We start from the raw sequence: 57,671 nt of genomic DNA, 5'->3' as shown, positions 1-57,671 counted from the left end.
GAGGTCGGGCTTGTGCTCTTGCAGCCAGGGATCGATGTCTGCCGGGTTGCCTGCGCGGATGGCAGAGATGCTCTCCACCCCGCCCGCCACCATGGCGGGCACGCCTTCGGCCACGATGCGGCCTGCGGCAATCGCCACCGACTGCAGGCCCGACGCGCAAAAGCGGCTGGCCACCATGCCCGCCACCGACAGCGGCAGGCCCGCACGCAGCGCGGTCTGGCGGCCAATGTTCTTGCCGGTGATGCCTTCGGGGTAGCCGCAGCCCATCACCAGGTCTTCGATCAACTCGGGCTCGATACCCGAGCGCTCCACGGCCGCCTTGACGGAATACGCCGCCAGCTGCGGGCCGGGTGTGGCGTTGAACTCGCCCCGGTGCGACTTGGTCAGCGGGGTGCGGGCGGTGGAAACGATGACGGCTTCACGCATGATTTGCTCCTGATTTGATAGCTGCTAGCACTTACTGATAGGGCGCTAGAGGCCAAAATGACTTAAAAATGAGTGTTGAAACACAGCCCAACAGTGAGAAAGGACTTGGCGTTGGACCACCGAGGCCACCACCCACCAGCCGTTCGGGCTGAGCCTGTCGAAGCCTTGCGCCGCGCTTCGACAGGCTCAGCGTGAACGGGTGGTGGTTATTCACCCTTGTTCAGGCTGTCGAAATCACGCCCCTCGGCCACCAGCTTTTTCAGCAAGGGCGAGGGCCTCCAGAACAGCGGGTCTTCCTTGGCAAAGGCCTCGATGTCGGCCAGCAGTTTGTCCAGCCCCGTCATGTCGGCCCACTTCATCGGGCCGCCCCGATGGCGCGGAAAGCCGTAGCCCGCCACAAAGGTCACGTCCACATCCAGCGGGCGCAGGGCAATGCCTTCATGCACTACGTTGGCCCCCTCGTTGACCATGGCGGCCATGTAGCGGCGCATGATCTCGTCGGCGGTAAAGCTGCGGGGGGTGACGCCCTTCTTGGCGCGCTCGGCATCCACAATGGCAAGCACTTCAGGGTCAGGCTGGCCCGTGCGGGAGCCTTCGGGGTAGAGGTAAAAACCGCGCCCGGTCTTCTGGCCAAACCAGCCACGCTCGCAGATGCGGTCGGCAATTTCCACGTAGCGGGCCTGGGGGTCACGCGTCGCAGCACGGCGCTTGCGCGTGGCCCAGCCAATATCGCCACCGGCCAGGTCGGTCACCTGGAAGGGACCCATGGCAAAACCGAAGCCGCGCACGGCGGCATCGATCTCGTAAGGGCTGGCACCGTCTTCCAGCAGGTAGTCGGCCGCTTGCTTGTACACGGCCAGGATGCGGTTGCCGATAAAGCCGTCGCACACACCGGCGCGCACAGGCACCTTTTTGAGTTTTTTGGCCAGTTCAAACGCCGTGGCCACCACATCGGTCGCCACTTTGGAAGGCACCACAATCTCCAGCAGCTTCATGATGTTGGCGGGGCTGAAGAAGTGCAGGCCGATCACGTCCTGCGGGCGGCCAGTGGCAGCGGCAATAGCGTCGATGTCGAGGTAGGACGTGTTGGTGGCCAGCACGGCACCGGGCTTGCACACGCGGTCCAGCTCGCGGAACACGGCCTTCTTGACCTCGATGTCTTCAAACACGGCTTCGATCACCAGGTCCACCTTGGCAATGTCGGCGTAGCTGGTGCTGCCGGTGTAGCGTGCCATCACGGCGGCCTGGGCGGCTTCCGTCATACGGCCCTTGGCGACCAGAGCGTTGTAGACCTTCTCGACATTGGCGCGGCCGCGGGCGATGGACTCGGCATCGCGCTCGATCATGGTCACGGGCAGGCCTGCATCCAGTGCCGCCACGGCAATGCCTGCGCCCATGGTGCCGCCGCCGATGACGGCAATGCTGGCGACAGGGCGTGGCTGCGCGGCCTGGGCTTCGGGCACCTTGACCACTTCACGCTCGGCAAAAAAGGCGTGGATGAGCCCGGCGCGTTGCGGGCTGTCGATGCATTCCATGAACAGCGCACGCTCGCGGGCCATGCCTTCGTCAAAAGGCAACTGCAGCGCGGCCTGCACGCATTCGATGATCTTGAGGGGCGAGAACAGGCCGCGCGACTTCTTGGCCGTCTCGGTCTTTTGCTCTTCGAGCCAGGCCAGTGCAGCTTGCGGCTGGGCAATGGCCAGGTCACGAGTGCGGCGCACGGGCGCATTGGCCGCCAGCAGTTCGCGCACATAGGCCAGGCCTGCGGCCAGCGGGTCGGTGCCTTCCAGCAGTTTGTCTACCAGACCTGCCTGCAGCGCGGCCTGCGCCTTGAGGGGCTGGCCACTGAGCATGAGAGTGGTGGCCGCCTGCACGCCCATGAGGCGCGGGGCGCGCTGGGTGCCGCCCGAGCCGGGCAACAGGCCCAGGTTCACCTCGGGCAGGCCCAGCGTGGCGGCAGGCAAGGCCAGCCGGTAGTGGGCCGACAGCGCCACCTCCAGCCCGCCCCCCAGGGCTGCGCCGTGCAGCACGGCCACTACGGGCTTGTTCAGGTTTTCGATGGCGCGGCAGACCTCGGGCAGGATGGGTGCTACCGGTGGCTTGCCGAATTCACGAATATCCGCCCCGGCAATGAAGGCCTTGCCCGCGCCCACCAGCAACACGGCGACCACGGCGGCATCGGCCTGCGCCTGCTGCATGGCCGCCAACAGGCCCTGGCGCACGGCGGCGCCCAGGGCGTTGACGGGCGGGTTGTCGATGGTGACGACCAGAACATCGCCATGCAGCGCGGTAGTTACAACGGAAGATGCGGCAGCGGCGGCATGCATACGGGGAAGTCTCCTGGTCAATGGCTGTGCCTGTTGATGACCGGGGGATTGTTGATGCGCGAAGTAATCTTGACAATTACATAGCCCATTGACAGACTGTCAAACTTCTTTTGACAAACTGCGGCAAGCTAGTGTTCAGGCGCCGCCCCACCCATCCCGCCTATGGAACTGACCTCCCTCACCGTGCTGGTCGACATCCTTGATGCTGGCAACCTGAGCCAGGCCGCGCGCAACCTGAAGATGACGCGTGCGAATGTGAGCTACCACCTGCACCAGTTGGAAAAATCGGTGGGTGTGCAGCTGGTGCGCCGTACCACGCGCCGGGTGGAGCCCACTGAGGTGGGCCTGCGCCTGTACGCCCATGGCCGCGCCATTCAGAACGAAATGCTGGCCGCGCGCGAGACGATCGCCACGCTGGGCCAAGGCCTGCAGGGCCGCGTGGGCCTGAGCGTACCCAGTGGCTATGGGCAGATGGTGATGTCGGACTGGCTGATCGACTTCAAGCGGCTGTACCCCGGCATCGTGCTGGATGTGCGCTTCGAAAACCGGGTGGACGACCTCATCCGCGATGAGGTGGACATCGCCATCCGCGTGATGCCCGAGCCCCCGCCCACGCTGGTGGCGCGCGACCTGGGCAGCGTGCGCTACATCGCCTGCGCATCGCGGGAGTACGCCGAGACGCATGGGCTGCCCCAGGACTTCGAAGCTCTGCAGGCCGCGCCGGTGATCACCGCAGGGGTGGTAGGCAAGCAGCTGCGCCTGCGCGGATACCGGGGTGACCAGCGCCAGGAGGCCATGCTGGAGCCCACCCTCATTTCGGAGCACTTTCCGTTTCTGCGCCAGGGCATCCTGGCAGGGCTGGGCGTAGGGCTGGTACCGGATTACGTGGTGCAGGACGCCGTGAGCAGCGGCGAAGTGCTGACCACACTCGACGACTGGCGACTGAGCATTTTTGGCACCCAGATGTTCATGCTCTACATGCCCAACCGCCACCAGACCCGAGCGGTGCGCACCTGCATTGACTACCTGCTGGGGCGTGCCCTGCCAGCAGCCGGCCAAGGAGTGACTGCGGAGCCAGGATGAGCATCTTCTGCGCGTTTAAAAGCAAAAATAGCCGCAAGCGCAAGTATTCATTGCACTAGCAGCTATATTATTGATAGCAATCGCTGCTGCGACAGTAGCAATGCCGGATGAGTCCCTCCGCCGCGCGTCAGCACACCCGCGTGGCGGCTGGCATCAGATGCGCCCTTCCTCCACCGCATGGCACGCAATGCGAATGCCGCCAATGCTCAGGAGCTGGGGGCGCTCGGTGCGGCAGCGGTCATTCACATGGGGGCAGCGCGGGTTGAACGCACAGCCGGGCGGCGGGTTCAGCGGGTTGGGCACCTCGCCCTGCACGGGGGTGCGGGCCTTGCCGGTGTCGTGCATCTTGGGGATGGCATCGAGCAGCATGCGCGTGTAGGGGTGACGCGGCGTATCAAACAGCGTGTGCTTGTCGGCCAGCTCGACCAGCCGGCCCAGGTACATCACGCCGACCTGATCGCTCACGTGGCGCACAACGGCCAGGTTGTGGCTGATGAACAGGTAGGTGAGCTGCCGTTCGCGCTGCAGGTCCTTCATGATGTTGAGGACCTGGGCCTGCACCGACACATCGAGCGCGCTGGTGGGCTCGTCGCACACCAGGAACTCGGGTTCGGTGGCCAGGGCGCGTGCAATCGAGATGCGCTGGCGCTGCCCGCCCGAGAACTGGTGCGGGTACTTGACCATGTCCAGCGGCGACAGCCCCACGGACTTGAGCAACTCTCCCACGCGGGTTTTGAGCTGTTCCTTGTCGGTGATGAGGCCGTGTTCTTTCAGCGGCTCTCCGATGATGTCCTCCACCAGCCAGCGCGGATTCAGGCTGGCGTACGGGTCCTGGAAGATCATCTGGATGCGGCGGCGCATGGCCTTGGCATCGTTGCCCTTGAAGGCGGCGTGCGCGTCCTGGTTGTCGAAGGTGAGGCCGCCGCGAGTGGGCTCGTACAACCCCACCAGCAGGCGGGCCACGGTGCTCTTGCCGCAGCCGGACTCGCCCACCAGGGCCAGCGTCTTGCCCTTCTCGATCTCGAAGCTCACGCCATCCACCGCATGCAACAGGGTGCGGGGCTTGCGCTCGATCACACGGTTGAGCCAGGGAGCGGAGACGTCAAAGGTCTTGGCCAGGTCATGCGCCTGGACCAGGGCCTTGCTTTTCGTTGCGGTGGCACTCATGCGGTCACCTCGGCTTGGGTCGCGGCACCAGCGTGCAGCCAGCAAGCAGCGCGTGTAGCGCCTGCATCCATCAGGTCGGGGCGGTCGGTCATGCAGCGGTCAAAGGTCTTGGGGCAGCGGGGGTTGTAGGCGCAGCCACGGGGAATGGCGTTCAGGCGCGGCATGGCGCCATCGATCTGGTTCAAACGTTCACGGTCCATCGTCATGTCGGGGATGGAGGCCATCAACCCGCTCGTGTAGGGGTGCGACGGCTTGTTGATCACATCGTGCACCGGGCCGATCTCGGCCACGCGACCGGCGTACAGCACAGCCACGCGATCACAGGTTTCGGCAATCACGCCCATGTCGTGGGTGATCAGCATCACGGCTGCACCGCGCGATTTGCAGATGTTCTTGAGCAGCGTGATGATCTGCGCCTGGATGGACACATCCAGCGCCGTTGTCGGCTCGTCGGCCACGATGAGTTTGGGCTCGGCCGCCAAGGCCAGGGCGATCACCACACGCTGGCGCATCCCGCCGGAAAACTGGTGCGGATAGTGGTCAATGCGCTCTTCAGCCGCCGGAATGCCGGTGTCCTTGAGCAACTGGATGGCACGCTGGCGCGCTTCAGCGGCGTTGACCGGCAGGTGCGCCAGGATGGTTTCGGTGAGCTGTCGGCCCACCGTGTACAGCGGGTTCAGCGAGGTCAGCGGGTCCTGAAAGATGGCGCCAATGCGGCGACCACGGATGTGGCGCATTTCCTCATTGCTGAGGTTGTCGATGCGCTGGCCCTCCAGCAGGATCTGGCCCGAGGCCACACGGCCCGGCGGCTCCAGCAGGCCGATGATGGCCGCGCCGGTGAGTGACTTGCCGGCGCCGGACTCCCCCACCACGCCCAGGATCTCGCCGGGCGCAATGGAGAAGGAAATGTCGTCCAGGGCGCGCAGGGTACCGCGGCGGCCTGGGAATTCGACAACGAGGTTTTTGACTTCGAGAAGGCTCATGGAGATATCGCTTTTCTTGTTCTTGTTGTGGCTCAACGCAGGCGCGGGTTCAGGGCATCGCGCAGCCAGTCACCCAGCAGGTTGACCGACAGCGCAATCAGCACCAGCATGGCGCCAGGAAACACGGTGATCCACCATTCGCCCGAGAACAGGTAGTCGTTGCCGATGCGGATCAGCGTGCCCAGCGAGGGCGAAGTGGGCGGAGCGCCCACACCCAGGAAGGACAGCGTGGCTTCGGTGATGATGGCCGTGGCCACCTGGATGGTGGCCAGCACCAGCACGGGCCCCATCACGTTGGGCAGCACATGCTTGCGCATGATGCGCAGCGGCGGGACCCCCGTCACACGGGCCGCCTGCACGTATTCCTTGTTGCGCTCCACCAGCGTGGAGCCGCGCACCGTGCGGGCATATTGCACCCAGCCGGTGAGGGAGATGGAGAGGATCAGCACCCCGAACGCCAGCGACTCGTGCGCATTGGGAAACAGCGCACGACCCACGCCGGCAATCAGCAGCGCGACCAGGATGGCAGGAAAGGAGAGCATCACATCGCACAGGCGCATGAGCACAGCATCCACCCAGCCGCCCCGGAAACCGGCCAGCAGACCGAAGGCCACACCCACCACCACGGAGAGCAGCACCGAGGCAATGCCGACCACGAGGGAGATGCGCGCACCGTAGATCAGCGCGGACAGGATGTCACGGCCCTGGTCATCGGTGCCCAGGGGGTATTTCATGGAGCCCATTTCGCTCCACGCCGGGGGCAGCCGCGCGTCGCTCAGCTCCAACGTGGTGAGGTCGAACGGGTTGTGGGGCGCCACCCATCCGGCGAACACCGAACAGAACAGGCAAATCAGCGCAATGGCGGCGGCCAGCATGGCGACCGGCGATGTGCGGAAGCTGTAGCCAACGTCGCTGTCGAACCAGCGGGCAAGGGTAGTTTTCATTGTGGGAAACCAATCAACAGGCAACAACACGCGCAACGGGTAGCTGCGGGTGTTGTTGCGGGCTTGAATCAGCCGATGGCGTTGTCGTTGTTGTAGTCGTCGTATCGATCAGGCGGGAACAAGCAGGATTACTTGCTCACGGTGATCCACTTGAAAGGCATGTAGTTGTCGGCCATCTGCACCAGCTTGACCTTCTTGCTCACACCCCAGGCCAGCGCCTGCTGGTGCAGCGGCAGGTGACCCACGTCGGCGGTGTGCACATCGAAGGCTTCCTTGATCATGGCATCGCGCTTGGGCTTGTCGGTCTCGACCAGGATCTTCTTGGTCAGTTCGTCCAGCTTGGGGTTGCAATACGCACCCAGGTTGAACTGGCCCGCTCCGGTCTTGTCGTCGGGGCAGATCATCAGCGCATTCAGGGCGTTGTGCGAGTCGTAGGTGGTGGGGGTCCAGCCCAGCATGTAGAAGCTCGTGTCACGGCGCAGCACCTTGGGGAAGTACGTGCCCTTGGTCTCGGCCGCGAGGTTGATCTTGACGTTGATGCGCGACAGGTTGGCGGCCACGGTCTGGCAGATGCGGCCGTCATTCACGTAGCGGTCGTTGGGGCAGTTCATGGTGACTTCAAAGCCGTTGGGGTAACCGGCTTCGACCATCAGCTTCTTGGCGGCTTCGACGTCATAGGGCAGGCGCTTGACATCCGGCTGGAAGCCGTTGATGCCGGGGCCCACCATCAGCGCGGAGGGGTTGGAGGCGCCGCGCATCACGGTCTTCTTGATGCCTTCGATGTCGATGGCCTGGTAGAAGGCCTGGCGCACGCGCTTGTCCTTGAAGGGGTTCTTGCCCTTGACGTTGGAGTACAGCAGCTCGTCGCGTTTCTGGTCCATGCCCAGGAAGATGGTGCGCAGCTCAGGGCCAGTGATGGCGCGGGCATTGGCGCTGCCGTTGATACGCTCGATGTCCTGCACGGGCACAGGCTCCATCACGTCCACTTCGCCCGACAACAGGGCCGCCACGCGCGTGGCATCGTTGCCGATGGGCGTGAACACAACTTCGGTGGCGTTGCCTTCGATCTTGTCCCAGTAGGCGCCATTGCGCACGAACACCGTGCGCACGTTGGGCTGGCGCTCACGCAGGCGGAAGGGGCCGGTGCCATTGGCGCGGAACGACGCCGCGTTCTCGATGCCCTTGCGGCGGTCTACCGGGGTTGTGGCCTGATTGGTCTCGCACCACTTCTTGCTCATGATGTAGGACGTGGTGATCACGTCCGGGAGGATGGGCTGGGGAGCCATGGTGTCGATCTCGACCGTGTGGTCGTCGATCTTGCGCACCTGCTTGATGTCGCTGTTGGTGGCCTTCATGTCAGAGCCATCGCCCTTCATGCGGGCGAAGCTGAACACCACATCGTCGGCCGTGAACGGCGTGCCGTCGTGGAATTGCACACCCTTGCGCAGTTCGAAGCGCCACACGGTGGGGGCAATCTGCTTCCAGCTGGTAGCCAATGCGGGCGCAAGGCTCAGGTCCTTGTTGCGGCCCACCAGCGGTTCGTAAACGTTGCTGGTCACGCTCAGCTGCAGCGACTCGTTGAGTGAGTGCGGGTCCATCGACAGGGCATCGCCCTGGTTGGCGATGCGAACGGTCTGTGCCTGAGCTACCAAACTCGTCGCAGCCAGCGCAGCGAAGAGAGCGGTCACAGCGACTTTTTTCTGGAATTTCATGGAAATCTCCTGGTAGTGAAAGGGTGGGATGGAAGGGTACGAAGACTTCCGGTGGATGAGCGGTGTGTGCGTGTAGAAGTCAGACGCCCGCGCCTGATCAGAGCGCGGGCAGCGGCATGGCCTGCTCGATCAGGCTGGCGTGCAGCGCAGCGCCCAACGGCAGGATGTCATCGTTAAAGTCATACCGACTGTTGTGCAAGGCGCTGCCGCTCGATCCTGTGCCCTGGCCAATGCGCAGGTAGGCCCCCGGCTTGTTCTGCAGCATGAAAGAGAAGTCTTCTGCGCCCATGCTGGGCTCCAGGTCGCGCACCACGTGGTCGGCACCCAGCAGCGACTCGGCCACATCGCCCGCGAAGATTGCTTCGCTTTCGCTGTTGATGGTGGCGGGATAGATGCGTTCGTAGTGCACCGTGGCCGTGGCACCGAAGCCGAGCGCAATGGCGCTGCACAACTCCTTGAGGCGCTTTTCCACCATCTCCTGCACCAGCGGGTCGAAGGTGCGCACGGTGCCCACTAGCGTGGCCGTGCCGGGCAGCACGCTGAAGGCACCCAGGTCGCCTGCCTGCATCGCGCACAGGCTGACCACCGCACTGTCGATGGGCCGCACATTGCGCGAAACGATGCTCTGCGCAGCAGTGATGATGTGGGCCGCGACCAGCACAACGTCCACCGTCTGGTAGGCGTGCGCGCCGTGGCCGCCACGCCCAGTGATCTCGACCGTGAAACGGTCGGCGGCTGCCATCATCGGACCGGCATTGATCCCCACGGTGCCGGGCTTCATTGCGGGCCAGTTGTGCATGGCAAAGATGGACTGCACGGGGAAGCGGTCAAACAACCCGTCTTCCATCATCACGCGGGCACCGGCAAAGCCTTCTTCGCCCGGCTGGAACACCAGCACGGCGGTGCCATCGAAGTTGCGGGTTTCGGCCAGGTAGCGCGCAGCGCCAATCAGCATGGCGGTGTGGCCGTCATGGCCGCAGCCGTGCATGAGGCCCTGCTTGCAGGACTTCCAGGCGAAGTCGTTGTGCTCGGTCAGCGGCAGGGCATCCATGTCGGCGCGCAGGCCCACCATGCTACCGCTGGCGCTGCTGCGCCCACGAATAACACCCACCACACCCGTGCGCCCGATGCCTTCGTGGATCTCATCCACACCGCAGAGCTTCAGCGCTTCCTTGACGCGTTTGCTGGTGTAGATCTCTTCGAAACCCAGCTCCGGATGGGCATGCAGGTCACGCCGCAGTGCCGTCAACTCAGGGTGGTACTGCGCGATGTGAGCGAAGGCGCGGCCACCAGCTTTCAAACGGGGGCCTTGCATCAATGGCCTCCTGCCTTGCCAACGCGCAGTCGAGGATCGACCGCGAAGTACAGCAGGTCCACCACCAGGTTGATCACCACAAAGATCAACGCAATCAGGCACAGGTAAGCGGCCATCACCGGAATGTCAGCGAAGGTCACAGCCTGGATGAACAGCAGGCCCATGCCTGGCCACTGGAACACCGTCTCGGTAATGATGGCAAAGGCGATCAGGCCACCCAGTTGCAGACCTGTGATGGTCAGCACGGGCACGAGAGTGTTCTTGAGGGCGTGGCCAAAATGGATGGCCCGATTGGACAGGCCACGAGCCCGGGCGAACTTGATGTAGTCGGTGCGCAGCACCTCCAACATTTCGGCCCGCACCAGCCGCATGATCAGCGTGAGCTGGAAGATGGCCAGCGTGATCGCAGGCAGGGTGATGTGGTGCCAGCCCTTGGCCTTGAGCAAGCCGGTGCTCCACCAGCCCAGCTGCACGACCTCACCCCGACCAAAGCTGGGGAACCAGCCCAGGTGTACGGCAAACACCAAAATCAACAAGATGCCGATCAGGAAGGTGGGCAGGGACACTCCCAGCAGGGACAGTGTCATGAACAGCTGGCTGGTGAAGGTGCCGCGCTTGAGGGCGGCATACACGCCCATCGGCACACCAATGACCAGCGCGAGGAGGGCCGCTACCAGCGCCAACTCGAGAGTGGCCGGGAAGCGCTCGGCAATCAGGCGCGACACCTTGGCACCTTGGCGCAGGCTCAGTCCAAACTCACCCTGCGCTGCATTCACCAGAAAGTGCCAGAACTGCACAAAGAAGGATTTGTCCAAGCCGAGGGCGCTGCGCAACTCGCGGATCTGCTCGGGGGTAGCGTCCTGGCCCAGCAGGAACACCACGGGGTCTCCCACGTACTGGAACAGCATGAAGGAGATGAAGGCCACCGTGACCATGACAATCACAGCCTGTATCAGGCGGCGCAAAATAAAGGCAAGCATCAGAGAGTCGAGTGAGTGTTCGATGGAAGTGCCGCCGTCACTTTTGGTGGCTGAGGCACTGCGGGTCAATACATCGTCAGATATACCAAAGAAAGCAAGGGCCGCACGGCCCTTGCTTTCAGTCTGTCAAGAATAAATCAGTTCACCTTGACGGTGCGCATGTCCACGCGGTTATCGGCACGGTGCACCAGTTCGATGTTCTTCTTCATGGCCCATGGGATCACCTGGTCATGCAGAGGAATGTGGGACACGGTGTCGTTGGACAGTTGCAGCGCCTCGGTCAGCATGCGGGCGCGCACCGGTGCATCGGTTTCGGCCTTGATGCGGTCCACCAAGTAGTCCATGCGCTGGTTGCTGTAGCGACCCACGTTGTAGTTGCCGTCACCGCCTTGGCCCACGGTGCGCACCAGCGATTGCAGGCTGTACAGCGCGTCGAATGTCGGCACGCCCCAGCCCAGCATGTAGATGCTGGCTTCATAGCGCTGGATCATCGGGAAGTAGTTGACCAGCGGCAGCGTGCGCAGCTTGGCCTTCACCCCCACGCGCGCCCACATGGCCGTCACAGCCTGGCAGATGGCTTCGTCGTTGATGTAGCGGTTATTGGGGCAGGCGAAATCCACTTCAAAGCCATCGGGGTAACCCGCCTCGGCCAGCAGCTTCTTGGATGCATCCACGCTGTATGGGAAACGCTTGCCAACAGCCTCGGTGTAGCCAGCCACTTGCGGCGCAACGATAGTGCCCGTGGGCTTGCCCAGACCGCGCATGATGTTGCGCGAGATGGTTTCTGCATCAATCGCCTGATAGAGAGCCTTGCGCACCCGCACATCCTTGAGCGGGTTCTTGCCCTTGATGTTCGAGCCCGGCAGCTCTTCGCGGAACTGGTCCATGCCGAGGAAGATCGTGCGGTTCTCCACACCATCAATCACCTTCAAGTCAGGGCTGGCGCGCAAGCGACCCAGATCCTGGGGTGACGGGTCGAGCACCAGATCCACTTCACCCGACAGCAGCGCAGCAATGCGTGTGGCTGCAGACTTGATGGGTGTGTAGACGATCTCGGTCACATTGCCGTCCATCTTGCCCCACCAGTTGGGGTTGCGCTTGAACACCATCTTCACATCAGGCTGCCACGACTCCAGGGTGTAAGGGCCTGTGCCCATGGCGTTGCGGTGGGCAAAGTTTTCGTCGGTGCCCTTGATGTCTTTGGGCTCTACCGACTTGTTCTTTTCCGCCCAAGCCTTGCTCATGATGCGCAACTCGGTCATCTGACGCAGCAGAACCGGATTGGGCGAGGACAGAATGACGTCAAAGTTCTGCGCATCCACCTTCACCACTTTGCTGATCCCCTGTACGTATGGGGTGAAGTTGGACGTTTTGGCCATGGCCCGCTGGATGGAGTACACCGCATCGTCGGTGGTCAGCGGCGAACCATCATGGAACTTCACGCCCTGACGCAGCGTGAAGCGCACCTGCGTGGGGCTGATCTCCTTCCAGGCGGTTGCCAACACGGGCTCCACATCGAACGTCTTGCTGTTGTAGTACACCAGGCTTTCATACACGTTGGCATGAAGGCCGTTTTGCAGCGCATTATTTTGGGAGTGAATGTCCCAGGTCGCGATTTCCCCCTGACTGGCCCATTTGAAGGGCTTGGCCTGCAATGATGGCGCAAACAGCAGCGCGGCGGCAGCAGCCACCGACAAAAGACTGTGGTTGAGTTTCATGGAACCCTCTTCATTAAAAGTTTTACTATGCAGTAAAGGTTGCTCTATAGCCAACGGGAAATCCCTGAATCCCCGATGCCATGAAGGGCCTATAACTGCGCTGGCAACGCTTTCGTCATGCAAGGTTGGTGCCAGCTAAAACTTTGCTTTCGCGAGTACCCATTGGCACTCATGCGGTTGCTCACGAGGGCGATATCGCCTCGGCACCTTTTCAATAAACCTTGGGCAGATGTACCGACGTTGGGCCTCATAACCGCGGGTCTTAAGCCCCTAGTCGCTACGGGAACACCGGGCGCATGGAGGCAACCGGCCGCAAAACACAGCCAAAGCTCCGCATGAGCGTTCATCCTTGGAAACACCAACCAGGGAGTCAATTCGAATCAACCCAGACACACCGACAAAGGCTCTCTCAGGGACAAAACAAACAAGCAAACAACCCGAGAAATGAAAAAAGCCGCCCGAGGGCGGCTTTTGAGCTTGTATATCAACAACTGGCCAAAGCCAGCTGACGATATTAGAAGCTGTGACGGATACCGAAGTCGTAACCGTTGGAGTTGCTGTTCACACCAGTCACAGCGCCGTTCAGAGCTTGTGCAGCGCCGTTCTTGTTGGTCAGGTGAGCGTACGTTGCGTACAGAGCCGTGCGCTTGGACAGGTTGTGCACGTAGCCCAGAGCCAGCTTGTTGGAACGGGGATCAGCACCAACGGTGTCGATCTTGTAGGTGGAGTAGGCCAGACGAACTTCGCCAGCGCCCACGGGCACCAGACCACCGATCAGGAAGCCCTTGCCGTCGTTGCCGCCGCTGATCTTGTCTTGGTTGTAGTGAGCCATGATCTTGGCCACGCCCAGGTCGTATTGACCGCCCAGGTTCACAGCCTTGATGTTGCCCGTCAGGAACTTGGTTTCGGAGAAAGCGATAGCGGCGTTGATGGGGCCGTTAGCGTAACCAGCGCGCAGTGCCAGGCCGTTGCCGTCCTTCTTGTTGGCAGCGTTGCTGTTGTTCTCACCCATGTAGTACTGGGCTTGGCCGTAGAAACCGCCCAGGTTGCCAGGCAGGAAGTAGCCGATGGAGTTCGAAGCGCGGATGGTGGTAGGGCCACCCAGGCTGGAGTTCAGGGTTTGGGTGGTGCCCACGCCGTTCGTGCCGAACGGATCGAACACAGTCAGGTTCCAGAATTGGGGGGTGTAGTCACGGCCCAGACGCACTTCACCGAAGCCGCCGTTCAGGCTGACCGTCGAACGACGGTTGAACACCAGGCCGCCGCCAGTGCTGGTAGCTGCTTGATTGTTGGTGTTGGTAACGCCGCCGGTGCCGTTGTCGTTGTTCAGACCAGCTTCGAGCCAGAACGAAGCGGACATGCCGCCACCCAGGTCTTCAACGCCGCGGAAACCCAGACGGCTGCTGTTGTAGCCGGAGTTCGTCAGTTGCGACTTGTTAGAGACGCTGCCGGAACCGTAAGCGTAGGTTGCGTCAACCACGCCGAACAGGGTCACGGAAGATTGAGCCATTGCAGCGCCGGAAGCAGCCAGCACAGCCAGGGCAATCAGGGATTTTTTCATTGCGAGTTACTCCAAGGTTAAACATCGGGCTCCGGTACGGGGGGTCTATGGTGAAAGCACCTGCACAGTCCCGCCGGTTTCCCGGGCCAACCTCCTGGTGGGGAAGTTGCTCTTATTGCACCAGACCCGGCCGGGTTTCGCAAAGGAATTCACCCACAATCGCCCCGAAAGGGGAAATTCGTTGCAGTGTTGCAACATTTCAGTGCGCACGGGCAAAATCACGATTGCTGCATGCAACTCCTGTGCCTTGCCCTGCGGCTTTTTTGTATCCAAGTGCAATTTGTGTTTCGACGCCATTGCCATCCGAGAGCTTTCCATGGACGCTTTTTTGACTGCCGCAGACAACGCGCTGCGCACACTGTTTGCCCAACCCCGCGCTTCCGAACAGACACCGGCACACGGTGTGCCCGAGGCGTCGCTGGATCCTGCGCAGAAAAAGCTGGCGGGAGCCCTGATGCGCGTGAACCATGTGGGGGAAGTGTGCGCTCAGGCACTCTACAGTGCGCAGACGGCCGTCACCCGTGACCCCGCCCTGCGGGACCACCTGCAGGCAGCGGCGCGCGAAGAGACCGACCATTTGGCATGGACACAACAGCGCCTGGACGCACTGGGCGCACGCCCCAGCCTGCTCAACCCTCTGTGGTTCGCAGGGGCTTTTGCGCTCGGACTGGTGGCAGCCAAGGTCAGCGACCGGGCCAACCTGGGTTTTGTGGTGGAGACTGAAACCCAGGTGGCCGCGCATCTGCAAAGCCACCTCGACAGGCTTCCCGAGCAAGACCAGGCGTCAAGGGCAGTGGTCGCCCGGATGAAGCAGGACGAGGAGCGGCACGCAGACCAGGCCCGCGCCGCCGGTGCGCTGGAATTGCCCGCCCCGGTGCGCCTTGCCATGAAAGGCGCCGCGAAGGTCATGACCACCACGGCGCACTATCTTTGAACCCCCAGCTGGCTCACGCAGGCTGCAGGCGCACCAAAACATACGCGCCGCAACCCGCTCAGCTTGGCAGTCCAGACAACTACACGCCGCCCCCTCAGACCTCCAGCACCTCGAAGCCGGTGGTGATTTCGGCTGTCTTGCCCAGCATGATGCTGGCCGAGCAGTACTTGTCGTGGCTCATGGCAATCGCGCGCTCCACGGCGGCCGGGGGAATGCCCTTGCCCGTGACGGTGAAGTGCATGTGGATCTTGGTGAATACCTTCGGGTCGGTCTGCGCACGTTCCGTCGTCAACTTGACGCTGCAGCCACGCACGTCATGGCGGCCGCGCTTGAGGATCAGCACCACGTCATAGGCGGTGCACCCGCCCGTGCCCGCCAGCACGGTCTCCATGGGCCGGGGCGCCAGGTTCTGGCCTCCGTTGGCCGGGTTGGCGGCATCGGGAGCGCCATCCATGGTCAAAACATGGCCGCTGCCGGTCTCGGCCACAAAACCCATGCCAGAACGGGTTCCCGCCCCGCCGGTCCAACTGACTGTGCATTCCATTTGTGTTTCTCCTGTGTGACACGTGGTTTTTTTCGCACGGAAAACCGAAACGAAAAGAATTTGATGCGAATTTTGCTGCATCGCAACAAGACTCGCGCTAAACTTCGCCCATGCGCTGCCGCTTTCGAACAGAAAGGAACCGGCAGGCGGCAAGAAGCCCGAAACCCGGCACTTGCCTCGCACCGATTGTCTCCTCCATCTCCTCAAAGGATGGATTAGCCCCAGGCCTCACGGCCCGGGGCTTTTTTTTGCCCGCTCGCACCGACCCACGGCAGACTGCCGTCCCGGATGCCTCGGCCCCTCGCCAGGGCGACGCCCTATGATGTGGGCCCCCGCCCGCCGCCCTGCGCCGGTGGGGCTCTCCTCCTGCACCTGCCATGACCCAGCACCTCACCCCCGCCGACTACCTCAAAAAAATCCTGACTGCCCGCGTGTACGACGTGGCGGTGGAGTCGGCGCTAGAGCCCGCCAAGAACCTCAGCCGCCGTCTGCACAACAAGGTGCTTCTGAAGCGCGAGGACCAGCAGCCCGTGTTCAGCTTCAAGCTGCGGGGCGCCTATAACAAGATGGCACACCTCACGCCCGAGCAACTGCAGCGCGGCGTGATCTGCGCATCGGCCGGCAACCATGCCCAGGGCGTGGCCATGAGCGCCCACCGGCTGGGCACGCGCGCCGTGATCGTGATGCCCACCACCACGCCGCAGCTCAAGATTGACGCTGTGAAGACGCTCGGCGGCGAGGTCGTGCTGTTTGGCGAGAGCTATTCCGACGCCTACGGCCATTCCGTCCAGTTGGAGAAAGAACAGGGCCTGACCTTCGTGCACCCGTTCGACGACCCGGACGTGATCGCCGGCCAGGGCACCATCGCCATGGAAATCCTGCGCCAGCTGCAAAGCCTGGGCAGCAACCAGCTCGATGCCGTGTTCGTGGCCATTGGCGGCGGCGGGCTCATCTCGGGCGTGGCCAATTACATCAAGGCCGTGCGGCCCGAGATCAAGGTGATCGGCGTGCAGATGAACGACTCGGACGCCATGATCCAGTCGGTGCAGGCGCACGAGCGCGTGACGCTGGCCGATGTGGGCCTATTCTCCGACGGCACCGCCGTGAAGCTGGTGGGCGAGGAAACCTTCCGCGTGGCGCAGGGCCTGGTGGATGACTACATCACCGTCGATACCGACGCCGTCTGCGCCGCCATCAAGGACATCTTTGTGGACACGCGCAGCATCGTCGAGCCGGCGGGCGCGCTGGCCGTGGCCGCCATCAAGCAGTACGTGGCCCAGCGCAAGACCAAGGGCGAGACCTACGCCGCCATCCTGTGCGGCGCCAACATGAACTTCGACCGGCTGCGCTTTGTGGCCGAGCGCGCCGAGGTGGGCGAGGAGCGCGAGGCGCTGCTCGCCGTCACCATCCCCGAAGAACGCGGCAGCTTCCGCCGGTTCTGCGAGGTGGTGGGCGGCCTGCCCGGCGGCCCGCGCAACGTGACCGAGTTCAACTACCGCATCAGCGACGCGGCCCGGGCCCATGTGTTTGTCGGCCTGACCACCAACGGCAAGGGTGAATCGGAAAAGATCGCCAAGAACTTCAACCGCCACGGCTTCGAGGCGCTGGACCTGACCCACGACGAACTGGCCAAGGAACACCTGCGCCACCTGGTGGGCGGGCACTCGGCCCTGGCGCAGGACGAGCGCCTGATGCGCTTCACCTTCCCCGAGCGGCCCGGCGCGCTGCTCAAATTTTTGAGCCTGATGCAGCCAACCTGGAACATCAGCCTGTTCCATTACCGCAACCAGGGCGCGGACTATGGCCGCATCCTCGTGGGCATGCAGGTGCCGCCCGAAGACAAGGCCGCCTTCGACGCCTTCCTGTCCACGCTGGGCTACCCCTATGTGGAAGAAACGCTGAATCCGGCCTACCGGCTGTTCCTGCGATCCAAATAATGCAAAAAAAATGGCTGCAAGCGATTGTTGAGTATGCCTTAGCAGCTATCAAAACAGAAGCATCAAGCCCCTACGGCACACCATGCAAGCCCTGCGCCACTACCTGCTGGCCGTGCAGTTCTTCACCCGCATCCCCGTCACCGGGCGGCTGGCCGGCTGGGTGGGCTACAGCCCCGCCATGCTGCGTGCCAGCGCGGCGCACTTTCCGGGCATTGGCTGGCTGGCGGCGCTGCTGTCTGCGGCCGTGTATGCCGCGCTGCACTGGGCGCTGGCGCCCAACCCGCTGGCCCCGGCCGTGGCAGCGGTGTTCTGCACCATCGCCACGGTGCTGATGACCGGCGGCTTTCATGAAGACGGCCTGGCCGATGTGGCCGACGGCCTGGGCGGCAGCTACGACCGCGAACGCGCGCTGGACATCATGAAGGACTCGCGCATCGGCTCCTTCGGGGCCATGGCGCTGGTGCTGGCGCTGCTGGCCAAGCTCAGCCTGCTGGCGCTGCTGGGGGCACACAGCCTACTGGCCGCCCTGGCCGCGCTGGTGGGGGCGCATGTGCTGTCGCGCTTTTGGCCCCTGCTCATCGTGCGCAGCCTGCCCCATGTGGGTGATACGGCGCGCTCCAAAAGCAAGCCGCTGGCCGACCAGATCTCCGGCCAGGCACTGGCCGCGGCACTTTTATGGTGTTTTCCGCCCCTTGCGCTAGTCGGATATACCCAGACAGCTCTCTTTTTAGTAGCACCCATTGCTCTCAGCGCGCTCTGCGCGGGCTGGATGGCGCGCTGGTTCGCCCGACGGCTGCAAGGCTTCACCGGCGACTGCCTGGGCGCCACGCAGCAGGTGAGCGAGATCGGGTTCTACCTGGGCGCGGCCATCGCACTGCGATGGCTATGACGCCCCCCCCTGCCACCACCAGCAGCCGCCTGTGGCTGGTGCGCCATGCAGCCCCGCTGGTTCCCCCGGGTACTTGCTACGGCGCGTGGGACGTGCCGGCCGACGCGCAGGCCACCCGCGCTGCGGCAGAGCGCTTGGCAACGGCCCTGCCCCCGGGGGGGTGCGCTGCGTACGTGGCGTATTCCACGCTACAAAGATGTGAGCTTCTGGCGCATGAATTACAAGCGCTCAGACCGGATTTGACCTTCACTCCCGACGCCCGGCTGCGCGAGATGGACTTCGGCCGCTGGGAAGGGCAAAACTGGGACGCCATCGGCAAAAGTGCCATCGACACGTGGGTGGCCGGGTTCGCCACCCACACACCCGGCGGGGGCGAAAGCCTGGCCCACATGCTGCGCCGCGTGGCGGCAGCCCTGCAGACCGCCCAGGCGTGGCGCACTGAACAGGGCGTGAATGAGGTGGTGTGGATCACCCACGCCGGAGTGGCCCGCTGCGTGGCCTGGTTGCAGGAGCGGGGTGAGAGCGCTCTGCCCCGCTCAGAGGACTGGCCGGTGGCGGCGCCGGGCTGGGGGGAATGGGAAATCAGGGAACTGGCCTGAAGCTGTAGGCCAGCAGGTGCCTAGTTCTTGAGCGGCATGTCCAGCGTCACCGTAGCGGGCCCACCCATGCTGGTCCCCAGTTGCGCCTGGCGGGGGCCCAGGGCCTGCAACACCAGGCCTTCGTCCACCGCAGCGCCCACGCGGAAGGGCTTGGCGGGCTTGCCGTCCACGGCAATCAGTGCCGCACCGCCGCCGCTGCTGCGCCCCGACAGCACCCCGATCAGCGTGAACCGGCTCGCGGTGGGTGCCACCGGCGCTGCCACGCCAGGGGCTGCAGGCGCAGCACCCAGCAAACGCGCCAGCGCCTGCGCGTCCATGGCCACCGGGGCGGGCGCCACTGCCGGGGCGGAGGAAGCGGACGAAGGCGCCGACAGGCGCAGCCCCCAATAGACCACGCTGGCGCCGGCTGCTGCCCAGAGCACCAGAGTCCCCAGGCGGACGCCCCATTTGCTGTACGTATTGGTCACCATGCGGGGATTATGATTCACGCGATTCGACCATCCGAGAGACCGCCAGCAGTGAACACTTCTTTCTCCCTCCTCGTGCGTTCCGCCCCCCGCCGCGTTGCCAAGTCCGTGGCCCGTGGTTTCACCCTCATCGAGCTGATGGTGGTTCTGGTGATCATCGGCGTGCTGGCCGCGCTGATCGTGCCCAACGTGCTCGAACGTGCCGACGATGCCCGCGTGACGGCCGCCCGCACCGACATCACCAACATCATGCAGGCGCTCAAGCTCTACCGCCTGGACAACCAGCGCTACCCCACGGCCGAGCAAGGCCTGCAGTCGCTGGTCATCAAGCCCACTGCGGGCCCCGTACCGGGCAACTGGAAGCTGTACCTGGAAAAGCTGCCCAACGACCCCTGGGGCCGCCCTTACCAATACCTCAACCCCGGCATCAAGGGCGAGATCGACGTGATGTCGTTCGGCGCCGATGGCCAGTCGGGCGGCGAAGGCAAGGACGCCGATATTGGCAGCTGGCAGTAAAGAAATGTGGCCCCCACGGTCGTGCACTGGCGTGTCACTCCCTGCTCCCCACAGCAGGCTCGCCCTGCGCTTCGCTGGTGCATGGGGCCGGGTCTTGCTTGGGGCGGCCCGGCGCTGCGGCCGTGCGCCTGGTGGATGCGCCGTCACCGTTGCGACCGCCCATCGCGCAGCTCCATGAACCGCTCGCGCGGATTCACCCTCCTGGAGCTGCTGGTGGTCATCAGCATCATGGCGCTGGCCACGGCGGGCGTGGGGCTGGCGATGCGCGATGGCGGACAGACGCAGCTGGAGCGGGAAGCCGCACGGCTGGCGGCGCTGCTCGAATCCGCGCGTGCCCAGTCGCGCGCCGGGGGCATCCCGGTGCGCTGGCGCGCGCTGCCGGGGGGCTTCCGCTTTGAAGGGCTGCCGCGCAGCGCACAGGCCGCCCTGCCCAACCAGTGGCTGGACCCTGGCACCGTGGTGCGCGGGCCGGCAGTGCTGCTACTGGGCCCCGAGCCCCTGATCGGCCCGCAGCAGGTGCTGATCACCCACCAGTCCTCCCCCGACCGCACCCTGCGCATTGCCACCGACGGCGTGCGCCCGTTTTCCGTGGATGCGGTGCAGTGAGGATGCGCCGCCCTCTCATCGGCCACCGGGGTTTCACGCTGGTGGAAGTGCTGGTGGCGCTGGCCATCGTGGCCATTGCCCTCATGGCGGGACTGCAGGCCACGACGGCGCTCACGCGCAACGCCCTGCGGCAGTCCGACATCGTGCTCGCGCAGCTGTGCGCGGAGAACGAGCTGGTCAAGGCCCGGCTCTCGCGCCAGATGCCCAGTGTGGGTGACAGCAACCTGACCTGCGAGCAGGCCGGGCGCCAGCTGCAGGTGGTGACCATCGTGCGGCCCACACCCAACCCGAGTTTTCGGCGCATCGATGCGCAAGTGCTGGACGGGGACAACTCCATCCTGCGCCTCTCCACCATCATTGGAAGGTATTGATGCCCCCCCTGAGTCGCTTCGCGCCTTCCCCCCGTGAGGGGGACGCACCCGGTGGCCTGGCAGAGCCAGTTCCACGGGTGCGCTGGCCTCGCGTCGCGCCCTTTTTGAAGGCCCCGCGCGGCTTCACACTCATCGAGTTGCTGGTCGCGATCAGCGTCATGGCGTTGATCGCCATCCTGAGCTGGCGCGGGCTCGATGGCATGGTGCGGGCGCAGGAGTCCACGCGCCAGCGGGCAGACGAGATGCTGGTGCTGCAGGCTGCGCTGGGGCAGTGGGGTACGGACCTGGACGCCCTGATGCCCGTTGCCAACACCACGCCGCTGGACTGGGACGGCCAGGTGCTGCGCCTCACCCGCCGCAGCAGCGCCGTACCCGACGAGGGTGCGCTGGTGGTGGCCTGGACCCGCCGCAACAACAACCAGGGCGTGGGCCAGTGGCTGCGCTGGCAGTCGCCGCCGGTGCGCACCCGCGCCGACTGGCGGCAGGCCTGGGAGCAGGCCGCCCAGTGGGCGCGCACGCCGGGCGACGCCGAGCGGCGCTACGAGGTGACGCTGCTGCCGCTCGACAGCTGGCAGATCTTCTACTACCGGGGCGGCGCGTGGTCCAACCCGCAGTCGAGCACGGGCACCCCGTCGGGCGACAGCACCTCGGCCATTCCGGACGGCATCCGCCTGCAGATCACCCTGCCCCCGGGCCAGGCGCTGGCAGGCCAGCTGACGCGCGACTGGGTCAACCCCGTGCTGGGCGGAGGCAGGACATGAGCCCCCACCTGAACGCGCGTTGGCGGTGCCAGTGGCACAGACGCAAGGAGCACGGCGCCGCCCTGCTCGCCGCCATGCTCACCGTCACGCTGGTCGCCACCTTTGCGGCGGCCGCGATGTGGCAACAGTGGCGCGCGGTGGAGGTCGAGACGGCCGAGCGCGGCCACGTGCAGTCCACCTGGATCTTGGTCGGTGCGCTCGACTGGTCGCGGCTCATCCTGCGCGAGGATGGGCGCTCCGGCGGGGCCGACCACTTGGCCGAACCCTGGGCCATCCCCCTGCAGGAGGCCCGGCTGTCCACCTTCCTCGCGGCCGACAAGAACGTGACCCAGGTGGACGACGCCAGCACCGACACCACCGAGGCCTTCCTGTCGGGCCAGATCACCGACCTACAGGGCCGGCTGAACATCACCAACCTCGCGGAGGGCGGGCAGGTGCAGGCCGTGGCGCTGCGGCAGTTCACCCGATTGTTCGAGCGCCTGGGCCTTCCCGGACAACAACTGAGCACCCTGATCGACGGCCTGCGCCGCGCGCAAGCGGGTGCGGGTGCCGACAGCGGCTCCGCCCCCCTTCTGCCGCCCAGCGTGACCCAGCTGGGGTGGCTGGGCCTGACCCCGGCCACGGTGACGGCGCTCGCCCCGCATGTGACGCTGCTGCCTGTGCGCACCCCGGTCAACCTGAACACCGCCGACATCAACGTGCTGATGGCCGCCATCGACGGGCTGGACAGCGCCACGGCCCAGAAGATCGTGCAGACGCGCGAGGCGCGGCACTTCCGCACCCTCAGCGACGTGCGCGACCTGGTGGGCGCCAGTATCGACATCAACGAAAGTGCCCACGCCGTGGCCTCTTCGTACTTTGAAGTACGGGGCCGCCTGCGGCTCGGCGATGCGATGGTGGACGAGCGCTCTTTGGTGTGCAAACAGGGCATCGACGTGACCACACTGTGGCGCGAACGCGGCGCCTTCGACCGGGAAACCACGCAACTGCTGCCCGGGGCACAGCGCTGAGGGTGTAACAACCCTCACACTGCACCCACCCGCACCGCCGCTGCGTCACGCCCGCCCCCTAAAATGGCCCGCAAAACCCGCCCATGAGCACCCTGATCCTTTTCCTGCCGCCGGCCCGCCCGGGACCCGCCTCCGAGTACGCCTACACGCTCACGGCAGACGGCCATTCCGCCCTCCAGCACGCCACCGCACCCGCTGCCCTGCTGCCCGAGCCCACCCGCCCCGGCGGCGAGGTCGTGGCCGTGGTGCCCGCACGGGCGCTGTCGTGGCAGCGCGTGACCATTCCGGCCGGTGTGCCGCTGGGCGCCGGCCAGCAGACGCCCCGGCTGCGCTCGGTGCTGGAAGGCCTGCTGGAAGACCGCGTGCTGGACGATGCCAGCCAGCTGCACTTTGCGCTGCAACCCGGCGCACAAAGTCGTGCGCAGGCTGGCGAGCCGGTGTGGGTGGCCGTGTGCGACCGCGCCTGGCTGCGCGAACACCTGCAGGCGCTGGAGGCCGCAGGCCGCCGCGTGGCCCGCGTGGTGCCCGAATTTGCGCCCGGCCCCACGGGCAGCGGCCAGCCCGAGCTGTGTGCCCTGGGCACGCCCGAAGAGGCCTACGTGGTGCTGACCGGCCATGGCGCCGACCAAGGCGTGGCGGTGCTGCCGCTGACCCCTATGGCCCTGACCCTGGCACGCGCCGGCTTGCCAGCCGCCGATAGCGGCGACAACCCAGCCCTCACGGTCCGCGCCGAGCCCGCCGTGGCTGCGCTGGCCGAACGCACCCTGGGCCAGCAAGGCCAACGCATTGCCCTGCACACCACCAGCCAGCGCGCGCTCGATGCCGCCCGCGGCGACTGGGACCTGGCGCAGTTCGACCTGTCCAGCACCAGCAGCACCCGCGCGCTGCGCAAAGTGGGCAGCGCGCTGAGCGCGGCGCTGTATGCCCCGCAGTGGCGTGCAGCCCGCTGGGGCGCGGGCGTGCTGGTGGTGGCGCACCTGGTGGGGCTCAATGCCTGGGCCTGGCAAGAACGGCAGGCGCTGACTGCCAAGCAGGCCAGCGTACGCAACACCCTGACCCAGACCTTTCCCAAAGTGCAGGTGGTCGTCGATGCGCCGGTGCAGATGGAACGCGAACTCGCCCAGCTGCGGCAGGCTGCCGGCAGCGTGTCGGCGCGCGACCTGGAGCCCCTGCTGGCAGCGGCCGGTGCGGCCTTGCCCGATGGCCGCCTGCCCAGCAGCATCGAATACACCCCCGGAGAGCTGCGCCTGCGTGGCGTGACCCTGGCGCCCGATGAAGAATCTGTGGTGTCCGGCCGCCTGCAAGCCGCCGGATACCGCGCCCGCGTGGACGATGGCAGCCTGTTGCTGCGCACCGAGGTGAGCCCATGACCCGATCCTCCGCCCTCCAGGACCGCTGGAAAGCCCTGGCGCCCCGCGAGCAGAACCTGGTGCTGGCCGCCGCCACGGTGGTGGCGCTGGCCCTGCTGTGGTGGGTGGCCGTCGCCCCCGCGCTCGGCACCTTGCGCGCCGCGCCCGCGCGGCACGCCGCACTCGACGCCCAGCTGCAGCGCATGCAAAGCCTGCAGGCGGAGGCCCAGCAGCTGCAGGCCACACCCGCCACCAGCCCCGGCGATGCCGTGGGTGCGCTGCGCACCGCCCTCACGCAGCGCCTGGGCAACACGGCTCAGCTCAACGTGGCGGGCGACCGCGCCACGGTCACGCTCAAAGGGGCTTCGGCCGACGCGCTGGCCCAATGGCTGGCCCAGGCCCGCAGCAACGCCCGCGCCACGCCGCTGGAAGCGCGGCTGACCCGCAGCGCTGCTGCGGCGCCCACCGGCAATGCGCCCATCACCCTGGGCAGCGCGCCCGTGGCCATGCCCCGCTGGGATGGCACCGTGGTGCTGGCCCTGCCCGCCGCCCCGGCCCGCTGACCCGCGGACTGACCTGAACAACACATTCCCCCCGTGGCCCGCAACCTCCGTCCGACACGTCCAGCCCCCCGCTCCGCCCCCCGCACGGCGTGGGGCTGGGCATGGGCCGGTGCGCTGGCCGGCGTGCTGCCCGCCGTGGTGGCCTTTGCGCCCGCGCACTGGCTGGCCGGCGGCGTGGCCCGCGCCACCCAGGGACAGGTGCTGTTGCTGCAGCCAAGGGGCACGGTATGGACCGGCTCGGCCCAACTGGTGTTGACTGGTGGCCAGGCCAGCAAAGACAGCGCCGCCCTGCCCGGCCGGGTGGACTGGCAGCTGCGCCCCACCTGGGGCGGGCTAAGTGCCCAACTGCACGCAGGCTGCTGCACGCCCGAGCCCCTGCGGGCCCAGGTGCACCTGCGCTGGGCCGGGCCGCAAATCACTGTGGCCGACGGCCAGAGCCAGTGGCCTGCGGCCTTGCTGGCGGGCCTGGGCACCCCCTGGAACACCCTGCAGCCGCAGGGGCAGCTGGCACTGCAGACACGCGCGCTGACGGCGCAATGGGCTGCAGGCCGCATGGTGCTGGCGGGCCAGGCCCAGATGGATGCGCGGGCCATGTCCTCGCGCCTGTCCACCCTGCGCCCCATGGGCAGCTACCGGCTGGTGCTGCAGGGCGGCGAGGTGCCCACGCTCGCCCTCAGCACCCTCGACGGGGCCCTGCAACTGAGCGGCAGCGGCCAGTGGGTGGGCAACCGCCTGCGCTTTGCGGGCGAGGCCAGCGCCACCCCCGAGCGGGAGGCTGCGCTGTCCAATCTTCTGAACATCATCGGACGGCGCAATGGCGCGCGCTCCATCATCACCGTGGGTTGAATCTATGACTTTCCTGTTTGCTCCACGCCTGCGCTTCACTCTCAAAACCATAGCAGCCAGCGCAATACTTACCTGCGCCAGTGGTCAGATTGGCGCCCAAACGGCGGTGGACACCCGCACCGGCAGCGTGCGCCCCAGCGAACCCGTCACGCTCAACTTTGCCAACGCTGAGATCGAGGCCGTGGCCCGCACCATGGCCACCATCACCGGCCGCAACGTGGTGGTGGACCCACGGGTCAAAGGCCAGCTCAACCTCGTGACCGAGCGCGCGGTGACGCCTGCCGCTGCGTTCCAGCAGTTCCTGGCCGCGCTGCGGCTGCAGGGCTTCACGGTGGTGGAGGCGGCCGGCCTGTACAAGGTGGTGCCCGAGGCCGACGCCAAGCTGCAGGGCGGCAGCGTGAGCGTGGTGCAGGGCAACGCGGGCAGCGCGCCCGGCGGCGGGCAAATCGTCACGCAGATCTTCAAGCTCAACTTCGAGAATGCGGCCAATCTGGTGCCGGTGCTGCGCCCGCTCATCAGCCCCAACAACACCATCAACGTGAACCCCGGCAACAACTCGCTGGTGATCACCGACTATGCCGACAACCTGCAGCGCCTGGCGCGCATCGTGGCGGCCATGGATGTGTCCAACGCCAGCGATGTGGAGGTGATTCCGCTCAAGAACGCGATTGCCAGCGACCTGGCACCGCTGGTGTCGCGCCTGATCGACGGCGGCAGCGCCAACGGGGGTGCCGCAGCCGCGGCCGCGCCCGGCCAGGCCGACACCGCGTTCAAGACCACCCTGATTGCCGAGCCGCGCAGCAACTCGCTGATCCTGCGTGCCGCCAACCCGGCCCGCGTGGCCCAGGTGCGCGCCCTGGTGGCCCAGCTGGACCAGGCCCCCGCGCCGGGCAGCAGCGCGGCCAGCGGCAACATCCATGTGGTCTACCTCAAGAACGCCGACGCCACCAAGCTGGCCACCACCCTGCGCGCCGCCATGGCGGCCATGGGTGGCGGCAATGGCGGTGCGGCCAGCAGCGGTGGCGGTGCCAGCTCGCCCGCACCCAGCACGGGGCTGAGCACCGGGGGCATGCTGTCCACCAACGGCAGCTCGTCCGGCAGCAGCACCAGCGGCGGCCTGGGCTCCAGCACCAGCGCCATGGGCACCAGCAGCACCAACAACAACCAGCCCTCCACCGGCGGTCAGATCCAGGCCGACCCCACCACCAACTCGCTCATCATCACGGCGCCCGAGCCGCTGTACCGTCAGCTGCGCGACGTGATCGACAAGCTCGACGGCCGCCGCGCGCAGGTGCTGGTCGAGAGCCTGATCGTCGAGGTCTCTGCCAACAAGGTGGCCGAGTTCGGCATTCAGTGGCAGGGCATTCTGGGCAAAAACGGCGATGGCACCGTGGGCGTGATCGGCACCAACTCCGGCGCTGCCGGTGCCAACATCCTGAACGTGACAGCCGCCCTGGCCTCGGGCTCCACCACCTCCATCGCGACGGCGGCCAGTTCGCTGGGCAAGGGCCTGAACCTGGCGCTCGCACCGCGCATCAACGGCCAGTACTACCTGGGCGCGCTGGCGAACTTCCTGCAGAACAGCGGCGATGCCAACGTGCTCTCCACCCCCAACCTGATGACGCTGGACAACGAAGAGGCGCGCATCATCATCGGCAACAACGTGCCCTTCGTGACCGGCTCGTACGCCAACAGCACCGGCAGCAGCACGGTGAACCCGTTCACCACGGTGGAGCGCAAGGACGTGGGCCTCATGCTCAAGGTGCGTCCGCAGATCAGCGAGAACGGCACGGTGAAGATGGCGATCTACCAGGAGGTCTCCAAGATCGACACCGCCACGCTGAGCAACGCCAACGGCCCCACCACCAGCAAGCGCTCCATCGAGTCGAACGTGGTGGTGGACGATGGCAGCATCATCGTGATTGGCGGCCTGCTGGAAGACAGCTACTCGCAAGGCCAGGACAAGGTGCCGGTGATGGGCGACATCCCGGTGCTGGGCAACCTGTTCCGCAGCGAGAACCGCACCCGCAACAAGACCAACCTGATGGTGTTCCTGCGCCCCATTGTGGTGCGTGATAACGCCACCAGCGACGCATTGATGATGGACCGCTACGAGGCCATCCGCGCGCTGCAGCAGACCACCCAGCCCGCGCCCAGCGTGGTGATGAAGTCGGTGTCGGGTGCGCCCATCCTGCCCGCACTGCCACAACGCACAGATCCCGGCGCAGTCACGGTGCCTGCGCAGCCGCTGGCCCCGCTGCCCGCAGAGTCCTCGCCACGCTGAAGGGCCGCCACGCATGCGCCACCCCCTGCCCTACGCCTTTGCCCGCACCGCCCAGCTGCTGCTGGAGGACGACGGCCACCAGCTGGTGCTGTGGCACGGCCCCAGCCCCGACGCGGGCGCGCTGTCCGAAGTGCTGCGCAAGCACCCGGTGCAGCAACTGCTTGCGCTCGATGCGCCTGCCCTGGCCCAGCGCATCAGCGCGGCCTATTCGCACAGCGAATCGAGCGCCGCCACCGTGGTGAGCGAGGTCGAGAGCGACGCCGACCTCTCGCGCATGATGCAGGAGCTACCTGCGGTGGAAGACCTGCTGGAATCAGCCGGCGACGCACCCATCATCCGCATGCTCAACGCCCTGCTCACGCAGGCCGCGCGCGACGGCGCGAGCGATATCCACATCGAGCCCTACGAGCGCCACAGCAGCGTGCGCTTTCGCGTGGATGGCACGCTGCGCGAAGTGGTGCAGCCCAACCGCGCGCTGCACGCCGCATTGATCTCGCGCCTGAAGATCATGGCCGACCTGGACATCAGCGAAAAACGCCTGCCCCAGGACGGCCGCATCAGCCTGCGCCTGGGCACCCGTGCCATCGACGTGCGCGTCTCCACCCTGCCCAGCGCGCACGGCGAGCGCGCCGTGCTGCGCCTGCTGGACAAGAGTGAAAGCAAGCTCAGCCTGGAGGCCGTGGGCATGCAGGGCGACACCCTGCGCCGCTTTGAGGGCCTGATCGGCCAGCCGCACGGCATCATCCTGGTCACCGGCCCCACGGGCTCGGGCAAGACGACCACGCTGTATGCAGCGCTGGGTCGGCTCGACGCCACGCGCAACAACATCATGACGGTGGAAGACCCCATCGAATACGAGCTGCCGGGCGTGGGCCAGACCCAGGTCAACAGCAAGATCGAGCTGACCTTTGCCAAGGCCCTGCGCGCCATCCTGCGGCAGGACCCGGACATCATCATGATTGGCGAAATCCGCGACTTCGAGACCGCGCAGATTGCCATCCAGGCCTCGCTCACGGGTCACCTGGTGCTGGCCACGTTGCACACCAACGATGCTGCCAGCGCCGTCACGCGCCTGACGGACATGGGCGTGGAGCCCTTCCTGTTGTCGTCGTCGCTGCTGGGCGTGCTGGCCCAGCGCCTAGTGCGCAAGTTCTGCAGCCACTGCCACGGCAGCGGCTGCGAGCACTGCGGCCAGACGGGCTACACCGGCCGCACGGGCGTGTTCGAGTTGCTGGTGACCACGGACGCGATCCGGGCACAGATCCACAACCAAGCCTCAGAGGCCGACATCCGCACCGCAGCGCTGGCGGGTGGCATGGCGCTGATGCGGGACGATGGCGAACGCCTGATTGCCGCCGGCATCACCAGCCGCGAAGAAGTGCTGCGGGTGACGCGGGACTGATTTGCTGCGTTTTTGATAGCTGCTAGCGCATGAAGCACTAGCGCTGCCAGCCAAAAACACTTCAAACTACCGGATCTGCAGCGCGGGCCGGCGCCCCACCTGGGCCATAGCAGGTGCGGCGGGCGTTGCGGGTGCGGAGGTGCTAAACGCCGGGGATGCCGTCGCGCCATCCTGCAGCTTGAACTGGCTGACCGCGCTGTTGAGGTGGTGCGCCTGCTCGCGCAGCGACTCGGACGCTGCGGTGGACTCCTCCACCAGCGCCGCGTTCTGCTGGGTCATCTGGTCGAGCTGCGTGACCGACTGGCTGATCTGGCCGATGTTGTCGCTTTGCTCGGCCGACGAAGCGGTGATCTCCGCAATGATGTCGGACACGCGCCGCACGCTGCTCACGATCTCGGTCATGGTCTGGCCGGCCTGGCTCACCAGGCGCGAGCCGTCTTCGACCCGCTCCACCGACGAACCGATCAGGCCCTTGATCTCCTTGGCCGCTTCGGCGCTGCGCTGCGCCAGGTTGCGCACCTCGCTGGCCACCACCGCAAAGCCACGGCCCTGCTCACCGGCACGGGCGGCTTCCACCGCCGCGTTGAGCGCCAGGATGTTGGTCTGGAACGCAATCGAATCGATCACGCCCGTGATGTCCGCGATCTTGCGCGAGCTGGTGGTGATCTGGTCCATGGTGGTCACCACCTGCGACACCACGGCGCCGCCGCGTGCAGCCACCTCGGCGGCGGACGAGGCGAAGTCGCTGGCCTGGCGCGAGGCCTGGGCGCTTTGCTGCACGGTGCTGGTCAGCACCTCCATCGATGAGGCGGTCTCTTCCAGGTTGGCCGCCGTCTGCTCGGTGCGGTGGCTCAGGTCATGGTTGCCGCTGGCGATCTCGGAGCTGGCGGTGGAGATGTTGCCCGCCGCGTCCTGCACCTGGCGCACCAGGTCACGCAACGAGTCCTGCATGCGGCCCATGGCGCCTACCAGCTGGCCCACTTCATCCTGGTTCATGGCTGCCACATCGCGCGACAAGTCGCCACTGGCAATGCGTTCGGCCAGCTCCTGCGCCTGTCCGAGGGACTTGGTGATAGAACGCACGCTGAAGAACGTGAGCGGAATCAGCACCGCCAGCGCCAGCACCAGACCCACACCAATCAGTGCGGCCATGGTGGAGGTGCGCGATTCGACACCCGCGCGGGCCTCGTCCATCTGCGCACGAGCCGAACCCGCCAGGCTGGAGAACAGCTTGTCGGTGGCTTCCATGTGGACCTTCAGGCGGTCGGCGTAGGCGCCGCCCCCTGCGCCGTCGAGCTGCGCGCCCTCGATCTTTTCGAAGATGGGTGAGATGCCGGTTTCGTACTGCTTGATCTCGTCGAGCGATTTGTCGATCGAGGCCACAAACTCGGCATCGCCCGACTGCACTTGCCGCACATCGGCCAGGCGCTTGCGCAGGGAGGTCAGGGTTTTGGCCCAGGACTCACGCAGGGCAGAGACCTCGACCGAATTGTTGAAGTTGATGATGATGTCTTTTTCGGTCCGGCGCAGGTCACCCAGGGTGGTGCGCAGCTCGGACATGTCTGTCAGCGTCTGCACGCGTTCTGAAAACAGCACCTGCAGCGTGCCGCGCGTTCGGTCCAGGGCCACGTAGCCCATGGCACCAATGACGACCAGAAGGATTAGGGAAAAGACGGTTCCGAAGTAGAGACGCGTGCGGATGGAGAAGCGGCCGAGAGCATTCATGGCTCTTCCTTACATTTTTTAACAGACAGTCCAGCATAGCAAATTTGGTGCCACACACACCCCCCGCCTTCTGGGCCGGGGGTGGGCGGGACTATATGCCGGGCAAGGCGGTCCACCGCACAGGGTAAGCACGGCCCCGGGGCCCTGTTTCAGGGAATCCTCGGGGCCAGTAGCTGCGCTTATTGCGCTGCTGCCTTTACACGGGCTTGAGCGGGATGTACAGCTCGCCGCCGCCCTGCTGGAACTCGGCCGCCTTCGCCTGCATGCCCTGGGCCAGGGCTTCGGCCTCGGCCACGCCCTTTTGCGCAGCGAAGTCGCGCACTTCCTGGGTGATCTTCATCGAGCAGAACTTGGGGCCACACATCGAGCAGAAATGTGCCACCTTGGCCGAGTCCTTGGGCAGGGTCTCGTCGTGGTATTCCTTGGCGGTTTCGGGGTCCAGGCCCAAGTTGAACTGGTCCTGCCAGCGGAAGTCGAAGCGCGCCTGGCTGAGCGCATCGTCGCGTGCACGGGCGCCGGGGTGCCCCTTGGCCACATCGGCCGCGTGGGCCGCGATCTTGTAGGCAATGATCCCCTGCTTCACGTCGTCGCGGTCGGGCAGGCCCAGGTGTTCCTTGGGCGTCACGTAACACAACATGGCCGTGCCCATCCAGCCGATCATGGCCGCGCCGATGGCCGAGGCAATGTGGTCGTAGCCGGGGGCGATGTCGATGGTCAGCGGGCCCAGGGTGTAGAACGGCGCTTCGTGGCAGGTCTTGAGCTGCTCGGTCATGTTGGCCTGGATCATGTGCATGGGCACATGGCCCGGGCCTTCGATCATGGTCTGCACGTCGTGCTTCCAGGCGACTTGCGTGAGTTCGCCCAGCGTGTGCAGCTCGGCAAATTGCGCTTCGTCGTTGGCATCGGACGCGCAGCCAGGCCGCAGGCCGTCACCCAGGCTGAACGACACGTCGTACGCCTTCATGATGTCGCAGATATCCTCGAAGTGCTCGTACAGGAAGCTCTCGCGGTGGTGCGCCATGCACCACTTGGCCATGATGGAGCCGCCGCGCGAGACGATGCCCGTGCGCCGCTGCGCCGTGAGGTGGATGTAAGCCAGGCGCACGCCCGCATGGATGGTGAAGTAGTCCACGCCCTGCTCGGCCTGCTCGATCAGCGTGTCGCGGAAGATCGCCCAGGTCAGGTCTTCGGCCACGCCGCCCACTTTTTCGAGCGCCTGGTAGATCGGCACGGTGCCAATCGGCACGGGGCTGTTGCGCACGATCCAGTCGCGCGTGGTGTGGATGTTCTTGCCAGTGGACAGGTCCATCACGTTGTCGGCGCCCCAGCGGATCGCCCAGACGAGCTTTTCTACTTCTTCTTCGATGCTGGAGGTGACGGCCGAGTTACCGATGTTGGCGTTGATCTTGACCAGGAAGTTGCGGCCAATCGCCATCGGCTCCACCTCGGGGTGGTTGATGTTGGCGGGGATGATGGCGCGGCCCCGGGCCACTTCGTCGCGCACAAATTCGGGGGTGATGATGCGCGGGATGCTGGCGCCCATCGGGTTGCCCATCAGGCGCTTTTCACGGCCTGCGTCGGCCATGTACTGTTCCATCCACTCACGCTTGCCGTTTTCGCGGATGGCGACGTATTCCATCTCGGGCGTGATGATGCCCTTCTTGGCGTAGTGCATCTGCGTGACATTGGCACCCGCCTTGGCGCGCAGGGGCTTGCGCTGCAAGGCGGCGGCCTCGGCGCGCAGCTGGGCGAGGCGGGTGGCATCTTCGCTCTTTTGGCCGTCGTCCAGCGCTACGGGGGCGCGGCCTTCGTAGTGCTCCACATCGCCACGGCCGGCGATCCAGCTACCGCGCACGCTGGCCAGGCCCTTGCGCACGTCGATCACGGCTTCAGGGTCGGTGTAAGGACCGGAGGTGTCGTACACGCTGACCAGCTCGCCGTTGGTTAGCGCGATGTCGCGCACGGGCACGCGCAGGTCTGTGTGCAGATGGCCGGGGATATAGGCCTTGCGGGATGCGGGGAAGGGTTCGCGGGTGCGTGCGAGCAGCTCGGCGAACTTTTCAGGGGCAGCCAGTGTGGCGTGGGGATCGGGGGCGTTCATGGGCAGGTCTCCTGGTTCCGGTGGCGGTGGGTCTGCTCCGGAATGGACCTGTGCGCCCCTCGGGTGGCTGCGCATGGCAGCACCTGAGGCAAGGCGTGCCCACAGGGAGTGCGGGCACGGGGACAAGGAGGTCGGCTCTTCTTCCGCCGGTATGAACCGGATCAAGTTCGTCGGGTTCGCAAGCTGGCCTGAATTTCTTCAGGCCTCTCGCATCTCAGCGCATCAGCACACCCCGGAGCAGGCGCGAGTATAGGGCAGAGGAAAAACGGGGCAGCAGAGCCCCCCAATCAACAGATACATCAGGCCAGGCGGCCGATGAGGATCACCGCGAAGAAAAAGACGGCGGCAATCACTGTCCACTTGAGGATGACGAGCCCCAGGCGCTTGTAGCGCGGCTGCCCGGTGCCCGCGTAAAACGCGAACGACACGGCCGCCGCCAGGAGCAGCAGCATGGCCAGCCAGCGAAAGATCAACATGGCAAGCGGGCCCTACCAGGCGCGCGCAGGCTGCGCAAAGCCGGTGGGAGCCTGGCGCTCGTCCTCGAACGTGACCACCTCCCAGGCATCACGCTGGGCCAGCAGCTCACGCAGCAAGAGGTTGTTCATGGCGTGGCCCGAGCGGAACGCACTGTAGGCCGCCAGCAGGGGCTTGCCAATGAGGTACAGGTCGCCCATGGCATCCAGGATCTTGTGCTTCACGAACTCGTCGTCGTAGCGCAGCCCGTCGCTGTTGAGCACCTTGTAGTCGTCCATCACGATGGCGTTGTCCAGCCCGCCGCCCAGCGCCAGGCCGTTGGAGCGCATCATCTCCACATCGCGGGTGAAGCCGAAGGTGCGGGCGCGGGCAATGTCGCGGCTGTAGTTGCCTTGCCCCAGGTCAAACTCGACGCGCTGGCCAGTGGAGTCCACCGCCGGGTGGTCAAAGTCGATTTCGAAGCTGAGCTTGTAGCCGTGGTACGGCGTGAGGCGCGCCCACTTGGCATTGGCACCCTCACCCTCGCGCACCTCCACGGGCCGGGTGACGCGGATAAAGCGCTTGGGTGCGTTCTGCAGCTCCACCCCGGCGCTTTGCAACAGGAACACAAACGAGGCCGAAGACCCATCGAGGATGGGGACCTCTTCGGCCGTGATGTCCACGTACAGGTTGTCGATGCCCAGCCCCGCACAGGCCGACATCAGGTGCTCCACCGTGTGCACCTTGGCATTGCCCACTGCGATGGTGGACGCCAGCCTCGTATCCGTCACAGCCTCGGCACGGATGGGAATGTCCACCGGCTGCGGCAGATCCACCCGCCGGAACACGATGCCTGTGTCCGGCTGCGCGGGCCGCAGGGTCAACTCGACCCGTTGGCCGCTGTGCAGACCCACGCCTACGGCGCGGGTCAGGGTCTTGAGGGTGCGTTGCTGGAGCATCTGCGCATTTTAGTTTCTGCGGCACCGCCCCGCACGTGCCGAGGTCTTGTCGCACCTCAAAGCGACGCGTACGTAGAGCTACCGCCGCGTTTTCACCTACTGTGCAGGTCCCATGGTTCGCCGCACAATTTGGTACACAGGGCCTTAACAACCACAACATGAACGCACGACACCCGCCCCACAGGAGACTCCCATGAGCAAACTCAGTTTCAAGATGAAAGTCATGCTCATGATCGGCACCGCGCTCACGGCGCTGCTGATCATGGCCATCCTGTCACTCCTCCAGGAGCGGCGACTGATCACCGAGTCCCGCAAGGACCTGCTGACCACCGCCGTCCAGTCCGCACACAGCATCGTGGTCGGTTACCAGGCCAAGGCCGCGAGTGGCGCCATGTCGGTGGAAGACGCGCAGAAGGCTGCCAAGGACGCCCTGCGCATTGCACGCTACGGCGGACCCGAGGGCAAGACCGAATATTTCTACATCTGGACCACCGAGGGCGTGGGCGTGATGCACCCCTTCAAGACCGAGTGGGACGGGCAGGACATGCTCGGCAAGGTCAAGGATGGTTCGGGCGTGGACATCATCGGCCTGCTGGTCAACGGCATGCGCAGCAGCAAGGACGGCAAGGCCTTTGTGCCCACCATGTTCGCGCGCCCCGGCCAGCAGACACCCGTGCCCAAGCTGCAGTACATCGTCAAAGTGGACGGCTGGAACTGGATGGTGGGCTCCGGGCTGTATACGGACGACGTCGATGCCATGCTGCGCCAGGCCCTGTGGTCGAGCCTTGCACTGGTGGTGGCGGTGTTTGTGGCGGTGGGGGTGATCGGCCTGCTGGTGTCGCGCTCGGTGTTGCGCCAGATTGGTGGCGAACCCACCCACGCCATTGCCATCATGTCCGAGGTGGCCGAAGGCAACCTGGATGCCCAGATCCCTGCCGCCCCACCGGGCTCCATGCTCGATGGCTTGGCGCACATGGTGGCCTCGCTGCGCAAGCTGGTGACCGAGGTACGGTCGGCCACGGACAGCATTGCTACGGCGTCGGGGGAAATTGCCCAGGGCAACAACGACCTGGCCCACCGCACCGAAGACACGGCCAGCAACCTGCAAACCACCGCCAGCAGCATGGAGGAGCTGACCAGCACCGTGAAGCAGACGTCCGACTCCGCGCAGACCGCCAACCAGATGGCAACTTCAGCGGCTGCCGTGGCGGCGCGCGGAGGGGAAGTGGTGTCCCGCGTGGTATCCACCATGCAGGATATCAACGCCAGCAGCAACAAGATCAGCGACATCATCGGCGTCATCGACGGGATCGCGTTCCAGACCAACATCCTGGCGCTCAACGCCGCCGTCGAGGCAGCGCGCGCAGGTGAACAGGGTCGCGGTTTCGCGGTGGTCGCCAGCGAAGTACGCAGCCTGGCACAACGCAGCGCTGCAGCCGCCAAGGAAATCAAGACATTGATCGACGCTTCCGTGGAGAAGGTGGCATCGGGCACGCAACTGGTGGGCAATGCAGGCGCCACCATGACCGAGATCGTGGACAGCGTTCAACGCGTGACAGACATCATTGGAGAAATCCGCTCGGCCACATCGGAGCAGAGCCAGGGCATTGCCCAGGTCAACACCGCCGTGAACCAACTGGACCAGATGACCCAGCAGAACTCAGCGCTGGTGGAGCAGTCGGCAGCAGCAGCAGACAGCCTGCGCGAGCAAGCCATGAAGCTCACCCAGGTGGTGGCGCTGTTCCGCGTGAACGGCAGCACCTCCGCTCCCGCCCCGGCCAGCCGCCCCGCAGCTGCGCCCCGCCCCGCCGTGGCCCCTGCCGTGCGTGCGGCAGCGCCCCGCCCGGCCCTGTCTAAGGCGCCAGCAGCCCCCCGTGCTGCTGCGCCTTCACCCGCGCCAGCGGCGGCATTGCCCCCCAAGGCAAGCAGCCCCAAGCCTGCGGCTGACAATAACGATGACTGGGAATCTTTCTGATCACTGAGAGGCCTGGGGCGACCCGGGCCTGAGAGCCTGCTGACGTTCGCCCAGTCAAAAAGCCCTACCAGCTTGCGCCGGCAGGGCTTTTTGTCTTGCAGCCCCCGGGAGGGGGCCGCAGGGTGCGATCAGCGCGGTTGTCAGTCCGCTTGCTTGCGCAGGAAGGCGGGGATTTCCAGGTCATCCATACCGCCGGACGACAGGGCATCCACGCGGGCTGCGGCCTGCGTGCGGTTGGTACGCCACACGCTGGGTACCGACATGCTGCCATAGTCGGCCTGCGCGCTGCCCGTGTGGCCGCCTTGCACGCCCACGGCACCACCCAGCGTACCCACACCGGCGACAGGCATCTGGTAGGCCATGTTGTCCGTACCCGTGCGCAGGCCACCCTGCACCACCGAGATGGGCTGACGGCGCGCATTGGCACGCGACAGACCCGTGGCCACCACGGTCACGCGGATCTCGTCACCCAGGCTTTCGTCATAGGCAGCACCAAAGATCACGTGCGCGTCGGTCGATGCGTAGGCGTTGATGGTGTTCATGGCCTGGCGTGACTCGGACAGCTTGAGGCTGCCCTTGCTGGCCGTGACCAGCACCAGCACACCCTTGGCGCCCGACAGGTCGATGCCTTCGAGCAGCGGGCAGGCGATGGCCTGCTCGGCTGCGATGCGTGCGCGGTCTGGGCCGCTGGCCGTGGCCGTGCCCATCATGGCCTTGCCGGGCTCGCCCATCACGGTGCGCACGTCTTCAAAGTCCACGTTCACCTGGCCGTATTCGTTGATGATCTCAGCGATACCGCCCACAGCGTTCTTGAGCACGTCATTGGCGTGCGCAAAGGCCTCGTCCTGGGTGATGTCGTCGCCCAGCACGTCCAGCAGCTTCTCGTTGAGCACAACAATCAGCGAGTCCACGTTGGCTTCCAGTTCGGCCAGGCCATCGTCCGCATTCTTCATGCGGCGACCGCCCTCCCAGTCGAAAGGCTTGGTGACCACGCCCACTGTCAGGATGCCCATCTCCTTGGCCACGCGCGCGATCACGGGCGCAGCGCCCGTGCCCGTGCCGCCGCCCATGCCCGCCGTGATGAACAGCATGTGGGCGCCAGAGATGGCTTCACGGATATCGGCAACCGCCGCCTCAGCCGCATCGCGGGCTTTCTCGGGCTTGCCCCCAGCACCCAGGCCGCTGTTGCCCAGCTGGATGACGCGGTGCGCCGAGCTGCGCGTGAGCGCCTGTGCATCGGTGTTGGCGCTGACAAACTCCACGCCCTGTACGCTGCGGGCAATCATGTGCTCGACGGCATTGCTGCCGCCACCGCCCACACCGATCACCTTGATCTGGGTGCCCTGGTTGAATTCTTCGGCTTCGATCATTTCGATGGTCATCTTGGAGCTCCTGGTTCTAAATTCGTATGCAATTGCCAATTGAGAGATGGGATCATTTTTCTTGTAGTGCGTGGCGGTCCTGTACATCGCCATCGCTCGCGCGGTATCTGGTGAGGGCTCCCACGCGCTAGCCACAGGGGGTATTTCATGGTCAGAAATTCCCCACGATGAAATCTTTGAAGCGCCCGAATGCGGTCTTCATGGACCCACTCTTCTGAGCCACCTTGAAGCCGCGCAGACGTGCCAGGCGCGCTTCTTCCAGCAGCCCCATCACGGTGGCTGCACGGGGCTGGGCCACCATGTCAGCCAGGGCGCTGGAATACTTCGGTATGCCGCGCCGCACGGGCTTGAGGAAGATGTCCTCGCCCAGTTCGATCATTCCCGGCATGACCGAGCTGCCGCCCGTGAGCACGATGCCCGACGACAGCACTTCTTCGTAGCCCGACTCGCGCACCACCTGCTGCACGAGCGAGAAGATTTCTTCCACACGCGGCTCGATCACACCGGCCAGCGCCTGCTTGCTCAGCATACGCGGGCTGCGGTCGCCCAGGCCGGGCACTTCCACTTGCGCCTCGGGGTCAGCCAACAGTTGCTTTGCGTAGCCGCTTTCCACCTTGATGTCCTCTGCGTCCTTGGTCGGCGTGCGCAGTGCCATGGCGATGTCGCTGGTGATGAGGTCGCCCGCAATCGGAATCACCGCGGTGTGGCGGATCGCGCCGCCAGTGAAGATGGCGACATCGGTCGTGCCCGCGCCGATATCCACCACCACCACGCCCAGCTCGCGCTCGTCGTCAGTGAGCACGGCCTGGCTGCTGGCCAGAGGATTGAGCATGAGCTGCTCGACCTCCAGGCCGCAGCGGCGCACACACTTGATGATGTTCTCGGCCGCGCTCTGCGCGCCGGTCACGATGTGGATCTTGGCCTCCAGGCGGATGCCGCTCATGCCGATGGGCTCCTTCACATCCTGCCCGTCGATCACGAATTCCTGCGGCTCCACCAGCAACAGGCGCTGGTCGCTGCTGATGTTGATGGCCTTGGCCGTCTCCACCACGCGGGCCACGTCGGCCGACGTGACTTCCTTGTCCTTCACCGCCACCATGCCGCTGGAGTTGAGACCGCGAATGTGGCTGCCCGTGATGCCGGTGTAGACGCGCTGGATCTTGCAGTCCGCCATCAGCTCGGCCTCTTTCAGCGCCTGCTGGATGCTCTGCACGGTGGCATCGATGTTGACCACCACGCCGCGCTTGAGACCATTGCTCGGGGCCACGCCCAAGCCTGCGAGCTTGAGCTCGCCATTGGGCAGAACCTCGGCCACCACAGCCATGACCTTGGCGGTGCCAATGTCCAGCCCCACGACGACGTCTTTGTATTCTCTTGCCATATCAGTCTCTGCCCTTCTCGGTTCTGTCCCGCTGTCCCACCAACCCCTCGCACCGGCCTCTCGGGGCCCGCAGAGTGCTGCGTCTTGCTCTGTCTTGCCTCATGCCATTACCTCTTGCGCACGGCCGTCGCGCCGGTTGCGTCTGCAGTCACTGTGGTCACACCCCGCAGGCGCAGGGCGTAGCCCCCGGCGTGGCGCAGGTCCGCAGACTCCAGCGCGTCCACGCGGCGGCCATACTGCGCGGCCACCTGGGTCAGGGTGCGTACAAAACGCTGCGTGCGCTGCACCACTTCCTGCGGCGTACCGCCTCCCAGCTCCACCACGGCCTCACTGTCGAGGGTGGCGCGCCAGCCGCCTCGCCCGGTCAGCTGCAGCTCTTCCACGTCCAGGCCCAGAGGTTTGAACACGGGCTCCAGCAGCCCATACATCTGCAGCACTTCGGCCGAGCTGCCTGTAGGCCCCTGCAGGCGCGGCAGGCCCTCCTGCTCCACATCGCCCACATTGGCCTCGAAGACTTCGCCCTGGCTGTTGACCAGCGCTGAGCCGGTGTCCGGCCCCCAGTACGCCACCGCGTCATGCTCCTGCAACTCCACACGCAAGCTGCCGGGGTACACCCGACGCACTTGCGCGCGGCGTACCCAGGGCACCTGCTCGAAGGCCTCGCGGGCGGCACGCAGATCCACGGTGAAGAAGTTGCCCACCAGATGTGGCGCCACGTTGGCCCGCAGGGTCACCGCGTTGTTGTGCACCAGCTCGCCCTGCACCACGATGCGTGCGATGGCAAAGCCGGGGTAGCGCAGCACCCACCCCACCCCCGCCGCCAGCACGGCCAGGGCGCAGCCCACGAACAGGACCGACGCGGTCAGGTTCATGAGCTTGACGTCCAGGGGTGCGGGCAGCGTCTGGGTCATCAGGCGGCCTTTGGTTTTGCGGGCGTGTCGAGGGCCGCATCCGCGAGGATGCGCAGACACAGCTCTTCGTAGCTGATGCCCGAGGCCCGGGCCGACATGGGCACCAGCGAATGACCCGTCATGCCAGGGGATGTGTTCATCTCCAGCAGGAAGGGCTTGCGGTCGCTCGCGCGGATCATCAGGTCGGCACGACCCCAGCCCCGGCAGCCCAGGGTGCGGTAAGCCTCCAGCACAATGCGCTGGATCTCGCGCTCTTCGGCCTCGGGCAGGCCGCTTGGGCACTGGTACTTCACGTCGTCGGTGAAGTACTTGTTCTGGTAGTCGTAGGCGCCATCGGGCGCCACGATGCGGATCACCGGCAGCGCACGGGCGCTGGCGCCCTGGCCCAGCACGGGGCAGGTCACCTCTTCGCCCTCGATGAACTCTTCGCAGAGCACGTCGGGGTCGTACTGGGCAGAGAGCTGCACGGCCTCCTGCATGTCCGAATAGCCGCGTACCTTGGTCACGCCGATGGACGAGCCTTCGCGCGGCGGCTTGACGATGAGCGGCAGGCCCAGCTCGTCGGGCACGGTGCGCACCACCTCGCGCTGCTGCCGATCGGGCGCCAGCCACACATAGCGGGGCGTGGGCAGGCCCTCGGCCAGCCACACCCGCTTGGTCATGACCTTGTCCATGGCGATGGCCGAGGCCATCACGCCGGGGCCGGTGTACGGAATGCGCAGCAGCTCCAGCGCGCCCTGCACCGTGCCGTCTTCGCCATGGCGGCCGTGCAGTGCGATGAAGCAGCGGGCGTAGCCGTCGCGCTTCAAGTCGCCCAGCGCGTTCTGTGCGGGGTCAAACGCATGGGCATCCACGCCACGCGAGCGCAGCGCCTGCAGCACGCCGCTGCCCGACATCAGCGACACCTCGCGCTCGGCCGAGTCCCCGCCCATCAGGACGGCAACCTTGCCCAGCGACTTCACATCGATATTCGATTCAGGAAGGGTCATAGTGCGCTCCCTTCATGCGCTTTCAGCTCATTATTTTGTAGCATCTCAACCACCTTGCCGGGCACTGCGCCAATGGAGCCGGCTCCCATGCACATCACCACGTCGCCCGCGCGTGCGTTGTCGGCAATGGCCCGGGGCAGATCGACCACGTTGTCCACAAACACCGGCTCCACACGGCCGGCCACGCGCAGGGCACGGGCCAGCGAGCGTCCATCGGCGGCCACGACCGGCGCCTCGCCTGCGGCATACACCTCGGTGAGCAGTACCGCATCGGCATGGCCGATCACCTTGACGAAATCTTCAAAGCAATCGCGCGTGCGGGTGTAGCGGTGCGGCTGGAAAGCCAGCACCAGGCGCCGCCCGGGGAACGCGCCGCGCGCGGCCGCCAGCGTGGCAGCCATCTCCACAGGGTGGTGGCCGTAGTCGTCGATGACGGTGAAGGTGCCGCCGTCCTTCGCGGGCAGATCGCCATAGCGCTGGAAGCGTCGGCCCACGCCCTTGAAGCCCGCCAGCGCGCGCTGCACGGCGTCGTCGGGGATGTTGAGCTCCACCGCCACGGCAATGGCCGACAGCGCGTTGAGCACGTTGTGCTCGCCCGCGAGGTTGAGCACGATCTCCATATCGGGCAGCGTGACGCCGTTGCGCCGCTGCACGGTGAAGCGCATCTGGCCCGCCTCGGCGCGCACGTTGATGGCGCGCACCTGCGCGTCTTCCGAGAAGCCGTAGCTGGTGATGGGGCAGGTCACGCTCTGCAGGATGTCGCGCACGGCGGGACTATCCACACACAGGACAGCCGTGCCGTAGAACGGCATGCGGTGCAGGAAATCGACAAACGCGCCCTTGAGCCGGCCGAAGTCGTGACCATAGGTCTCCATGTGGTCGGCGTCGATGTTGGTCACCACGGCCATCACGGGCAGCAGGTTCAAGAACGACGCGTCGGACTCATCGGCCTCGACCACGATGTAGTCGCCGCTGCCCAGCTTGGCATTGGCGCCTGCGCTGTTGAGCCTGCCGCCGATGACGAAGGTCGGATCCAGCCCCGCCTCAGCCAGCACGCTGGTCACGAGGCTGGTGGTGGTGGTCTTTCCGTGCGTGCCCGCGATGGCAATGCCCTGCTTCAGGCGCATCAGCTCGGCCAGCATCAGTGCGCGCGGCACCACGGGGATCTTCTTTTCGCGTGCGGCCAGCACTTCAGGGTTGTCCGAAGTGACGGCTGTGGACGTGACCACGGCATCGGCACCATCGATGTGCGCTGCCGCGTGGCCGAGACAGGTCTTGATGCCGAGGTCTGCCAGGCGGCGCAGCGTGGCACTGTCGGCCAGGTCCGAGCCCGAGATGCGGTAACCCAGGTTGAACAGCACTTCGGCAATGCCACTCATGCCGGCGCCGCCCAGGCCTACGAAATGGATGTGGCGAATCGCATGTTTCATGGTTGGGCCAACTCCTCGCAGGCAGTCACCACCTCGCGGGTGGCGTTGATTTTTTGCATGGTTTTGGCCTTGAGCGCTACATCCACAAGCGTGGGCCGCTCTAATTTCAATAGCATTTCAGACAGCCCTTGCGGCGTCAGGTCTCGCTGCTGCACCAGCCAGCCGCCTCCTGCGTTCACGAGGAACTGCGCGTTGGTGTTCTGGTGGTCGTCCACGGCCGACGGGAAGGGGACAAAGATAGACGCGGCGCCCACGGCCGCGATCTCGGTGACGGTGCTCGCCCCCGCCCGGCAAACGATGATGTCGGCCGCTGCAAACGCGCTGGCGGTGTCGTCGATGAAAGGCGTCAGCTCTGCCTCGACCCCTGCGGCGGCGTAGTGGGCGCGCAGGGCATCGATCTGCGCCGCACCGCTTTGGTGGACCACGGTGGGGCGCTGGTCGGCAGGCATCAGCGCGATGGCCTGGGGCACGATCTCGTTGAGCGCACGTGCGCCCAGGCTGCCGCCCACCACCAGCAGGCGCAGCGGGCCGCTGCGGCCCGCAAACCGCTCCGAGGGGCCGGGCTGCTGCGTGAAGGCAGTGCGCAGCGGGTTGCCCACCCACTGCCCCTGTTTGAACACGTTGGGGAAGGCCGTGAACACGCGGTCGGCCACACCGGCCAGGACCTTGTTCGCCATGCCCGCCACCGAATTCTGCTCATGCAGCACCAGGGGCTTGCCCGCGAGCACGCCCATCATCCCGCCCGGAAAGGTGATGTAACCACCCAGGCCCACCACCACGTCGGGCTTCACGCGGCGCACGACCTGCAGCGCCTGCCAGAACGCACGCATCAGGCGCAGCGGCAACAGCGCCAGCGTGACGAGCCCCTTGCCGCGCACACCCGAAAAATCGATGAGTTCCAGCGCAAAGCCGTGCTGCGGCACGATGCGCGACTCCATGCTGCCGGGCGCGCCCAGCCAGTGCACACGCCAGCCGCGTGCGCGCAGTTCCTCGGCCACGGCCAAGCCGGGGAAGATGTGGCCGCCGGTTCCACCAGCCATGATGAGGGCGGTCTTCTGCGTGCTCATACGCGACCTCCCCGCATGAGGAGCTTGTTCTCGTAATCGACCCGCAGCACCACCGCCAGCGCCACCAGATTCATCAAAATCGCCGACCCGCCAAAACTCATCAGTGGCAGCGTGAGCCCCTTGGTCGGCAGCGCGCCCAAATTCACGCCCATGTTGATGAAGGCTTGAAAACCGATCCAGATCGCCACGCCCTGCGCCACCAACCCTGCGAACACGCGGTCCAGCGCAATGGCCTGGCGGCCGATGTGCATGATGCGGCGGGTCATCCACAGGAACAGCACGATGAGCGCGACCACGCCCACCAGGCCAAACTCTTCGCCGATCACGGCCATCAGGAAGTCGGTGTGCGCCTCGGGCAGCCAGTGCAGCTTCTCCACGCTGCCCCCCAGCCCCACGCCAAACACCTCGCCGCGCCCGATGGCAATCAGCGAGTGCGATAGCTGGTAGCCCTTGCCGAGTGCATGCTGTTCGCTGAAGGGATCCAGGTACGCAAACACGCGCTCGCGGCGCCAGGGCGAACTGGCGATCATCAGCGCAAAGGCACCCACCAGCACCCCTGCGATCAGGAAGAACATGCGGGCATTCACACCGCCGAGGAACAGGATGCCCATGGCAATCACGGCCACCACCATGAAGGCGCCCATGTCGGGCTCGGCCAGCAGCAGCACGCCGACGATGGCCACCGCAGCGCCCATGGGCAGCACGGCGCGGAAGAAGCGCTCCTTCACCTCCATCTTGCGCACCATGTAGTCGGCGGCATAGATAAGCACCGCAAACTTGGCCACCTCGGAGGGCTGGAAGCCTACGGGCCCGATGGACAACCAGCGGCGCGCGCCATTGACCACCTTGCCCACGCCGGGGATCAGGACCGCCACCAGCATGAGCAAGGCCACGATGAACAACCAGGGCGCCACCCGCTCCCACAGCGCCATGGGCACCTGGAACGCCAGCAGTGCCGCCACAAACCCCACCACCAAGTACATCATGTGGCGGGTCAGGAAATGGGTGGACGCATAGTTGGCAAAGCGCGGGTTGTCCGGCATGGCAATCGACGCTGAATACACCATCACCAACCCCCACGCCAGCAGTGCCACCACCACCCAGAGCAAGGCCTGGTCAAAGCCCAGCACGCTCGCGGGCGTGCTGGACGACTGGCGGTACTCGGTACCGCCCACGCGCACGGGCAACACATCGGCCGCCTTGCCGGGCAGGCCACCGAACCAGCCGGTCACGCGTTGCAACAGGGTGCTGGCGGGTGCCGTCATTGCATGCCCTCCGCCGACTGGCCCGCATCGTCGGCCATCGCCCGCACGGTCTCGCAAAAGACCTGGGCGCGGTGCTCGTAGTCCTTGAACATGTCAAAGCTGGCACAGGCTGGCGACATCAGCACCGCATCGCCAGAATGGGCGCGCTGCGCGGCAAGTGCGACAGCCTCTGGCAAGGTGCCCGCGTCGAGCAGTGGTACGCCAGCGTCCTGCAGCGCAGTGCGGATCAGCGGTGCGTCGCGGCCGATCAGCACCACGGCACGTGCATAGCGCGCGACGGGGGCTGCCAAAGGCGCAAAGTCTTGCCCCTTGCCTTCTCCGCCCAGAATGACCACCAAACGCCGCTCCGTGCCCAGCCCCACCAGCGCAGCCGCCGTGGCGCCCACGTTGGTGCCCTTGCTGTCGTCAAAATATTCCACGCCGTGGATGATGGCCACGGGCTCCACACGGTGCGGCTCGCCCCGGTACTCGCGCAGGCCGTAGAGCATGGGCGCCAGCGGGCAACCCGCCGCCGTGGCCAGCGCCAGCGCGGCCAATGCGTTGGTGGCGTTGTGGCGACCCCGGATGCGCAGGGCATCCGCCGGCATGAGCCGCTGGATGTGCAGGTCCTCTTCGACCTCGTTGCGGCCACGCTTGCGGGTTTCGTCCGCATCCATGGCGCGCACCAGCCAGGGCATGCCGCTCACCACCTCGATGCCAAAGTCGCCCGGACGCCGGGGCATGTCGCCACCAAAAGTGATGTGTGCGCGCACCTGCGGCTTTTGCAGCTTGACCTTGACGGGTGGCGGCAGCATGGCCATCACCGCAGCGTCTTCGCGGTTCAGGATCATCAAGCCCGTCTGGCCAAAGATACGTGCCTTGGCCGCAGCGTAAGCGTCGATGCTGCCGTGCCAGTCCAGGTGGTCCTGCGTGATGTTGAGCACCGTGGCGGCTGTGGGTTCGAAGCCCCCTTCCCCCCCATTCACGCCATCCAGCTGAAAACTCGACAGCTCCAGCACCCACACATCGGGCAAAGTGTCGGCATCCAGGTGTTCTGCCAGCGTGTCGAGCAGGGTCGGACCGATGTTGCCGGCCACGGCCACGCGTTTGCCCGAGCGTTCCACCAGCTGGCCGGTGAGCGAGGTCACGGTGGTCTTGCCATTGGTGCCGGTGATGGCCAGCACGGCCGGGCCATATGCATGCGATGCACGCAGCGCGGCCAAGGCCGTGGCGTACAGGCTCAACTCACCGCCAGCGCTGATGTTGTTTGCACGAGCCGCTTCCAAAACAGGAGCCACTGCCTCGGGACTCAGCCCTGGCGAACGATAGACCGCGTGCAGGTTCTGGCCCTGCACCAGACTGGCATCGAATGCGCCCGACACAAAACGCACCTGGGGCAGCTCCTGCCGCAGCGCGGGCAGTTGTGGCGGGGCAGCGCGCGTGTCGGCCACGGTGACCTGCGCACCACAACGCACGCACCAGCGTGCCATCGCCATGCCCGAGGCGCCCAGGCCCAGGATCAGGATGTGCTGGTCTTGCAGCAGGTTCGCAACGCCCTCGCGCGCCGGGCCTGCGGGCACATCGGGCGTGGTGGGCTCATCGGCCTCAGCGGTCTCGGCAACGTCCGCGCTGTCCGCAGCGCCCGGCTCGGGGGCGGTCACCTCGGCAAAGATCTGCGCCACAAAATCCGCTGCTGCCTTCGCGGCGGAGACGGCGGGCACGGCCTCGGGGTTCCAGGCGGTGCTGGTGCTTTTGGCTGCGGCCGCAGCGTTGTTGGCCTCGCTGCCTATCACGGCACCATCCTGCTCCGGATTCGCCTCAGGCTCTGCGGGCGCTACGGGCAAAGGGGCCTGCATGCAAGGATCGCCTTCGGGAGTGCCGTCCGCGCCCACCCCGGCCCCTGCCAACGGTGGCATGGCCTCGGGCGTACCGAGGGGGTCAGGGACAAGAGGATCGTTCGGGTTCATCGCAGTTTCAGCGTGGACAGGCCGATCAGGCACAGCAGCATGGTGATGATCCAGAAGCGCACAACCACCTGCGTTTCCTTCCAGCCGCTCTTTTCAAAGTGGTGGTGCAGCGGCGCCATCTTGAGCAGGCGGCGGCCTTCGCCGTAGCGCTTCTTGGTGAACTTGAACCAGGTGACCTGCAGCATCACCGACAGGGCCTCGACCACAAAGATGCCGCCCATGATGGCCAGCACGATCTCCTGGCGCACGATGATGGCGATGGTGCCCAGGGCTCCGCCCAGCGCCAGCGCTCCCACGTCGCCCATGAAAACCTGGGCGGGGTGCGCGTTGAACCAGAGGAAAGCCAGGCCCGCGCCCGCCATGGCAGCGCAGAAGATCAGCAACTCTCCCGAACCCGGAATGTGCGGGAAGAACAGGTATTTGGAATACACCGAGCTGCCGGTGACATAAGCAAACACGCCCAGCGCCGAGCCCACCATCACCACGGGCATGATGGCCAGGCCGTCCAGGCCGTCGGTCAGGTTCACCGCATTGCTGGAGCCCACGATGACGAGATAGGTGAGGATCACGAAGCCGAGCACGCCCAGCGGGTAACTCACTTCCTTGAAGAAGGGCAACTGCAGCCCCGCCTTGGGCGGCAGGTCCAGCGAAAAGCCCGACTGCACCCAGCCCACGAACAGCTCCCACACCTTGGCGTTGGAGCTTTCAGAAATGCTGAACACCAGGTACAGCGCGGCCATGAGGCCGATCACCGACTGCCAGAAGTACTTCTCGCGCGAACGCATGCCTTCGGGGTCCTTGTTGACCACCTTGCGCCAGTCGTCCACCCAGCCGATGGCGCCAAAACCCAGCGTGACGATGAGCACAATCCACACAAAGCGGTTGGACAGGTCAAACCACAGCAGGGTGGAAATGGCGATCGACAACAGAATCAACACACCACCCATGGTGGGCGTGCCGCTCTTGGACAGGTGCGACTGCATCGCATAGCCCCGGATGGGCTGGCCGATCTTGAGCGAGGTGAGGATGCGAATCACCTTGGGGCCGGCCACCAGCCCGATGAGCAGCGCCGTCATGGCGGCCATCACCGCACGGAACGTGAGGTACTGGAACACCCGAAAGAAGCCGAACTCGGGCGACAGGCCCTGCAGCCATTGCGACAGCATCAGCAGCATGTGGCACCTCCGGCATGGGCTGACACCGTACGGGCAATATCAATGCGTTGCGCCATGGTGTCCCTCCCGTGGATTGATCGGCTTTTGTTGTTGTTCTGGGGGCAGTGCGGCGGCGCTGATCGCCTCGACCACCTGTTCCATCTTCATGAATCGCGATCCCTTGACCAGCACGCTGCCCACCGTGGGCAGGGCGTTGCGCACCGCATCCTGCAGTGCGCTCATATCGTTGAAATGCCGGGCAACACCACCCTGCCCGTCGCCGTACGCCGACGTGGCGTGCACCGACTGCGCGCCCAACGCAAACATCGTGGGGATACCAGCCTCACGGGCCAGTGCGCCGGCCTCGGTGTGGAACTGTGGCCCCTGGTCGCCCACCTCGCCCATGTCGCCCATCACCAGCAGTTGCGGGCCTGGCAGTTCGGCCAGCACCTGGATGGCAGCGTGCATGGAATCGGGGTTCGCGTTGTACGTGTCGTCCACCACCGTGATGTCGCGGCCCGCGACGGTCACACTGAAAGCGCGCGAGCGGCCCTTGACCGGTGTGAAGTCGCGCAGACCCTGGGCAATGGCCGCGACGGGTGCACCCGCTGCCAGCGTGCACGCCGTGGCCGCCAGCGCGTTGGTGACGTTGTGGCGGCCAGCGATGTGCAGGCGGGTCGTGATCTCGCCGCGTGGTGTGGTCAGGGTGACCGCCCAGGCGCCGCGCTCCCACGTGGCCTGCGCACAGCGAACATCACCGCCATCACCAAAGGTCACCGTGCGGCGGCCGGGCCGCCCCAGAGCCAGCGACTGCCAGAGGCCCGTGTAGGCATCCCCTGACGGGAACACGGCCACGCCATCGGCGGGCAAGCTGGCAAACACCGAGCCGTTCTCGCGGGCCACCGCCTCGACGGTATGCATGAACTCCAGATGCTCGCGCTGCGCGTTGTTGACCAAGGCCACCGTGGGCTGGGCCATGGCGGCCAGCGTGGCGATCTCGCCAGGGTGGTTCATGCCCATCTCGATCACGGCGGCGCGGTGGCTGGCGCGCAGGCGCATCAGCATCAGCGGCACACCGATGTCGTTGTTGAAATTGCCCTGCGTGGCAAACGCAGCTTCACCCTGCCAGGCACGCAGGATGGACGCGATCATCTGCGTCACCGTGGTCTTGCCATTGCTGCCCGTCACGCCGATCAGCGGCAGGTGGAACTGCGTACGCCAGCCGGTGGCGAGTGCGCCCAGCGCAGCCAGGCTGTCGGGCACTTCGATGCCGGGCAAACCGGCTGCCTCCAGACCACCGTGTGCAATGGCTGCAGCGGCACCGCCAGCACGGGCATCGGCCAGGAAGGCGTTGGCATCGAAACGCTCGCCCTTGAGCGCCACAAACAGATCGCCCGGCTGCAGGGTGCGCGTGTCGGTGTGCACACGCGCCAGCGGCGTGGCGCCATCGCCCACCAGTCGGGCGGCCGGAATACGCGGCTGCAGCAGCGCCCAGGCTTGCTGCAGTGTCATGACGGGTGCAATGGTGTTCATGCCCATGTGTGGGCTCCTCGGGCCTGCAGCGCAGCCTGCGCATGGGCCATGTCGGAGAACGGCACGCGCACGCCTGCCGTCTCCTGGGTGTCTTCGTGGCCCTTGCCGGCAATCAGCACCACATCGGCAGGTGCGGCCTCGGCAATGGCCTGCGCGATGGCGGCCGCACGGTCGGGCTCGGCGCGCACGGTGCCACCGGCAATCGTGCCCTGCAGGATCTGGTGCAGGATGGCTGCCGGGTCTTCGCTGCGGGGGTTGTCGCTGGTCACCAGCACCTGGTCGGCCTGCTGCTGGGCCACGGCACCCATCAGCGGGCGTTTGCCCGCGTCGCGGTCGCCGCCGCAGCCGAACACGCACCACAGCCGCCCGCCACGCTCGGTGGCCAGGGGGCGCAGGGCTTGCAGGGCTTTGTCCAAAGCGTCGGGGGTATGGGCGTAGTCTACGGCCACCAGGGGTTGGCCCACCGCCACCAGCCGCTGCATGCGGCCCGGCACGGGCTGCAGGCTGGCGCAGGCGCGCACGGCGCGGTTCAGCGGCACGCCCAGGCTGCGCAGCGTGGCCAGCACGCCCAGCAGGTTGAGCACGTTGTACTGGCCGATCACGCGGGTTTGCAGCAGATGGCGGTCAGTGCCCTCCACCACCGTGAAACGCAGGCCCTGGTCACCCAGGGTGATGTCCTGCGCCGCCAGGCGCGCAGCCCCCTGGGCCGAGACGCTCCACAGATCCAGTGCACTGCCCTTCAGCTCGCCATGCAATTGGGCGCCTGCGGGGTCGTCCACATTGATGATGGCGGCCTGCAGGCCCGGCCAATCGAACAGCGCCCGCTTGGCCAGCCAGTAATCGGCCATGCTGCCGTGGTAGTCCAGGTGGTCTTGCGTGAAGTTGGTGAAGATGGCCGCGTGGATGTGCGTGCCGTCGAGCCGGGCCTCGGCCAATCCAATCGACGAGGCCTCGATGGCGCAGGCACCGAGGCCCTGCGCCACAAACTGGGCAAACGCGCGCTGCAACCGCACCGGGTCGGGCGTGGTCATGCCGGTGGAGGTGAGCGCGGGTGGCAGTCCCATGCCCAAAGTGCCCACCAGCGCACATTGATCTTGCCCTGATTGCTCCTCATTCGATAGCACATTCAGAGCACCTGCGAGCCACCACGCCGTGCTGGTCTTGCCATTGGTTCCAGTCACGGCCAGCACCTTCAGCTGCTGCGTGGGTTGTGCAAACCATTCGGCGGCGATGGGCCCTGTGGCGGCCTTGAGACCTTGCAGCGCCGCCATGTGGTCGCCCGCAAAAGCGAAGGCCTCGACCCCCGCCTGTTCGACGAGGCAGGCCGTGGCGCCACGCACCATGGCGTCGGCCACATGCGCGCGGCCGTCTGTGGCGGCACCGGGCCAGGCAATAAAGCCGTCGCCGGGCGTGATCTGGCGGCTGTCGGTGTGCAGTGCGCCGGTGACGCGCGTGCGCAGCCATTGCACCGCGTCGCTGGCAGTCTGGAGGATGTGGAGCGGCGCTTGCATCACAGCGACTCCTCCACGGCATTGGCCACGATCTGCGGCTTGACGGCCATGTCGGGCTGCACGCCCATCATGCGCAGGGTCTGCTGCACCACCTCGCTGAAAACCGGCGCGGCCACGGCACCGCCGTAGAACACGCCGTTGCTGGGCTCGTCGATCATCACGGCCACGATGATGCGGGGCTTGTCGATGGGTGCCATGCCGGTGAACCACGCGCGGTACTTGCCCGAGGCGTAGTTCTTGCCCACCTGCTTGCGTGCCGTGCCCGACTTGCCGCCCACGGAGTAGCCCACGGTCTGCGCCTTCTGGCCCGTGCCGCCGGGGCCTGCGGCCATCTGCAGCATCTTGCGCACCTGGTCGGCCGTGCGCTCGGAAAAAACAGGCACGCCCACGGCGGGCTCGGCCGTCTTGAGCATGGTGGCGGGAATCACCCGACCGCCATTGGCAAACACGGTGTACGACCGTGCCATCTGGAACAGGCTGGCCGAGAGGCCGTAGCCGTACGACATGGTGGCCTGCTCCACGGGGCGCCAGCTCTTGTAGGGGCGCAGGCGGCCCGTCACCACGCCCGGGAAGTGCAATTGGGGCTTCTGACCAAAACCGGCGGCCGAGAAGGTCTCCCACATCTCGCGCGCGGGCATCTGCATGGCCAGCTTGGTGGTGCCCACGTTGCTGGACTTCTGGATCACGCCTTCGACCGTGAGCACGCCGTAGTTGTGCGTGTCCGAGATCGTGGAGCCGGTGATGGTGATGCGTCCGGGGTTGGTATCCACCACGGTCTCGGGGCGCACGCGCCCGGTCTCCAGCGCCAGGCCGATGGTGAACGGCTTCATGGTCGAGCCGGGCTCGAACACGTCGGTCAGCGCACGGTTGCGCAGTTGTTCGCCAGTCAGGTTCTGGCGCTTGTCGGGCACGTAGCTCGGGTAGTTGGCCAGCGCCAGCAGCTCACCCGTGTGGGCATCGAGCACCACCACGCTGCCCGCCTTGGCCTTGTGCGCGGCGACCTGGTCGCGCAGCTTCTGGTACGCAAAGAACTGCACCTTGCTGTCGATGGACAACTGCATGTCCTTGCCATCGACCGGGGGCACGGTTTCGCCCACGCTTTCGACCACACGGCCCAATCGGTCCTTGATCACGCGGCGCGAACCGGGCTTGCCCGCCAGCTCCTTGTCGAACGCCAGCTCCATGCCTTCCTGGCCGTGGTCTTCCACGTTGGTGAAGCCCACCACGTGTGCGGCAGCCTCGCCCTCGGGATACTGGCGCTTGTATTCCTTGCGCTGGTAGATGCCCTTGATGTCCAGGGCTGCGATCTGCTGGCCCACATCCCAGTCAAGCTGGCGCTTGATCCAGACGAAGGTCTTGTCCTCATCCGCCAGTTTTTTCAGCAGGTCGGCCTGCGGCATGTCCAGCAGCTTGGCCAGCTGCTTGAGCTTGGCGCGAACCTCGGGCTTGTCCTGGTCCACGTCTTCGGGGATCGCCCAGATGCTGGCAGCCGGCACGCTGGACGCGAGGATCAGGCCATTGCGGTCCACGATCTTGCCGCGGTTGGCAGGCAACTCCAGCGTGCGCGCAAAACGCACCTCGCCCTGACGCTGGAAGAACGCGTTGCCAAACACCTGCACATAGGCCGCCCGCCCAGCCAGCCCCAGAAAGCCCAGCCCAATCACCGCCACGATGAACTTGCTGCGCCAGACCGGCGTCTTGCTGGCCAGCAGAGGGCTGGATGTGTAGAGCACGCTGCGGCTCATGGCTGCACCCCGGCGGGTTGCGAAGCGGCGGCTGTTGCCGCTGCAGTGGCAGTTGCGACGCCTTGCGGGTCAGACACGTACTGGGTGATCGCTGGGGTAGCGGTGCGCATGTTCAACTGTGCGCGCGCGATCTTCTCCACCCGCAGCGGCGTGGCCTGGGCGCGCTTTTCCACCTGCAGGCGCTGGTGCTCCGTCTCCAGACGGCGGGCCTCGGCCACGGCGCGGTCCAGCTCGGTGAACAGGCGGCGCGATTCGTACTGGGTGTGCACCAGATAGATCGCACTGGCCAGCACCGCCAGCAACAGGACCACGTTGAGCCGCGTCATGTCAGACGACCGCCGTGCGCTCGGCCACGCGCATGATGGCGCTGCGCGAGCGGGGATTGGCCTCGACCTCGGCCGCACTGGGCTTGATGCGGTCAAGCGCGATGAGCTTCATGGCCTGCGGCGCAGCAAACGGTGCGCGGCGGTCGTAGACCTCCTTGGAATGTTTGGCGATGAACTGCTTGACGATGCGGTCTTCGAGCGAATGGAAGCTGATGACCACCAGCCGCCCACCGGGCTGCAGCACCGAGAGGCTGGCCTCTAGCGCCTGTTGCAGCTCTTCAAGCTCGGCGTTGATGAAAATCCGAAGAGCTTGAAATGTGCGCGTTGCAGGGTTCTGGCCCGGCTCGCGGGTTTTGACCGCGCCAGCCACGAGGTCGGCCAATTCTGCGGTGGTTGCAAGAGGACCCCGTTCTTCGCGCCGAGCAACAATCGCCTTTGCAATGGGGCCAGCAAACCGTTCTTCACCGTAGTCACGTATCACCTCCGCAATCTGACCGACTTCGGCCGTGGCCAACCAATCGGCCACGCTTTCGCCGCGCGTGGTATCCATGCGCATGTCCAGCGGACCGTCAAAACGGAAACTGAAGCCCCGCTCGGGGCTGTCGATCTGGGGCGAGCTCACGCCCAGGTCCATCAGAACGCCCGCAGCACTGGCGGGCGGCAGGTCGGCCAGATGGCGAAAACCTTCGTGCCGAATGGAAAAACGCGCATCGGTGATGCGCGTTGCTTCGGCGATGGCTTCGGGGTCCTTGTCAAAGGCCACCAGGCGCCCCTGGGGGCCTAGCCGGAGCAGGATGAGGCGGGAGTGCCCGCCGCGCCCGAAGGTCGCATCGATCCAGGTGCCGGAAGGCTCCGGGCCTGCGCCGCCCAGGAGAGAGTCCACGGCCTCGTTGAGCAGGACGGTGGTGTGTTGCAAGGGGGATGTCACAGCGCGCCTTAAAAGGAGAAGTCCTTGAAGACATCCGGCATCTCACCCTGCATGGCCTTGGCTTCCTGCTCGTCGTAGGTGGCCTTGTCCCAGAGTTCGAAATGGTTGCCCATGCCCAGCAGCATGGTGTCTTTGGAAATACCGGCGGCTTCGCGCAGCTCGGGGGAGATCAGCACACGGCCGGTGGCGTCCATGTCCACATCCATGGCATTGCCCAGGAAGATGCGCTTCCACCACTGGGCGGACATGGGCAGCTGGGCGATGCGCTCGCGGAACTTCTCCCATTCAGGGCGGGGGAAGACCATGAGGCAGCCGTGCGGGTGCTTGGTGATGGTGAGCTGACCGGATGCCGTGGCCGCGAGGACGTCACGATGCCGGGTCGGCACGGACAGCCGACCCTTCGCATCGAGACTCAGCGACGAGGCACCTTGAAACACGGACAGATTCCCAGTTCGGTTTTGCGCCTCGCATGTCCAGAAACGGACCTTGAGGGCACTTTTCACCACTTAATTGCACTTTTTTGCACTGTAGCAGGAAAAGCACACCGAACAAGGGGGTTGTCCCACAAACTTTTCAATGAAATCAACGACTTAGATGCGTTTTTTCAGACACCAGAACGCTAAAAGTCGTTGAAAAAGAAGCACTTAGAGAGGCCTATGAAAGTGACCTCTCAAGGCTTGACCGAGTGGTCACAGGATGTAGCGCGACAGGTCCTCGTCCTGGCTCAGGGTCTGCAGGCGGGTATCGACGTAGGCGGCGTCGATGGTGATGGTCTGGCCGGCCAGGCGGGTGGCGTCAAAGCTCACCTCGTCCAGCAGGCGCTCCATCACCGTGGACAGGCGGCGCGCGCCGATGTTCTCGGTGCGTTCGTTCACCTCAAAGGCGATGTGCGCCAGGCGGGTGATGCCCTCGGGCGCGAACTCCAGCGCGACGCCCTCGGTGGCCAGCAACGCCTGGTACTGCTTGACCAGCGACGCATGGGTCTGGGTGAGGATGGCTTCGAAGTCCTTGACCGACAGCGATTCCAGCTCCACTCGGATCGGGAACCGTCCCTGCAGCTCCGGGATCAGGTCGCTGGGTTTGGACAGGTGGAACGCCCCCGAGGCGATGAACAGGATGTGGTCCGTCTTGATCATGCCGTACTTGGTGGACACCGTGGTGCCCTCCACCAGCGGCAGCAGGTCGCGCTGCACGCCTTGGCGCGACACGTCGGCACCACTGCTTTCCTGGCGCGCGGCCACCTTGTCGATCTCGTCGATGAAGACGATGCCGTTCTGCTCGGCGTTCTGCACGGCGCGGGTCTTGATCTCCTCTTCGTTGACCAGCTTGGCCGCCTCTTCGTCGGTGATGAGCTTCAAGGCTTCCGCGATCTTGAGCTTGCGGGTCTTGCGCTTGTCCTGCCCCAGCTGACTGAACATGCCGCGCAGCTGCTCGGTCATTTCCTCCATGCCCTGGGGGCCCATGATCTCGAGCTGGGGGCGGCCTTCGGCCACGTCGATCTCGATCTCCTTGTCGTCCAGACTGCCTTCGCGCAGCTTTTTGCGAAAGACCTGGCGGGCGGTGTTGTCAGCGGCAGGCTCGCTGCCTGCTGCGGCGCGGGCCGGGGGGATCAGCACGTCCAGAATGCGCTCCTCGGCCGCATCTTCGGCGCGGGTGCGCACCTTTTTCATCTCGGCCTCGCGCGTCTGCTTGACGGCCATCTCGGCCAGGTCGCGGATGATCGAATCCACATCCTTGCCGACGTAGCCCACCTCGGTGAACTTGGTGGCCTCGACCTTGATGAAGGGCGCATCGGCTAGTCTTGCAAGGCGGCGCGCGATCTCGGTCTTGCCCACGCCGGTGGGGCCGATCATGAGGATGTTCTTGGGCGTGATCTCCTGGCGCAGGCTGCCTTCCACCTGCTGGCGGCGCCAGCGGTTGCGCAGGGCGATGGCCACGGCGCGCTTGGCGCTGGCCTGGCCCACGATGTGGTTGTCCAGCTCGGAGACGATTTCCTGGGGGGTCATGGACGACATACAGGTCTTCCTGGTATCAAATGAGGCTGTAGCGCTAGTGGATCATGCGCCAGCAGCTATAAATAACAGAGCACTCAGCCCATCAGGGTCTGACCGTGCGGCCAGCCTGGGGCCGGTTCCACCGCCGTACGCTCAGAGCGTCTCGATGGTGTGGTTCATGTTGGTGTAGATGCAGAGTTCGCCCGCGATTTCGAGCGACTTCTTCACGATCTCTTCGGCGGACAACTCGGTGTTCACCAGCAGCGCCTTGGCCGCCGAGTGCGCATAGGCGCCCCCCGAGCCAATCGCCACGATGCCTTGCTCGGGCTCCAGTACGTCGCCATTGCCGGTGATGATGAGCGACGCGCTGGCGTCGGCCACGGCCAACATGGCTTCGAGGCGGCGCAAGACCCGGTCGGTACGCCAGTCCTTGGTGAGTTCGATGGCAGCGCGCGTCAGGTGGCCCTGGTGCTTTTCCAGCTTCGCCTCGAAGCGCTCGAACAGCGTGAACGCATCGGCCGTGGCGCCCGCAAAGCCCGCCAGCACCTTGCCGTGGTAGAGCTTGCGCACCTTGCGCGCCGTGCCCTTGACCACAATGTTGCCCAGCGTGACCTGCCCATCGCCGCCGATGGCGACCTGGATGCCGGAAGGCGTCTGGCGACGCACACTGAGGATGGTGGTGCCGTGGAACACCGGATGGTTGTCTTGAGATGAATCCATAGCTGCGGCAGATGGGGATCACCAGGCATTTTGCAAGCCGACCTCGGGACGGATGCCGCACACGCAGCCTGGCCAACCACGCGACACGCCATTCCCCAACGCCCGCAAGACTGGAATCTGGACCGGAACAGCCCCCCCCCAGGAGAGGTGCTGCTAGTTCTTCCGGGGGACCACCCAGGCGTGTTCGTTGATGCCGATCACGTTGAAGAAGATCGCCACCAGCCGCTGCAGGTTGTGGAACTGGATCACATGGCCGTGGCCCTGTTGCTCAGCCGCCCAGTTGAGCACGGAGCCTGCAGCAGCAAAGTCCACCCGGATCAGCTTGTCGCAGGCAATGGTCAGCGGCACGCCGGGCTTGAAGTGTGCCTCGAACGGCTGCAGCAGGGGCGTGGCATCGCCGTCGATATGGCCGCTGAGCTGTGCGACGGGTCCGTTGTCCAAGGGAGCAGGGACCGACGACTCACCGAGATCGGACGCCATGAAGTCGCTGTCGGCGGCCAGAGGCGCAGAGCCTGAAGACACACCCTCGTTGTCCGAGTATCCACAACGTGGCGACACCCAGGAGGGCGGAGAGACTTCGTAGGTCACGCAGTAGTCGAGCGCCACCAATTCAAACTCGTCGGGCTTGCCCATGAGGCGCATGGCTGCCATGCGCAAACGCCACCACTCGGGGCTGTTCGAGCGGTCGCCCGACTGGGTCTTGGCATCGAGCAGGGCATGGAGCTTTTCAACACCCGAAAACACGATCTGGACATCGCGGTCGGCCCACAGGCTGAACTGGTCAGCCAACAGGGGCACTGCCGCCTCATCAATCGAAGCAAGGCGTGACCAGGACAGCGTCCAGGGGGACGCCGCACGGGCCAGCGAGGCCTGCAGTGCCGC

The 57,671-nt window shown here is 65.6% G+C and carries 50 protein-coding genes and 1 riboswitch (2 of these 51 cut by a window edge); of the genes, 16 read left to right on the top strand and 34 right to left on the bottom strand.

What is annotated here, in order from left to right:
* Positions 1–426 carry the start of an acetyl-CoA C-acyltransferase gene (locus C8C96_RS08240; protein WP_121941996.1) on the bottom strand. The gene continues 750 nt to the left of window position 1, outside the view, so the window shows 426 of its 1,176 coding nt (coding positions 1–426); the start codon lies at positions 424–426; its stop codon lies off the left edge, out of view.
* Positions 427–632: 206 nt separating this feature from the next.
* The gene (locus C8C96_RS08235; protein WP_121941995.1) at positions 633–2,753 is read right to left on the bottom strand and encodes a 3-hydroxyacyl-CoA dehydrogenase NAD-binding domain-containing protein; all 2,121 of its coding nucleotides are present in this window, start codon (positions 2,751–2,753) and stop codon (positions 633–635) included.
* 162 nt (positions 2,754–2,915) lie between these two features.
* Here C8C96_RS08235 and C8C96_RS08230 point away from each other — a divergent pair, with 162 nt between their 5' ends.
* Entirely contained in the window at positions 2,916–3,836 is a 921-nt protein-coding gene (locus C8C96_RS08230; protein WP_099731203.1) for a LysR family transcriptional regulator, read from the top strand.
* 153 nt (positions 3,837–3,989) lie between these two features.
* On the opposite strand, the gene C8C96_RS08225 is transcribed toward C8C96_RS08230, so the two are convergent.
* The 8 genes from C8C96_RS08225 to C8C96_RS08190 form a co-directional block, all read right to left on the bottom strand.
* A complete protein-coding gene (locus tag C8C96_RS08225) occupies positions 3,990–5,003 on the bottom strand; it encodes an ABC transporter ATP-binding protein (protein WP_056059138.1) in 1,014 nt (337 codons plus the stop codon).
* The gene (locus C8C96_RS08220) at positions 5,000–5,986 is read right to left on the bottom strand and encodes an ABC transporter ATP-binding protein (RefSeq protein ID WP_056059952.1); all 987 of its coding nucleotides are present in this window, start codon (positions 5,984–5,986) and stop codon (positions 5,000–5,002) included. Before C8C96_RS08220 ends, C8C96_RS08225 begins: the two co-directional genes overlap by 4 nt.
* A 32-nt stretch (positions 5,987–6,018) precedes the next feature.
* Positions 6,019–6,930 (bottom strand): ABC transporter permease, encoded by a 912-nt coding sequence (locus tag C8C96_RS08215; protein WP_056059141.1) that lies wholly within the window; start codon positions 6,928–6,930, stop codon positions 6,019–6,021.
* A gap of 128 nt (positions 6,931–7,058) precedes the next feature.
* Positions 7,059–8,642 carry an ABC transporter substrate-binding protein gene (locus tag C8C96_RS08210; protein ID WP_056059145.1) on the bottom strand — a complete coding sequence of 528 codons (1,584 nt, stop codon included), beginning with the start codon at positions 8,640–8,642 and terminating at the stop codon, positions 7,059–7,061.
* Between the two features lie 97 nt (positions 8,643–8,739).
* Positions 8,740–9,957 carry a M20 aminoacylase family protein gene (locus C8C96_RS08205; RefSeq protein ID WP_015012585.1) on the bottom strand — a complete coding sequence of 406 codons (1,218 nt, stop codon included), beginning with the start codon at positions 9,955–9,957 and terminating at the stop codon, positions 8,740–8,742.
* A complete protein-coding gene (locus tag C8C96_RS08200; protein WP_015012584.1) occupies positions 9,957–10,937 on the bottom strand; it encodes an ABC transporter permease in 981 nt (326 codons plus the stop codon). The genes C8C96_RS08205 and C8C96_RS08200 overlap by 1 nt, the downstream gene beginning before the upstream one ends.
* A gap of 137 nt (positions 10,938–11,074) precedes the next feature.
* Positions 11,075–12,655: an ABC transporter substrate-binding protein gene (locus C8C96_RS08195; protein WP_116748959.1), complete on the bottom strand. Its 1,581-nt coding sequence runs from the start codon at positions 12,653–12,655 to the stop codon at positions 11,075–11,077.
* 514 nt (positions 12,656–13,169) lie between these two features.
* Complete coding sequence (locus tag C8C96_RS08190; RefSeq protein ID WP_121941994.1) at positions 13,170–14,216, bottom strand: porin; 1,047 nt, start codon at positions 14,214–14,216, stop codon at positions 13,170–13,172.
* Between the two features lie 316 nt (positions 14,217–14,532).
* Between C8C96_RS08190 and coq7 the strand changes: the two genes are divergently transcribed.
* Complete coding sequence (coq7, locus tag C8C96_RS08185) at positions 14,533–15,150, top strand: 2-polyprenyl-3-methyl-6-methoxy-1,4-benzoquinone monooxygenase (RefSeq protein WP_121943928.1); 618 nt, start codon at positions 14,533–14,535, stop codon at positions 15,148–15,150.
* A gap of 94 nt (positions 15,151–15,244) precedes the next feature.
* On the opposite strand, the gene C8C96_RS08180 is transcribed toward coq7, so the two are convergent.
* Positions 15,245–15,694: an OsmC family protein gene (locus C8C96_RS08180; RefSeq protein ID WP_056745242.1), complete on the bottom strand. Its 450-nt coding sequence runs from the start codon at positions 15,692–15,694 to the stop codon at positions 15,245–15,247.
* 377 nt (positions 15,695–16,071) lie between these two features.
* Here C8C96_RS08180 and ilvA point away from each other — a divergent pair, with 377 nt between their 5' ends.
* From ilvA to C8C96_RS08165, 3 genes are all read left to right on the top strand, one after another.
* Complete coding sequence (ilvA, locus tag C8C96_RS08175; protein ID WP_121941993.1) at positions 16,072–17,631, top strand: threonine ammonia-lyase, biosynthetic; 1,560 nt, start codon at positions 16,072–16,074, stop codon at positions 17,629–17,631.
* An 82-nt stretch (positions 17,632–17,713) separates the two neighbouring features.
* Positions 17,714–18,520 (top strand): adenosylcobinamide-GDP ribazoletransferase, encoded by an 807-nt coding sequence (locus tag C8C96_RS08170; RefSeq protein ID WP_121941992.1) that lies wholly within the window; start codon positions 17,714–17,716, stop codon positions 18,518–18,520.
* Positions 18,517–19,119 (top strand): histidine phosphatase family protein, encoded by a 603-nt coding sequence (locus C8C96_RS08165; RefSeq protein ID WP_121941991.1) that lies wholly within the window; start codon positions 18,517–18,519, stop codon positions 19,117–19,119. The genes C8C96_RS08170 and C8C96_RS08165 overlap by 4 nt, the downstream gene beginning before the upstream one ends.
* Before the next feature lie 20 nt (positions 19,120–19,139).
* Here C8C96_RS08165 and C8C96_RS08160 read toward each other — a convergent pair whose 3' ends face one another.
* Positions 19,140–19,589, bottom strand: a complete 450-nt coding sequence (locus C8C96_RS08160; RefSeq protein WP_056745245.1) for a type II secretion system protein N — start codon at positions 19,587–19,589, stop codon at positions 19,140–19,142.
* A 72-nt stretch (positions 19,590–19,661) separates the two neighbouring features.
* On the opposite strand from C8C96_RS08160, the gene gspG reads away from it, so the two are divergent.
* The 10 genes from gspG to C8C96_RS08110 all read left to right on the top strand — a co-directional run bounded on the left by gspG (position 19,662) and on the right by C8C96_RS08110 (position 29,294).
* On the top strand, positions 19,662–20,102 hold the full coding sequence (gene gspG, locus C8C96_RS08155; protein ID WP_099731210.1) for a type II secretion system major pseudopilin GspG: 441 nt from the start codon (positions 19,662–19,664) through the stop codon (positions 20,100–20,102).
* 174 nt (positions 20,103–20,276) lie between these two features.
* The gene (locus C8C96_RS08150) at positions 20,277–20,708 is read left to right on the top strand and encodes a prepilin-type N-terminal cleavage/methylation domain-containing protein (RefSeq protein ID WP_056059165.1); all 432 of its coding nucleotides are present in this window, start codon (positions 20,277–20,279) and stop codon (positions 20,706–20,708) included.
* Positions 20,709–20,710: 2 nt separating this feature from the next.
* Positions 20,711–21,079: a type II secretion system minor pseudopilin GspI gene (gspI, locus tag C8C96_RS08145; protein WP_056059169.1), complete on the top strand. Its 369-nt coding sequence runs from the start codon at positions 20,711–20,713 to the stop codon at positions 21,077–21,079.
* Positions 21,079–21,840, top strand: coding sequence for a type II secretion system protein J (locus C8C96_RS08140; protein WP_121941990.1), 762 nt, complete (start codon positions 21,079–21,081; stop codon positions 21,838–21,840). The genes gspI and C8C96_RS08140 overlap by 1 nt, the downstream gene beginning before the upstream one ends.
* Positions 21,837–22,850, top strand: a complete 1,014-nt coding sequence (gene gspK, locus C8C96_RS08135; protein WP_121941989.1) for a type II secretion system minor pseudopilin GspK — start codon at positions 21,837–21,839, stop codon at positions 22,848–22,850. The genes C8C96_RS08140 and gspK overlap by 4 nt, the downstream gene beginning before the upstream one ends.
* 83 nt (positions 22,851–22,933) lie before the next feature.
* Positions 22,934–24,220, top strand: coding sequence for a type II secretion system protein GspL (gspL, locus tag C8C96_RS08130; RefSeq protein ID WP_121941988.1), 1,287 nt, complete (start codon positions 22,934–22,936; stop codon positions 24,218–24,220).
* The gene (gspM, locus tag C8C96_RS08125) at positions 24,217–24,762 is read left to right on the top strand and encodes a type II secretion system protein GspM (protein WP_121941987.1); all 546 of its coding nucleotides are present in this window, start codon (positions 24,217–24,219) and stop codon (positions 24,760–24,762) included. Before gspL ends, gspM begins: the two co-directional genes overlap by 4 nt.
* 33 nt (positions 24,763–24,795) lie before the next feature.
* Positions 24,796–25,608, top strand: coding sequence for a type II secretion system protein N (gspN, locus tag C8C96_RS08120; RefSeq protein WP_121941986.1), 813 nt, complete (start codon positions 24,796–24,798; stop codon positions 25,606–25,608).
* A gap of 4 nt (positions 25,609–25,612) precedes the next feature.
* The gene (gene gspD, locus C8C96_RS08115; protein WP_121941985.1) at positions 25,613–27,892 is read left to right on the top strand and encodes a type II secretion system secretin GspD; all 2,280 of its coding nucleotides are present in this window, start codon (positions 25,613–25,615) and stop codon (positions 27,890–27,892) included.
* Between the two features lie 13 nt (positions 27,893–27,905).
* Positions 27,906–29,294 (top strand): GspE/PulE family protein, encoded by a 1,389-nt coding sequence (locus tag C8C96_RS08110; RefSeq protein WP_121941984.1) that lies wholly within the window; start codon positions 27,906–27,908, stop codon positions 29,292–29,294.
* A 66-nt stretch (positions 29,295–29,360) separates the two neighbouring features.
* Here the strand turns inward: C8C96_RS08110 and C8C96_RS08105 are convergent, their stop codons facing one another.
* The 4 genes from C8C96_RS08105 to lpxC form a co-directional block, all read right to left on the bottom strand.
* Positions 29,361–31,019 carry a methyl-accepting chemotaxis protein gene (locus C8C96_RS08105; RefSeq protein WP_056059188.1) on the bottom strand — a complete coding sequence of 553 codons (1,659 nt, stop codon included), beginning with the start codon at positions 31,017–31,019 and terminating at the stop codon, positions 29,361–29,363.
* 196 nt (positions 31,020–31,215) lie between these two features.
* A complete protein-coding gene (thiC, locus tag C8C96_RS08100) occupies positions 31,216–33,093 on the bottom strand; it encodes a phosphomethylpyrimidine synthase ThiC (protein ID WP_121943927.1) in 1,878 nt (625 codons plus the stop codon).
* 148 nt (positions 33,094–33,241) lie between these two features.
* Positions 33,242–33,365, bottom strand: a riboswitch (TPP riboswitch).
* Positions 33,366–33,419: 54 nt separating this feature from the next.
* Positions 33,420–33,596 (bottom strand): hypothetical protein, encoded by a 177-nt coding sequence (locus tag C8C96_RS25000; protein WP_015012563.1) that lies wholly within the window; start codon positions 33,594–33,596, stop codon positions 33,420–33,422.
* Positions 33,597–33,608: 12 nt separating this feature from the next.
* The gene (gene lpxC / locus C8C96_RS08095; RefSeq protein WP_015012562.1) at positions 33,609–34,532 is read right to left on the bottom strand and encodes a UDP-3-O-acyl-N-acetylglucosamine deacetylase; all 924 of its coding nucleotides are present in this window, start codon (positions 34,530–34,532) and stop codon (positions 33,609–33,611) included.
* Between the two features lie 193 nt (positions 34,533–34,725).
* Here lpxC and C8C96_RS08090 point away from each other — a divergent pair, with 193 nt between their 5' ends.
* Positions 34,726–36,507, top strand: coding sequence for a methyl-accepting chemotaxis protein (locus C8C96_RS08090; protein ID WP_121941983.1), 1,782 nt, complete (start codon positions 34,726–34,728; stop codon positions 36,505–36,507).
* 140 nt (positions 36,508–36,647) lie between these two features.
* Here C8C96_RS08090 and ftsZ read toward each other — a convergent pair whose 3' ends face one another.
* The 18 genes from ftsZ to C8C96_RS08000 form a co-directional block, all read right to left on the bottom strand.
* Positions 36,648–37,889 carry a cell division protein FtsZ gene (gene ftsZ / locus C8C96_RS08085; protein ID WP_056059196.1) on the bottom strand — a complete coding sequence of 414 codons (1,242 nt, stop codon included), beginning with the start codon at positions 37,887–37,889 and terminating at the stop codon, positions 36,648–36,650.
* Positions 37,890–38,040: 151 nt separating this feature from the next.
* Positions 38,041–39,270: a cell division protein FtsA gene (gene ftsA, locus C8C96_RS08080; protein WP_015012559.1), complete on the bottom strand. Its 1,230-nt coding sequence runs from the start codon at positions 39,268–39,270 to the stop codon at positions 38,041–38,043.
* 107 nt (positions 39,271–39,377) lie between these two features.
* Complete coding sequence (locus tag C8C96_RS08075) at positions 39,378–40,181, bottom strand: cell division protein FtsQ/DivIB (RefSeq protein WP_099731221.1); 804 nt, start codon at positions 40,179–40,181, stop codon at positions 39,378–39,380.
* The gene (locus C8C96_RS08070; protein WP_056646738.1) at positions 40,181–41,170 is read right to left on the bottom strand and encodes a D-alanine--D-alanine ligase; all 990 of its coding nucleotides are present in this window, start codon (positions 41,168–41,170) and stop codon (positions 40,181–40,183) included. The genes C8C96_RS08075 and C8C96_RS08070 overlap by 1 nt, the downstream gene beginning before the upstream one ends.
* Positions 41,167–42,600 carry a UDP-N-acetylmuramate--L-alanine ligase gene (murC, locus tag C8C96_RS08065; RefSeq protein ID WP_121941982.1) on the bottom strand — a complete coding sequence of 478 codons (1,434 nt, stop codon included), beginning with the start codon at positions 42,598–42,600 and terminating at the stop codon, positions 41,167–41,169. Before murC ends, C8C96_RS08070 begins: the two co-directional genes overlap by 4 nt.
* Entirely contained in the window at positions 42,597–43,667 is a 1,071-nt protein-coding gene (gene murG, locus C8C96_RS08060; protein WP_121941981.1) for an undecaprenyldiphospho-muramoylpentapeptide beta-N-acetylglucosaminyltransferase, read from the bottom strand. Before murG ends, murC begins: the two co-directional genes overlap by 4 nt.
* Positions 43,664–44,932, bottom strand: coding sequence for a putative lipid II flippase FtsW (gene ftsW, locus C8C96_RS08055; RefSeq protein ID WP_056059212.1), 1,269 nt, complete (start codon positions 44,930–44,932; stop codon positions 43,664–43,666). Before ftsW ends, murG begins: the two co-directional genes overlap by 4 nt.
* A complete protein-coding gene (gene murD, locus C8C96_RS08050) occupies positions 44,929–46,878 on the bottom strand; it encodes a UDP-N-acetylmuramoyl-L-alanine--D-glutamate ligase (protein WP_233584189.1) in 1,950 nt (649 codons plus the stop codon). Before murD ends, ftsW begins: the two co-directional genes overlap by 4 nt.
* Complete coding sequence (gene mraY, locus C8C96_RS08045; RefSeq protein ID WP_015012552.1) at positions 46,875–48,053, bottom strand: phospho-N-acetylmuramoyl-pentapeptide-transferase; 1,179 nt, start codon at positions 48,051–48,053, stop codon at positions 46,875–46,877. Before mraY ends, murD begins: the two co-directional genes overlap by 4 nt.
* A gap of 39 nt (positions 48,054–48,092) precedes the next feature.
* Positions 48,093–49,571, bottom strand: coding sequence for a UDP-N-acetylmuramoyl-tripeptide--D-alanyl-D-alanine ligase (gene murF, locus C8C96_RS08040; RefSeq protein WP_121941980.1), 1,479 nt, complete (start codon positions 49,569–49,571; stop codon positions 48,093–48,095).
* A complete protein-coding gene (locus tag C8C96_RS08035) occupies positions 49,562–51,076 on the bottom strand; it encodes a UDP-N-acetylmuramoyl-L-alanyl-D-glutamate--2,6-diaminopimelate ligase (protein WP_121941979.1) in 1,515 nt (504 codons plus the stop codon). The genes murF and C8C96_RS08035 overlap by 10 nt, the downstream gene beginning before the upstream one ends.
* Positions 51,076–52,821: a penicillin-binding protein 2 gene (locus C8C96_RS08030; RefSeq protein ID WP_116748936.1), complete on the bottom strand. Its 1,746-nt coding sequence runs from the start codon at positions 52,819–52,821 to the stop codon at positions 51,076–51,078. The genes C8C96_RS08035 and C8C96_RS08030 overlap by 1 nt, the downstream gene beginning before the upstream one ends.
* The gene (ftsL, locus tag C8C96_RS08025; protein ID WP_121941978.1) at positions 52,818–53,147 is read right to left on the bottom strand and encodes a cell division protein FtsL; all 330 of its coding nucleotides are present in this window, start codon (positions 53,145–53,147) and stop codon (positions 52,818–52,820) included. The genes C8C96_RS08030 and ftsL overlap by 4 nt, the downstream gene beginning before the upstream one ends.
* A 1-nt stretch (position 53,148) precedes the next feature.
* The gene (rsmH, locus tag C8C96_RS08020) at positions 53,149–54,075 is read right to left on the bottom strand and encodes a 16S rRNA (cytosine(1402)-N(4))-methyltransferase RsmH (protein ID WP_056059230.1); all 927 of its coding nucleotides are present in this window, start codon (positions 54,073–54,075) and stop codon (positions 53,149–53,151) included.
* A gap of 8 nt (positions 54,076–54,083) precedes the next feature.
* On the bottom strand, positions 54,084–54,512 hold the full coding sequence (gene mraZ / locus C8C96_RS08015) for a division/cell wall cluster transcriptional repressor MraZ (protein ID WP_015012546.1): 429 nt from the start codon (positions 54,510–54,512) through the stop codon (positions 54,084–54,086).
* 252 nt (positions 54,513–54,764) lie between these two features.
* Positions 54,765–56,090: an ATP-dependent protease ATPase subunit HslU gene (gene hslU, locus C8C96_RS08010; RefSeq protein WP_121941977.1), complete on the bottom strand. Its 1,326-nt coding sequence runs from the start codon at positions 56,088–56,090 to the stop codon at positions 54,765–54,767.
* Between the two features lie 132 nt (positions 56,091–56,222).
* Complete coding sequence (hslV, locus tag C8C96_RS08005) at positions 56,223–56,789, bottom strand: ATP-dependent protease subunit HslV (RefSeq protein ID WP_056646768.1); 567 nt, start codon at positions 56,787–56,789, stop codon at positions 56,223–56,225.
* Positions 56,790–56,942: 153 nt separating this feature from the next.
* Positions 56,943–57,671: the end of an STAS domain-containing protein gene (locus C8C96_RS08000; protein ID WP_121941976.1), read on the bottom strand. The gene runs 1,011 nt beyond the window's last position; 729 of the gene's 1,740 nt are visible here — the last part of the coding sequence; its start codon lies beyond the right edge, outside the window; the stop codon is at positions 56,943–56,945.

It is taken from the genome of Acidovorax sp. 100 (genome assembly GCF_003688355.1).
In the GTDB taxonomy this organism is placed as follows: Bacteria; Pseudomonadota; Gammaproteobacteria; order Burkholderiales; family Burkholderiaceae_C; genus Acidovorax; species Acidovorax delafieldii.
This window is presented reverse-complemented; position numbering and strand designations above follow the sequence as displayed.

Coding starts and splice junctions, on each gene's coding strand:
- C8C96_RS08235 (WP_121941995.1), bottom strand. CDS start 2,753: ATGCATGCCGCCGCTGCCGCATCTTCCGTTGTAACTACCGCGCTGCAT.
- C8C96_RS08230 (WP_099731203.1), top strand. CDS start 2,916: ATGGAACTGACCTCCCTCACCGTGCTGGTCGACATCCTTGATGCTGGC.
- C8C96_RS08225 (WP_056059138.1), bottom strand. CDS start 5,003: ATGAGTGCCACCGCAACGAAAAGCAAGGCCCTGGTCCAGGCGCATGAC.
- C8C96_RS08220 (WP_056059952.1), bottom strand. CDS start 5,986: ATGAGCCTTCTCGAAGTCAAAAACCTCGTTGTCGAATTCCCAGGCCGC.
- C8C96_RS08215 (WP_056059141.1), bottom strand. CDS start 6,930: ATGAAAACTACCCTTGCCCGCTGGTTCGACAGCGACGTTGGCTACAGC.
- C8C96_RS08210 (WP_056059145.1), bottom strand. CDS start 8,642: ATGAAATTCCAGAAAAAAGTCGCTGTGACCGCTCTCTTCGCTGCGCTG.
- C8C96_RS08205 (WP_015012585.1), bottom strand. CDS start 9,957: ATGCAAGGCCCCCGTTTGAAAGCTGGTGGCCGCGCCTTCGCTCACATC.
- C8C96_RS08200 (WP_015012584.1), bottom strand. CDS start 10,937: ATGCTTGCCTTTATTTTGCGCCGCCTGATACAGGCTGTGATTGTCATG.
- C8C96_RS08195 (WP_116748959.1), bottom strand. CDS start 12,655: ATGAAACTCAACCACAGTCTTTTGTCGGTGGCTGCTGCCGCCGCGCTG.
- C8C96_RS08190 (WP_121941994.1), bottom strand. CDS start 14,216: ATGAAAAAATCCCTGATTGCCCTGGCTGTGCTGGCTGCTTCCGGCGCT.
- coq7 (WP_121943928.1), top strand. CDS start 14,533: ATGGACGCTTTTTTGACTGCCGCAGACAACGCGCTGCGCACACTGTTT.
- C8C96_RS08180 (WP_056745242.1), bottom strand. CDS start 15,694: ATGGAATGCACAGTCAGTTGGACCGGCGGGGCGGGAACCCGTTCTGGC.
- ilvA (WP_121941993.1), top strand. CDS start 16,072: ATGACCCAGCACCTCACCCCCGCCGACTACCTCAAAAAAATCCTGACT.
- C8C96_RS08170 (WP_121941992.1), top strand. CDS start 17,714: ATGCAAGCCCTGCGCCACTACCTGCTGGCCGTGCAGTTCTTCACCCGC.
- C8C96_RS08165 (WP_121941991.1), top strand. CDS start 18,517: ATGACGCCCCCCCCTGCCACCACCAGCAGCCGCCTGTGGCTGGTGCGC.
- C8C96_RS08160 (WP_056745245.1), bottom strand. CDS start 19,589: ATGGTGACCAATACGTACAGCAAATGGGGCGTCCGCCTGGGGACTCTG.
- C8C96_RS08150 (WP_056059165.1), top strand. CDS start 20,277: ATGAACCGCTCGCGCGGATTCACCCTCCTGGAGCTGCTGGTGGTCATC.
- gspI (WP_056059169.1), top strand. CDS start 20,711: ATGCGCCGCCCTCTCATCGGCCACCGGGGTTTCACGCTGGTGGAAGTG.
- C8C96_RS08140 (WP_121941990.1), top strand. CDS start 21,079: ATGCCCCCCCTGAGTCGCTTCGCGCCTTCCCCCCGTGAGGGGGACGCA.
- gspK (WP_121941989.1), top strand. CDS start 21,837: ATGAGCCCCCACCTGAACGCGCGTTGGCGGTGCCAGTGGCACAGACGC.
- gspL (WP_121941988.1), top strand. CDS start 22,934: ATGAGCACCCTGATCCTTTTCCTGCCGCCGGCCCGCCCGGGACCCGCC.
- gspM (WP_121941987.1), top strand. CDS start 24,217: ATGACCCGATCCTCCGCCCTCCAGGACCGCTGGAAAGCCCTGGCGCCC.
- gspD (WP_121941985.1), top strand. CDS start 25,613: ATGACTTTCCTGTTTGCTCCACGCCTGCGCTTCACTCTCAAAACCATA.
- C8C96_RS08110 (WP_121941984.1), top strand. CDS start 27,906: ATGCGCCACCCCCTGCCCTACGCCTTTGCCCGCACCGCCCAGCTGCTG.
- C8C96_RS08105 (WP_056059188.1), bottom strand. CDS start 31,019: ATGAATGCTCTCGGCCGCTTCTCCATCCGCACGCGTCTCTACTTCGGA.
- C8C96_RS25000 (WP_015012563.1), bottom strand. CDS start 33,596: ATGTTGATCTTTCGCTGGCTGGCCATGCTGCTGCTCCTGGCGGCGGCC.
- lpxC (WP_015012562.1), bottom strand. CDS start 34,532: ATGCTCCAGCAACGCACCCTCAAGACCCTGACCCGCGCCGTAGGCGTG.
- C8C96_RS08090 (WP_121941983.1), top strand. CDS start 34,726: ATGAGCAAACTCAGTTTCAAGATGAAAGTCATGCTCATGATCGGCACC.
- ftsZ (WP_056059196.1), bottom strand. CDS start 37,889: ATGACCATCGAAATGATCGAAGCCGAAGAATTCAACCAGGGCACCCAG.
- ftsA (WP_015012559.1), bottom strand. CDS start 39,270: ATGGCAAGAGAATACAAAGACGTCGTCGTGGGGCTGGACATTGGCACC.
- C8C96_RS08075 (WP_099731221.1), bottom strand. CDS start 40,181: ATGACCCAGACGCTGCCCGCACCCCTGGACGTCAAGCTCATGAACCTG.
- C8C96_RS08070 (WP_056646738.1), bottom strand. CDS start 41,170: ATGACCCTTCCTGAATCGAATATCGATGTGAAGTCGCTGGGCAAGGTT.
- murC (WP_121941982.1), bottom strand. CDS start 42,600: ATGAAACATGCGATTCGCCACATCCATTTCGTAGGCCTGGGCGGCGCC.
- murG (WP_121941981.1), bottom strand. CDS start 43,667: ATGAGCACGCAGAAGACCGCCCTCATCATGGCTGGTGGAACCGGCGGC.
- ftsW (WP_056059212.1), bottom strand. CDS start 44,932: ATGACGGCACCCGCCAGCACCCTGTTGCAACGCGTGACCGGCTGGTTC.
- murD (WP_233584189.1), bottom strand. CDS start 46,878: ATGAACCCGAACGATCCTCTTGTCCCTGACCCCCTCGGTACGCCCGAG.
- mraY (WP_015012552.1), bottom strand. CDS start 48,053: ATGCTGCTGATGCTGTCGCAATGGCTGCAGGGCCTGTCGCCCGAGTTC.
- murF (WP_121941980.1), bottom strand. CDS start 49,571: ATGGGCATGAACACCATTGCACCCGTCATGACACTGCAGCAAGCCTGG.
- C8C96_RS08035 (WP_121941979.1), bottom strand. CDS start 51,076: ATGCAAGCGCCGCTCCACATCCTCCAGACTGCCAGCGACGCGGTGCAA.
- C8C96_RS08030 (WP_116748936.1), bottom strand. CDS start 52,821: ATGAGCCGCAGCGTGCTCTACACATCCAGCCCTCTGCTGGCCAGCAAG.
- ftsL (WP_121941978.1), bottom strand. CDS start 53,147: ATGACGCGGCTCAACGTGGTCCTGTTGCTGGCGGTGCTGGCCAGTGCG.
- hslU (WP_121941977.1), bottom strand. CDS start 56,090: ATGTCGTCCATGACCCCCCAGGAAATCGTCTCCGAGCTGGACAACCAC.
- hslV (WP_056646768.1), bottom strand. CDS start 56,789: ATGGATTCATCTCAAGACAACCATCCGGTGTTCCACGGCACCACCATC.